At 59.1% G+C, this 55,408-nt stretch carries 54 protein-coding genes and 2 pseudogenes (2 of these 56 running past the window's edge); 29 read left to right on the plus strand and 27 right to left on the minus strand.

All coding sequences use genetic code 11. The annotated features are described in order from the left end of the window. Positions 1-757, minus strand: the 5' portion of a protein-coding gene (locus IH404_RS09880) for a pyridoxal phosphate-dependent aminotransferase (RefSeq protein ID WP_003189906.1). The gene continues 455 nt to the left of window position 1, outside the view; only the first 757 of its 1,212 coding nucleotides appear in the window; the start codon lies at positions 755-757; its stop codon lies beyond the left edge, outside the window. A 202-nt stretch (positions 758-959) separates the two neighbouring features. Here IH404_RS09880 and msrB point away from each other — a divergent pair, with 202 nt between their 5' ends. Both msrB and IH404_RS09890 read left to right on the plus strand, forming a co-directional pair. Beyond that, complete coding sequence (gene msrB / locus IH404_RS09885) at positions 960-1,358, plus strand: peptide-methionine (R)-S-oxide reductase MsrB (RefSeq protein WP_005786454.1); 399 nt, start codon at positions 960-962, stop codon at positions 1,356-1,358. Between the two features lie 74 nt (positions 1,359-1,432). Next, a complete protein-coding gene (locus tag IH404_RS09890) occupies positions 1,433-1,918 on the plus strand; it encodes a glutathione peroxidase (RefSeq protein WP_005786456.1) in 486 nt (161 codons plus the stop codon). Positions 1,919-1,940: 22 nt separating this feature from the next. Here the strand turns inward: IH404_RS09890 and IH404_RS09895 are convergent, their stop codons facing one another. Then, a complete protein-coding gene (locus IH404_RS09895; protein WP_194440663.1) occupies positions 1,941-4,250 on the minus strand; it encodes a response regulator in 2,310 nt (769 codons plus the stop codon). A 164-nt stretch (positions 4,251-4,414) separates the two neighbouring features. Between IH404_RS09895 and IH404_RS09900 the strand changes: the two genes are divergently transcribed. Beyond that, positions 4,415-5,305: an ATP-binding protein gene (locus IH404_RS09900; RefSeq protein ID WP_194440355.1), complete on the plus strand. Its 891-nt coding sequence runs from the start codon at positions 4,415-4,417 to the stop codon at positions 5,303-5,305. Then, positions 5,302-5,784: a GAF domain-containing protein gene (locus tag IH404_RS09905; RefSeq protein ID WP_032877122.1), complete on the plus strand. Its 483-nt coding sequence runs from the start codon at positions 5,302-5,304 to the stop codon at positions 5,782-5,784. The genes IH404_RS09900 and IH404_RS09905 overlap by 4 nt, the downstream gene beginning before the upstream one ends. 67 nt (positions 5,785-5,851) lie before the next feature. Here the strand turns inward: IH404_RS09905 and IH404_RS09910 are convergent, their stop codons facing one another. The 7 genes from IH404_RS09910 to IH404_RS09940 form a co-directional block, all read right to left on the minus strand. Next, positions 5,852-9,487 (minus strand): transporter substrate-binding domain-containing protein, encoded by a 3,636-nt coding sequence (locus IH404_RS09910; protein WP_005786464.1) that lies wholly within the window; start codon positions 9,485-9,487, stop codon positions 5,852-5,854. An 8-nt stretch (positions 9,488-9,495) separates the two neighbouring features. Continuing rightward, positions 9,496-10,122 carry a response regulator transcription factor gene (locus IH404_RS09915; protein WP_005786466.1) on the minus strand — a complete coding sequence of 209 codons (627 nt, stop codon included), beginning with the start codon at positions 10,120-10,122 and terminating at the stop codon, positions 9,496-9,498. A 269-nt stretch (positions 10,123-10,391) separates the two neighbouring features. Further along, positions 10,392-10,772, minus strand: a complete 381-nt coding sequence (locus tag IH404_RS09920) for a response regulator (protein ID WP_005786468.1) — start codon at positions 10,770-10,772, stop codon at positions 10,392-10,394. A 169-nt stretch (positions 10,773-10,941) separates the two neighbouring features. Next, positions 10,942-12,273, minus strand: coding sequence for a deoxyguanosinetriphosphate triphosphohydrolase (locus tag IH404_RS09925; protein WP_005786469.1), 1,332 nt, complete (start codon positions 12,271-12,273; stop codon positions 10,942-10,944). A 163-nt stretch (positions 12,274-12,436) separates the two neighbouring features. Then, entirely contained in the window at positions 12,437-12,775 is a 339-nt protein-coding gene (locus tag IH404_RS09930; protein ID WP_005786471.1) for a hypothetical protein, read from the minus strand. Next, the gene (locus IH404_RS09935) at positions 12,772-13,176 is read right to left on the minus strand and encodes a phage holin family protein (protein WP_005786473.1); all 405 of its coding nucleotides are present in this window, start codon (positions 13,174-13,176) and stop codon (positions 12,772-12,774) included. The genes IH404_RS09930 and IH404_RS09935 overlap by 4 nt, the downstream gene beginning before the upstream one ends. A 2-nt stretch (positions 13,177-13,178) precedes the next feature. After that, positions 13,179-13,493 carry a YqjD family protein gene (locus tag IH404_RS09940; protein ID WP_005786475.1) on the minus strand — a complete coding sequence of 105 codons (315 nt, stop codon included), beginning with the start codon at positions 13,491-13,493 and terminating at the stop codon, positions 13,179-13,181. A gap of 346 nt (positions 13,494-13,839) precedes the next feature. On the opposite strand from IH404_RS09940, the gene IH404_RS09945 reads away from it, so the two are divergent. Then, on the plus strand, positions 13,840-15,048 hold the full coding sequence (locus IH404_RS09945) for an ammonium transporter (RefSeq protein WP_122732662.1): 1,209 nt from the start codon (positions 13,840-13,842) through the stop codon (positions 15,046-15,048). Here the strand turns inward: IH404_RS09945 and IH404_RS09950 are convergent. Beyond that, entirely contained in the window at positions 15,035-16,771 is a 1,737-nt protein-coding gene (locus tag IH404_RS09950) for a monovalent cation:proton antiporter-2 (CPA2) family protein (RefSeq protein ID WP_157264135.1), read from the minus strand. The two genes, IH404_RS09945 and IH404_RS09950, sit on opposite strands and share 14 nt — an antisense overlap. Before the next feature lie 153 nt (positions 16,772-16,924). On the opposite strand from IH404_RS09950, the gene IH404_RS09955 reads away from it, so the two are divergent. The 3 genes from IH404_RS09955 to IH404_RS09965 all read left to right on the plus strand — a co-directional run bounded on the left by IH404_RS09955 (position 16,925) and on the right by IH404_RS09965 (position 18,531). Beyond that, complete coding sequence (locus IH404_RS09955; protein WP_005786480.1) at positions 16,925-17,161, plus strand: glutaredoxin family protein; 237 nt, start codon at positions 16,925-16,927, stop codon at positions 17,159-17,161. A gap of 74 nt (positions 17,162-17,235) precedes the next feature. Beyond that, the gene (locus tag IH404_RS09960) at positions 17,236-17,571 is read left to right on the plus strand and encodes a hypothetical protein (RefSeq protein ID WP_003189932.1); all 336 of its coding nucleotides are present in this window, start codon (positions 17,236-17,238) and stop codon (positions 17,569-17,571) included. Positions 17,572-17,640: 69 nt separating this feature from the next. Further along, positions 17,641-18,531 carry a pseudouridine synthase gene (locus IH404_RS09965; RefSeq protein ID WP_005786484.1) on the plus strand — a complete coding sequence of 297 codons (891 nt, stop codon included), beginning with the start codon at positions 17,641-17,643 and terminating at the stop codon, positions 18,529-18,531. 55 nt (positions 18,532-18,586) lie between these two features. Here the strand turns inward: IH404_RS09965 and IH404_RS09970 are convergent, their stop codons facing one another. Together IH404_RS09970 and mobA are read right to left on the minus strand one after the other, a co-directional pair. Continuing rightward, positions 18,587-18,808: a YgdI/YgdR family lipoprotein gene (locus IH404_RS09970; protein ID WP_005786486.1), complete on the minus strand. Its 222-nt coding sequence runs from the start codon at positions 18,806-18,808 to the stop codon at positions 18,587-18,589. A gap of 79 nt (positions 18,809-18,887) precedes the next feature. After that, entirely contained in the window at positions 18,888-19,490 is a 603-nt protein-coding gene (gene mobA, locus IH404_RS09975) for a molybdenum cofactor guanylyltransferase MobA (RefSeq protein WP_005786488.1), read from the minus strand. Positions 19,491-19,566: 76 nt separating this feature from the next. Here mobA and moaB point away from each other — a divergent pair, with 76 nt between their 5' ends. Together moaB and glp are read left to right on the plus strand one after the other, a co-directional pair. Further along, positions 19,567-20,106 (plus strand): molybdenum cofactor biosynthesis protein B, encoded by a 540-nt coding sequence (gene moaB / locus IH404_RS09980; RefSeq protein ID WP_005786490.1) that lies wholly within the window; start codon positions 19,567-19,569, stop codon positions 20,104-20,106. Beyond that, the gene (gene glp, locus IH404_RS09985; RefSeq protein WP_194440356.1) at positions 20,090-21,316 is read left to right on the plus strand and encodes a gephyrin-like molybdotransferase Glp; all 1,227 of its coding nucleotides are present in this window, start codon (positions 20,090-20,092) and stop codon (positions 21,314-21,316) included. Before moaB ends, glp begins: the two co-directional genes overlap by 17 nt. Positions 21,317-21,381: 65 nt before the next feature. Here glp and IH404_RS09990 read toward each other — a convergent pair whose 3' ends face one another. Both IH404_RS09990 and IH404_RS09995 read right to left on the minus strand, forming a co-directional pair. Next, positions 21,382-21,711, minus strand: a complete 330-nt coding sequence (locus IH404_RS09990) for an EscU/YscU/HrcU family type III secretion system export apparatus switch protein (protein ID WP_032877115.1) — start codon at positions 21,709-21,711, stop codon at positions 21,382-21,384. Continuing rightward, positions 21,708-23,285, minus strand: coding sequence for a flagellar hook-length control protein FliK (locus IH404_RS09995; RefSeq protein ID WP_005786496.1), 1,578 nt, complete (start codon positions 23,283-23,285; stop codon positions 21,708-21,710). The genes IH404_RS09990 and IH404_RS09995 overlap by 4 nt, the downstream gene beginning before the upstream one ends. Before the next feature lie 200 nt (positions 23,286-23,485). On the opposite strand from IH404_RS09995, the gene ccmA reads away from it, so the two are divergent. The 16 genes and pseudogenes from ccmA to IH404_RS10070 all read left to right on the plus strand — a co-directional run bounded on the left by ccmA (position 23,486) and on the right by IH404_RS10070 (position 39,760). Further along, complete coding sequence (ccmA, locus tag IH404_RS10000) at positions 23,486-24,121, plus strand: cytochrome c biogenesis heme-transporting ATPase CcmA (RefSeq protein ID WP_005786498.1); 636 nt, start codon at positions 23,486-23,488, stop codon at positions 24,119-24,121. Next, the gene (gene ccmB, locus IH404_RS10005) at positions 24,118-24,786 is read left to right on the plus strand and encodes a heme exporter protein CcmB (protein WP_005786500.1); all 669 of its coding nucleotides are present in this window, start codon (positions 24,118-24,120) and stop codon (positions 24,784-24,786) included. Before ccmA ends, ccmB begins: the two co-directional genes overlap by 4 nt. Before the next feature lie 88 nt (positions 24,787-24,874). Next, on the plus strand, positions 24,875-25,630 hold the full coding sequence (locus tag IH404_RS10010; protein WP_005786502.1) for a heme ABC transporter permease: 756 nt from the start codon (positions 24,875-24,877) through the stop codon (positions 25,628-25,630). Continuing rightward, the gene (gene ccmD, locus IH404_RS10015; RefSeq protein ID WP_005786504.1) at positions 25,627-25,803 is read left to right on the plus strand and encodes a heme exporter protein CcmD; all 177 of its coding nucleotides are present in this window, start codon (positions 25,627-25,629) and stop codon (positions 25,801-25,803) included. The genes IH404_RS10010 and ccmD overlap by 4 nt, the downstream gene beginning before the upstream one ends. Continuing rightward, entirely contained in the window at positions 25,800-26,258 is a 459-nt protein-coding gene (ccmE, locus tag IH404_RS10020) for a cytochrome c maturation protein CcmE (protein WP_005786506.1), read from the plus strand. Before ccmD ends, ccmE begins: the two co-directional genes overlap by 4 nt. Before the next feature lie 3 nt (positions 26,259-26,261). Further along, positions 26,262-28,250 carry a heme lyase CcmF/NrfE family subunit gene (locus tag IH404_RS10025; RefSeq protein WP_032877111.1) on the plus strand — a complete coding sequence of 663 codons (1,989 nt, stop codon included), beginning with the start codon at positions 26,262-26,264 and terminating at the stop codon, positions 28,248-28,250. After that, a complete protein-coding gene (locus IH404_RS10030) occupies positions 28,247-28,783 on the plus strand; it encodes a DsbE family thiol:disulfide interchange protein (protein WP_005786510.1) in 537 nt (178 codons plus the stop codon). The genes IH404_RS10025 and IH404_RS10030 overlap by 4 nt, the downstream gene beginning before the upstream one ends. Continuing rightward, positions 28,780-29,253, plus strand: a complete 474-nt coding sequence (locus IH404_RS10035; protein ID WP_005786512.1) for a cytochrome c-type biogenesis protein — start codon at positions 28,780-28,782, stop codon at positions 29,251-29,253. Before IH404_RS10030 ends, IH404_RS10035 begins: the two co-directional genes overlap by 4 nt. Next, on the plus strand, positions 29,246-30,430 hold the full coding sequence (gene ccmI, locus IH404_RS10040; protein ID WP_005786514.1) for a c-type cytochrome biogenesis protein CcmI: 1,185 nt from the start codon (positions 29,246-29,248) through the stop codon (positions 30,428-30,430). The genes IH404_RS10035 and ccmI overlap by 8 nt, the downstream gene beginning before the upstream one ends. Before the next feature lie 16 nt (positions 30,431-30,446). Next, complete coding sequence (locus tag IH404_RS10045) at positions 30,447-30,842, plus strand: hypothetical protein (RefSeq protein ID WP_005786516.1); 396 nt, start codon at positions 30,447-30,449, stop codon at positions 30,840-30,842. Between the two features lie 159 nt (positions 30,843-31,001). After that, positions 31,002-31,163, plus strand: a pseudogene (locus tag IH404_RS27820) (hypothetical protein); the annotation flags it as partial. Beyond that, entirely contained in the window at positions 31,163-31,726 is a 564-nt protein-coding gene (gene phnN, locus IH404_RS10050) for a phosphonate metabolism protein/1,5-bisphosphokinase (PRPP-forming) PhnN (protein WP_005786520.1), read from the plus strand. The pseudogene IH404_RS27820 and the gene phnN, both read left to right, overlap by 1 nt. Before the next feature lie 459 nt (positions 31,727-32,185). Further along, complete coding sequence (locus IH404_RS10055) at positions 32,186-33,676, plus strand: M10 family metallopeptidase C-terminal domain-containing protein (RefSeq protein ID WP_242462652.1); 1,491 nt, start codon at positions 32,186-32,188, stop codon at positions 33,674-33,676. Between the two features lie 305 nt (positions 33,677-33,981). Then, a complete protein-coding gene (locus tag IH404_RS10060) occupies positions 33,982-35,106 on the plus strand; it encodes a M10 family metallopeptidase C-terminal domain-containing protein (RefSeq protein WP_194440357.1) in 1,125 nt (374 codons plus the stop codon). Between the two features lie 882 nt (positions 35,107-35,988). Continuing rightward, positions 35,989-37,668: a M10 family metallopeptidase C-terminal domain-containing protein gene (locus IH404_RS10065; protein WP_194440358.1), complete on the plus strand. Its 1,680-nt coding sequence runs from the start codon at positions 35,989-35,991 to the stop codon at positions 37,666-37,668. Positions 37,669-37,813: 145 nt separating this feature from the next. After that, complete coding sequence (locus tag IH404_RS10070) at positions 37,814-39,760, plus strand: M10 family metallopeptidase C-terminal domain-containing protein (RefSeq protein ID WP_242462653.1); 1,947 nt, start codon at positions 37,814-37,816, stop codon at positions 39,758-39,760. Between the two features lie 117 nt (positions 39,761-39,877). On the opposite strand, the gene IH404_RS10075 is transcribed toward IH404_RS10070, so the two are convergent. From IH404_RS10075 to IH404_RS10100, 6 genes are all read right to left on the minus strand, one after another. Then, positions 39,878-41,074 (minus strand): MFS transporter, encoded by a 1,197-nt coding sequence (locus IH404_RS10075; RefSeq protein ID WP_194440359.1) that lies wholly within the window; start codon positions 41,072-41,074, stop codon positions 39,878-39,880. Between the two features lie 241 nt (positions 41,075-41,315). Beyond that, the gene (locus tag IH404_RS10080) at positions 41,316-42,317 is read right to left on the minus strand and encodes a sulfate ABC transporter substrate-binding protein (RefSeq protein WP_005786529.1); all 1,002 of its coding nucleotides are present in this window, start codon (positions 42,315-42,317) and stop codon (positions 41,316-41,318) included. A 94-nt stretch (positions 42,318-42,411) separates the two neighbouring features. Then, on the minus strand, positions 42,412-43,236 hold the full coding sequence (locus IH404_RS10085) for an ion transporter (protein WP_005786531.1): 825 nt from the start codon (positions 43,234-43,236) through the stop codon (positions 42,412-42,414). 31 nt (positions 43,237-43,267) lie between these two features. Beyond that, positions 43,268-44,143: an urea transporter gene (locus IH404_RS10090; RefSeq protein WP_194440360.1), complete on the minus strand. Its 876-nt coding sequence runs from the start codon at positions 44,141-44,143 to the stop codon at positions 43,268-43,270. Positions 44,144-44,248: 105 nt separating this feature from the next. Further along, the gene (pyk, locus tag IH404_RS10095; RefSeq protein WP_032877103.1) at positions 44,249-45,664 is read right to left on the minus strand and encodes a pyruvate kinase; all 1,416 of its coding nucleotides are present in this window, start codon (positions 45,662-45,664) and stop codon (positions 44,249-44,251) included. Then, positions 45,654-46,934 carry a glycerate kinase gene (locus tag IH404_RS10100; protein WP_194440361.1) on the minus strand — a complete coding sequence of 427 codons (1,281 nt, stop codon included), beginning with the start codon at positions 46,932-46,934 and terminating at the stop codon, positions 45,654-45,656. Before IH404_RS10100 ends, pyk begins: the two co-directional genes overlap by 11 nt. Before the next feature lie 42 nt (positions 46,935-46,976). Here IH404_RS10100 and IH404_RS27825 point away from each other — a divergent pair. Further along, positions 46,977-47,081 (plus strand): annotated as a pseudogene (locus IH404_RS27825) (outer membrane lipoprotein carrier protein LolA); the annotation flags it as partial. A gap of 3 nt (positions 47,082-47,084) precedes the next feature. Here the strand turns inward: IH404_RS27825 and IH404_RS10105 are convergent. From IH404_RS10105 to gcl, 3 genes are all read right to left on the minus strand, one after another. After that, a complete protein-coding gene (locus IH404_RS10105; RefSeq protein ID WP_122733744.1) occupies positions 47,085-47,975 on the minus strand; it encodes a 2-hydroxy-3-oxopropionate reductase in 891 nt (296 codons plus the stop codon). Between the two features lie 128 nt (positions 47,976-48,103). Beyond that, positions 48,104-48,886 carry a hydroxypyruvate isomerase gene (gene hyi, locus IH404_RS10110; RefSeq protein WP_122733745.1) on the minus strand — a complete coding sequence of 261 codons (783 nt, stop codon included), beginning with the start codon at positions 48,884-48,886 and terminating at the stop codon, positions 48,104-48,106. Between the two features lie 10 nt (positions 48,887-48,896). Beyond that, positions 48,897-50,672 (minus strand): glyoxylate carboligase, encoded by a 1,776-nt coding sequence (gene gcl, locus IH404_RS10115; RefSeq protein WP_032877099.1) that lies wholly within the window; start codon positions 50,670-50,672, stop codon positions 48,897-48,899. A 255-nt stretch (positions 50,673-50,927) separates the two neighbouring features. Between gcl and IH404_RS10120 the strand changes: the two genes are divergently transcribed. Continuing rightward, positions 50,928-51,368, plus strand: coding sequence for a heme-binding protein (locus IH404_RS10120; RefSeq protein ID WP_005786547.1), 441 nt, complete (start codon positions 50,928-50,930; stop codon positions 51,366-51,368). A gap of 130 nt (positions 51,369-51,498) precedes the next feature. On the opposite strand, the gene IH404_RS10125 is transcribed toward IH404_RS10120, so the two are convergent. Beyond that, positions 51,499-51,957 (minus strand): transposase, encoded by a 459-nt coding sequence (locus tag IH404_RS10125; protein WP_032877097.1) that lies wholly within the window; start codon positions 51,955-51,957, stop codon positions 51,499-51,501. A gap of 203 nt (positions 51,958-52,160) precedes the next feature. Further along, positions 52,161-52,766, minus strand: coding sequence for a TetR/AcrR family transcriptional regulator (locus IH404_RS10130; RefSeq protein ID WP_122733746.1), 606 nt, complete (start codon positions 52,764-52,766; stop codon positions 52,161-52,163). Positions 52,767-52,900: 134 nt separating this feature from the next. Here IH404_RS10130 and IH404_RS10135 point away from each other — a divergent pair, with 134 nt between their 5' ends. Further along, positions 52,901-53,815 carry a DUF808 domain-containing protein gene (locus IH404_RS10135; RefSeq protein ID WP_005786553.1) on the plus strand — a complete coding sequence of 305 codons (915 nt, stop codon included), beginning with the start codon at positions 52,901-52,903 and terminating at the stop codon, positions 53,813-53,815. A 55-nt stretch (positions 53,816-53,870) separates the two neighbouring features. Here IH404_RS10135 and IH404_RS10140 read toward each other — a convergent pair whose 3' ends face one another. Further along, entirely contained in the window at positions 53,871-54,659 is a 789-nt protein-coding gene (locus IH404_RS10140) for a VacJ family lipoprotein (protein ID WP_122733747.1), read from the minus strand. Beyond that, positions 54,652-55,408 carry the 3' portion of a serine/threonine protein kinase gene (locus tag IH404_RS10145; protein ID WP_122733748.1) on the minus strand. The gene runs 542 nt beyond the window's last position, so the window shows 757 of its 1,299 coding nt (coding positions 543-1,299); its start codon lies beyond the right edge, outside the window; it ends in the stop codon at positions 54,652-54,654. The genes IH404_RS10140 and IH404_RS10145 overlap by 8 nt, the downstream gene beginning before the upstream one ends.

Here is a 55,408-nt window from a genome sequence, read left to right on the forward strand (position 1 = left end):
TGGCGATCCATCCGGAGCGGAAGCCCGCCACGCGATACGACTTGGACAGGCCGTTGAAGGTCAGGCACAGCAGGTCCGGAGCCAGGGAGGCGGTGCATATGTGAACGGCGTCATCGTAGAGGATCTTGTCGTAGATCTCGTCGGAGAACACTACCAGGTTGTGCTGGCGTGCCAGTTCAAGCATGCCCAGCAGCACTTCCTTGGAGTACACGGCGCCGGTAGGGTTGTTCGGATTGATGATCACCAGGGCCTTGGTGTTGGGGGTGATCTTGGCCTTGATGTCGGCCAGGTCCGGAAACCAGTCGGCACCTTCATCACACAGGTAATGCACCGGATGGCCGCCAGCCAGGGTCACGGCAGCGGTCCAGAGCGGATAGTCCGGTGCCGGCACCAGCACTTCATCGCCATTGTTGAGCAGCGCCTGCATCGACATCACGATCAGCTCGGACACGCCGTTGCCCAGGTAGATGTCCTCGATGCCGACACCTTCGACCTGCTTCTGCTGGTAGTACTGCATTACCGCCTTGCGTGCACTGAACAGGCCCTTGGAGTCGCTGTAGCCTTGGGCGGTCGGCAGGTTGCGGATCACGTCCTGGAGGATTTCGTCCGGCGCTTCGAAACCAAACGGCGCCGGGTTGCCAATGTTCAACTTGAGGATGCGATGGCCTTCCTCTTCCAGGCGCTTGGCGTGCTTGAGCACTGGGCCGCGAATGTCGTAGCAGACGTTGGCGAGCTTGTTCGATTTGCTGACCTGCATGGCGATGTGATCCTGAAAATGAACGATTCAGACGGCGTAGGCACTACCGTAGGGTGAATCCTGCGCGGTTCGCCCCCATAAATACGTTTGAATGCCGATGGCGCGGGTGCCAGACTGGCGTTTTGAAGAGGCGCAATCATACGTGCCGCCTGATCCATGGAAAAGACACAGATCAGGGTTTTTCAGTTGCCGAGGTGTACCGATGGAAAAGTTGCAGAAAACCGTTGATGAGTGGAAGGCCATGCTCGACCCTGAGCAGTACAACGTGTGCCGCCTCAAGGGCACCGAGCGGCCTTTCAGCGGCAAGTACAACGGCACCAGGACCGACGGCGTGTATCACTGCATCTGCTGTAATGAGCCTCTGTTCGATTCGACCACCAAGTTTGATTCCGGCTGCGGCTGGCCGAGCTTCTACGCGCCGATTGCCGACAGCGCGATGATCGAAATTCGTGACGTCAGCCACGGCATGATTCGTACCGAAGTCACCTGCGCCAAGTGCGACGCACACCTGGGGCATGTGTTCCCGGACGGCCCGCCGCCGACGGGCCTGCGCTACTGCATCAACTCGGTGTGCCTGGACCTGGTGCCGCGCTCGGCTTGAAGCGATAAACAGGCCCGAATGCCGGTCGGTCAAGCGTACGCGTATCACTTCTTCCCCTGAATTGAGGCATTGCCATGAGCGACTCCCTGCTGAGCATCCCTTGCACCACCATCAAGGGTGAGCAAAAGACCCTGGCCGATTTCGCCGGCAAGGCCATTTTGGTGGTCAACACCGCCAGCAAATGTGGCTTCACCCCCCAGTACAAGGGCCTGGAGCAACTTTGGCAGCGCTACAAGGACCAGGGGCTGGTGGTGCTGGGGTTTCCCTGCAACCAGTTCGGCAAGCAGGAACCGGGTAACGAAGGCGCGATAGCCGAGTTCTGCGAGCTGAACTTCGGCGTCAGTTTTCCGCTGTTCAAGAAGGTCGACGTCAATGGCAGCGATGCCCACCCGTTGTTCGTACAGTTAAAAAAGCAGGCCCCGGGGCTGCTGGGCTCCAAGAATATCAAGTGGAACTTCACCAAGTTCCTCATCGGCCCCGACGGCAAGCAGGTCAAGCGTTTTGCGCCAACGACCAAGCCCCAGGACCTGAGCCAGGAGATCGAAGCCTTGCTCAAATGACCACGATAGTGTGGGCGCAGCCTCAGAGGCTTGTCGTCGTCGGTACCCACAACTCCAGCAACGCATGGAGTTCTTCGCGGCGAAACGGCTTGGCCAGGTAATCGTTCATGCCCGCCGCCCGGCAACGCTCGCGTTCTTCGGACAGGGCATTTGCGGTCAAGGCGACAATGGGCAGGTCTGGCCAGCGCCCGCTGCGGCGAATTTGCCGGCTGGCCTCGTAGCCATCCATCACCGGCATGTTGCAGTCCATCAGCACCATATCGAAGCGCTGGTCCTCAAGCAGCTTGAGCGCTTCCCCACCATGGGCAGCCACAATCACCTCACACCCCAGCTTGCTGAGCATCCCCTTGGCCACCAGTTGATTGACCGCGTTGTCCTCCACCAACAGGATGCGCGCGCGGTGAGCCAGCGGCGCGGCTTCCATCTGGATCGGGTCGAGGATCGGTTGCGTGTTGCTGCGCAGGCTGCGTTGCAGGATCTGGTACAGCGCGTTACGGCTCAATGGACGTGCTTGTTGCTGCAGCGGTGCCAGCGCCGCGACTTCTTCACTGGGCATGAAGTTGCCATAGGCGGTGACCAGCAGAATCGGCGCGCTGATTGCCGGGCGCAAGCGGAACAAGCATTCAGGGCAGTCGGTAATCAACAGGTCAGGGGCCAGTGCGCTCAAATCATCGTCTTGGGAATAGCACCTTGGTGTCAGCCCCCAAGAGGGCAGCAGGGTGGTGAGCAGCTCTGTCAACCCGCCACCGGCATGGGTGATGGCGATTACATCACCTGTGAGTGGTGTATAGCGCGTGGCAGGCAGATGAGTGGGTAGCGGGAGGTCGGCGCAGAACTGGCTGCCAAAGCCCACCTCCGAGCTGATACTCAAGCGGCCTTGCATGGCTTCACACAGATTGTGCGTCAAGGCCAGCCCCAAACCCGTACCGCCAAATTGACGGGTGATGCCCGCTCCGGCCTGGGTGAAGGGTTGGAAGATTTTCACCTGGGCTTCCTGGGCGATACCGATGCCGGTATCACAGACTTCAATATTGACCCTGCCTTCCAGGGCACGCAGGCGCACATCGACCCGGCCGAAGCGGGTGAACTTCAAGGCATTGGAAAGCAGATTACTGACGATTTGCCGCACCCGGGTCGGGTCGCCGATGACCTGGGCGGGAAACTGTGGATCAATCAGGCACGTCAGCTCGACACTCGGCGCCGCATTCTGCGACAGCAGGTTGGCAGTGTCTTCCACCAGTGAGCCCAAGTCGAAGGGGATATGTTCCAGTTCCAGTTGGCCGGCATCGAACTTGGACAGATCGAGAATATCGTTGAGCAATTCGACCAGCACTTTGCCCGAGTCATGGGCGATCGACAGTTGCTGGCGCTGCTCGGCATTCAGTGAGCTGTCGAGCGACAGTGCAATCATCCCCAGCAGGCCATTGAGCGGCGTACGGATTTCATGGCTCATATTGGCGAGGAACGCGGCCCGTGCCTGTGCCATACCCAGCGCGGTCATCCTGGCTGCTTCCAGTTCATCATTGGATTGGCTCAAGCGTTGGTTGCTGGCCTTGAGTTCAAGGGTGCGCGCCGAAACGATATTTTCCAATTGGCCCAGGTATTCGGTGAGGCGGTCCTCGGCGTGACGCCGCTGATGGATCTCGGTTTCCATGTTTTCAAATTGCTGGTTGGCGACGTCGACCAATACGCCGATTTCGTCGTGCTCATGCCCCGGCGGGCAATCCAGGCGTGCCTGTTTGCGGGTACTCAACTCTCGGATAATACGTACCAGTGGTTGAGTGAGCATTACGTAGAATAAGCCCAGCAAGATCCCGGTCAGCAGCAGGCTGCGGGTAAATCCGTTGAGCAAGGTGATCTCGGCGCGATGCAGGAAACGGCTGCCAAAGGCATAGGTATCGACGTCGAGGCGCAATACACCGAGGGATTCGTTGGGCATATGGTTGAGAAACAGTCGGTCCTCGAACTGACGATTGGCGCCAAACAGAAAATCGCTGACCGGGCGATAGTTGCTTTCCTTGCGCGGGCGGTTGACGTCGGCCAGCACCGCGCCATTGTTGTCGATCAGCTGCGCACGGGTAATTGCAGGGGAGTGCAGCAGGCCCAGGGTCAGCTCCTGGGCGAGTTCGGCATCGATGTTGTAGGCGATACGCGACGCGGGGTTATGGCTGATTTCAATCAGTGAGCGTATTTCACGGTTGATGGATGCGTCTTCACTGGCATAATCAATGCCGATTTGGATCAGGCTGAGCAAGGTTCCCAACACGAAACCGACCAGCACAGTCAATCTGGCTTGTTTATAAGACAAGCGGTGGGCGAACTTGATATCCATCGAGTGTTGAACCACTTCACGTTTCCTTTCGCCCGGCAAGCATAGCTGAACATCCCCAAGCTTCAGCTTGCCGGGCACGAATCGTTTTTTGACGCAGCCTCATGCGGTCTGCCGCAGGGTTGTCAATACGCCATCTTTTACAAGAACTTGCCAGAGGAATAATCATGGATTCTCGATTGAATGCCTTCCTTGAGCGGGCCGACGCCGTACTTGCTCGCCTGGAACCCTTATTGCCGGCCCCGCGCCAAGCCATCGACTGGCGCCAATGCCTGGCCGCTCGTTGGCAGCGCGAAGGTCGCAGTGGCTTCCTGTTGCCGCTGGAAGTGAGCCTGGATATGCGCTTGTCGGACCTGATTGGCGTCGACAAGCAATGTGAACAACTGGCGCGTAATACCCAGCAGTTCCTCGATGGCCTGCCCGCCAACCACGCGCTGCTGTGGGGTTCTCGCGGCACCGGCAAGTCTTCCATGGTGCGTGCCTTGCTGGCTCAGCACGCCACGGCGGGTCTGCGCTTGATCGAAATCGAACGCGACCACCTGGCCGACCTGCCGCGCGTGGTCGAACAGTTGATAAAACTGCCGCAGCGCTTCATTTTGTTTTGCGATGACCTTTCGTTCGAAGCCGGCGAAGGCGATTATCGCGTGCTCAAAAGCGTGCTGGACGGTTCCCTGGAGCAGGCGCCGGAAAACGTGCTGTTGTATGCCACGTCCAACCGCCGTCATCTGGTGCCGGAGAACCAGAGCGACAACGACAACTGGAAACGTGTGGATGGCGAGTTGCACCCGAGCGAGGCGGTAGAGGACAAGATTGCCTTGTCGGACCGTTTTGGCTTGTGGCTGTCGTTCTATCCGTTTTCCCAGGAGCATTTCCTGGATGTGGTGGAACACTGGATCGGCGAGTTGGCCGGCAAGGCCGGCTTGCAGTGGCAGCACGATGAGCAGCTTGATGTACTCGCGGTGCGCTGGGCCACAGGGCGCGGCAACCGCAATGGCCGTTGTGCCTATCAGTTTGCCCGTTACTGGGTAGGTCTTAAATTGCTGGAACGTCAACCATGATCGATTTACAACAGGCCGGCAGCGGTCTCGATGGCTACGCCATGCTGTGTGCACAACTGGAGTCATTGCTGGCGGATGAGCGTGACTTTATTGCCAACAGTGCACAGTTTTCTGCGTTTCTGTTCAACCAGCTCGATGACCTGAACTGGGCAGGCTTTTACCTTAATCGCAATGAAGAACTGGTGCTTGGGCCGTTCCAGGGTCAGATAGCCTGCGTACGTATCCCTTTCGGCCGTGGCGTATGTGGCGCTGCTGCGGCTTCACGACAAACCCAGCGGGTGGAGGATGTGCATGCGTTCCCAGGCCATATCGCTTGTGACAGTGCCTCGAACAGTGAGTTGGTGGTGCCATTGGTCAAAGACGGTCAGCTGATTGGCGTGCTTGACCTCGACAGTCCCTCACTGGCCCGTTTTACACCTCAGGACCAGGCAGGGATTGAACGGCTGGCGGCGATTTTCCTGCGGCTGACCGACTGCTGAACCTGCAAGCCAAGGCAGAGGAGTGCAGGAGCGAGTGACTCGCTCCTGCCGTTGCGGGCCCGGGCGTTTATTGGCCTTGCAGCTCGGCCAGTTGAACCTGCAGCATCCTCTCCAGTTCCAGCATGAGATGCTCCAGCGCCTTGATGCCGGTTTCAATGGTTGCCCACTCTTCATTGCGAGCGCAGGTTTGCTCCAGCGCTTCGCATTGCCCAGCCAATGAATGGGCCTGAACGATACGGGCTGCGCCCTTGATTTTGTGGGCTTGCTCAATGATCTCAGGGGGTTGGGCCTGCCGGTTCAACAGCGTGACAAGCGCCTGACGGTCGTCACGGCTGCTGCTCAGCAGCTCCTCCAGCAGGCGTCGACTCAATTGCGGGTCGCCGCCGGTCAACGCTTGCAGGCACTCGAGGTTCAGGCGCTGGTTCGCAGGTTTGGGGGCGATTTGCGCCAGTTGTCGTTCCAGTACGGTCAGGCTGATGGGCTTGAACAGGCAGTCATCCATGCCGGCCTGCACGCAACGTTGTCTTTCCTCTGGCTGGGCGTTGGCGGTAAAGCCCAGCACCACGCAAGGTACCAATTGTTCGCGTTGCTCATACTCACGGATTGAACGGCTCAGCTCATAGCCATTCATGATGGGCATGTTGCAATCGGCGATCACCAGGTCGAAATGCTCCTTGCGCCAGGCCTGGAACCCTGCAGCACCGTGCTCGGCGGCAGTGAATTGATGACCCAGGTAGCCCAGTTGCTGGCACATCAGCAGGCGGTTCGCCGGGTGGTCGTCTACCACCAGTACATTCAGCACCCGAGTGGCGGCCGGCGCTTCAGGCTGTTGCTCACCCACCACCGTGATCGTTTGCAGGCGAGGTACGCTCAGGTTGACGTGCACCTGGGTACCTACCATGGGCACGCTGCTCAGGCTCAACTGGCCGCCCATCATGGCGCACAGGCTGCGGCAGATCACCAGCCCCAGCCCCGCGCCGCTTCTGGCCAGTTGACCGGAATTGTCCGCTTGGGCAAAGGGTTCGAACAGACGCAGTTGATCCTCCCTGCTGATGCCGATGCCGGTGTCTTCCACCACCAGCTTCAGCTCGATCTGCTCCGGTGCCTGGGTCGGCTGTACTTCCACCTTGATCTTCACCTGACCTTGCTCGGTGAACTTGATCGCGTTGCTCACCAGGTTCGACAGTACTTGCTTGAAGCGCAGAGGATCTATCAGCACTTCGATATCGTTCAGGTCGGGCTTGAATTCCAGCAGCAGGCTGAGGGTTTTCTGGCGTGCCAGACCGTCGAAGACACGCACCACCGACTCAATCACCTCGCGCAGGTTGACGCGCTCCGGCGCCAGGCTGAGACGGCCGGACTCGATACGTGCGATGTCCAGGATGTCACCGATCAACTCCAGCAGATCCTTGGCCGAGTTGTACGCCACTTCGATGGCCGGGCGGTCGAGATGCCCTTGATCGGCGCGCTTGAGCGTCAGTTCGAGCATTCCGATCACGGCGTTCATGGGCGTACGGATCTCGTGGCTCATGGTGGCAAGGAACGTGCTCTTGGCGCGATTGGCCTCATCGGCCCGCTCTTTGGCGGCGCGTAGCTCATCAAACAACTCGCGTCGGTCGCTGATGTCGATCCAGCCGCCGATGATGCCCTGGACTTCGCCTGTGGAGTCGCGGTACGGCAGGATCCAGTGATAGATCGTCAGTTTGCGCTCGTGGATATGCAATGTGCGATCCAGGATCAGCGGAATGCCCTCGGCCACTACGCGCAGATAGTCGGCATGGTATTGCGCCGCCTCCGACTCCAGGGCCATGCTCATCTGGGTGACGCTTTTGCCGATCACGTCTTCGCGTTTGACGTCGAATACCTGCAGGTAGCTGTCGTTGCAGGTTTGCAGCAGGCCGTTGCGGTCACGCACGTAGATCGGATGGGGGGTTTCATTGACCAGCGCACGCATGAATTCGAATTGGTCGTTCAGGGCCCGTTCGGCCATTTTGCGGTGTTTTATCTGGCGCCGCATGTAGGCGTTCCAGGTCAGGGAAATCAGTAGCAACAGCCCGGTGCCGATGATGATTCGAGATATCAATTGATGGTAGTTGCGCCAGTAGCTGTCGGACGCGGCGGTGTAACCCCGCCAACGACTGTTGATCACGCCCATTTCATCCGGGGCGATGCTGAGCAGCGCCTTGTCGAGGATTGAGCTCAGCTCCGTGGCGTGGCGCGATGTCGCCAGGGTATAAGTTGCCGGCGTAGTGCCAATGCTGGCGCTGATCTGCAGCTTGTCCTGAAAAGCCTTGGCAGACAGCAGGTAGTTGGCGATCACCAGTGTGCTCACCGCGCCATCCACTTGGCCTTGTGCGAGTAACTCCGATGCCCTGAAAGTATCACTGGTTTCGACCAGGTGAACCTGGGGAAAATCGTTGGTCAAGGTCTCGATCAAGGGGTTGCCCTGGGTTATCGCCAGGCGCTTTCCTGCCATTTGTGCGATGTTCGCGGGTGGCCCTGGCTCCTTGCGTGTCAACAATACGTAGGAGTTTTCCAGGTAGGGTCGGCTGAAATTGAGCTGCGAGTCCCTTGTGTTGCTCGGCACAATGGCCCCGATCATATCGACCTTCTGGCTGGTGACCTGATCGATCATCGCGTTGACATCACGCCCGCGTACGATCGAAAAGCGTAGGCCGGTGCGCAGGCGAATCAGCTCCAGGAGATCGGCGGTAATGCCGCGAAAGTTGCCGTCCGCATCGAAGAACGTGAGAGGCGCGAAGGTTTCATTGACGATCACCTTGACCACCGGATGCTCTTTAAGCCAGCGCTCTTCGCGTTGGGTCAGTTGCAATTTCTTGTCGGTGAGCAGGATATCGCTGCCGGCGCTCCAGCGTTTGGCGATGCTGTCTCGTTCGGTGATGGGGACCGCAGCCAGGACCGCGTCGACAATGCTCAGCAGCACGCGGTTATCTTCACGCATGGCGAAGCTGAAACCATAAGCCTCATGCTTGCCGAAATTGGCCATGCGGATGTTTTTGAGATAACCCTTGTTGATCATGTAGTGGGTGGAAATGGTGTCACCCAGAAACACATCCGCCTGGTCGAAGGCCACCGCATTCAAGGCGTTCTGATAAGACGGATAGGCGCGGATGATGGCCTTGGGGTACAGCTTTTCTACCTCATTGAGCGGCAGGTAATGGTAGACAAGGCTCAAGCGCAGCCCGTCCAGGCCCTCGTTGAGGCTACGGGTTTCTCCCTCGCGGGTGACCAGTACCGGTTGGTCCACGGCGTAGGGTTCAGAGAGGATAAGGTTCGGTGTCGCAGCCTCAAAACCGTTGGATGAGCCCAACAAGTCGATTTCCCCGGTTTCCAAGGCTCGAATGGCTGCATCCCGGGACGGGTAGCGCATTACGTTGACCGGCAAGGAGAGTGCTTTGGCCAACAACCCCGCGTAATCGGCGGTCAGCCCTTCATAATCATAGCCGCTGGACGTCAGGTCGAATGGCGGGTAATCGGGCGCGGAGGTGCCCAGCACCAGTTCGCGTTTGTTTTGTAGCCACTGGTGCTGAGCCTTATCAAAATGAGTGCCGAGTTGAACGGCTCCCGCACGACTCAATAAGGTGAAGCGTTCCGGGTTTGTTTGGTGCTCTGCGAGCACGGCAGTGCTGAAGTACAGACCGGCACTCAATATAATCAGATAGTCCTTTATACGCCTGGGCATCCGCTTTCTCACACTAGCGCGTTTCGTTTTGCCATCTCGATGAGTTCTACCAAGGATTTGGCTTTGAGTTTTTGCATTAACCTCTTTTTATAAGTACTGACAGTCTTGTTGCTCAAAAACATGCCTTTGGCTATTTCCTTGTTAGTGCGGCCTTGTGCAAAAAGTTGCAAGACCATCAGCTCCCGGTCATTGACTGTCTTGAACAGTTCCAGTTCTTGTACATCCAGGCCTTCCGTTCCGGGGCCGTTCAACGCCTGGCTGGGGAAGTAGTTGTAACCGGACAGGACCGCACGGATGGCGCTCAGCAACTCGCTCAAGTCCCCTTCCTTGCACACATAGCCCTCGGCACCCGAGCGCATGCATCGCGTGGCGAACAGCGTAGGGCATTGCGCCGTGAGCACGAGGGTTTTCATCGAGGTGTTCATGGCGTTGAATCGGCAGAGCACCTCAAGGCCGTCGAGTTTCGGGATGCTGATGTCGAGAATCACCAGGTCTGGAAGGCATTCGCGGACCATCTGTATCGCATCGCACCCATTGTCTGTTTCGCCGACGACCTTGTAACCCTCATGCTCCAGTAACATTCGAATGGCAAGCCGGATTACCGGGTGGTCATCGATAATAAAAACTGAGTTCATAATTACATTCCATGCTGGTGCAAATAAAGCGGGCACATTAGCTCAGAAGATGAGGGTGCAGCATGAAGCGCACAGGGAGTAAATGCAAAACAGGAAAGTTCCTACATTTAATAAGGCAAAAGCCTACAAGTTGTCAGGGTGGCGTTACAGGGTATATCAATAATTTGAAGGTGGTTACGCCAACAAACGGGGCCTTGGATTTTACGACGGGCCTTATAGTGTTTTTCGTTGAAAATGGTGTTTAAGTTCCTACATGAGAGAGTTAAAAGTTAACCTATTAGCCTTTCCAACTCATCTTTGTTCAAGGGCTTGGATAAATAGCCAAGCAGTGGAAGACGTCGTTGCAAGGCTTGCCTGCTCAGGTTGATCAATTCCTGCATGGGTAAGCCGCTTAACAGAATGGCGCCAGTGATGAAGCGCTGGCGGTTGGCGATTTCGATCAGTTCAAGCCCTGGCAGGTCAGGCAGGCATTGGTCACACAGCATCAGGTCGAAGGGGTGTTCGGACCGACTCATCGTGTGTATGGCCTGCTCGGCATTTTCCACGGGTGTCAGTTGCTCGAAGCCGAAGCTTTTGAGCAAGCACTGGGTGGCCAGAAGTTGAAAAGGGTGATCCTCCACCAAAAGAATACGAAGAGAGTGTCTGGGCATAAAAGTGCACACAGTGATGCAAGCGTCGATGGGGGCGGTAGGAATTGCGCGGCTGGCCCGTTAGGAGCGTGCGTGATTATTCTTCGGGCGCCTGTACGAATTCGATCAGGCCGCTCTGTTCCCATCGTAGGGCGATTCGTTTCAGGGAACGGGCGGCTTGATCGGATCGTTATTGAGGGCTGGAACGCCCGGTCATCTCCCGTGCCATTTCAGTGGCGTAGCTGTCGGTCATACCGGCGATGAAGTCGATCATCCGCAGGAACGAGGCGTGCAGCGGCCAGGCCGGATCCGGCGCGCTATTGCCCAGCAAGTCCAGAATGCGCCGATTCTTGAATGACGGCGTGCGCCCGCCATGTTGTTCAAGGGCCGCGCCGCAGAAGGCGTTCAGCAGGATTTCCAGGGTGGTGTAGGCGCCGATTTCGTGCAGTGTCTTGCGCTTATCCTGGAAGATCTTCTTGCGCGCCATGTCCTTGGCATCCAGCACACAGCGCTTCGCCGGCCCGTGCATATGCTCGACCAGATCACCCGGCAGCGTGCCAGCGAGCAGGGCGTCCTGCTGTTCGACAAAGGCCTGCGCCGCCGCATTGGTCAGGTGCTCAATCGCTTTGCCGCGCAAGATCGCCAGCTTGCGGCGCCGAGAGTCAAGCGGGCCCAATTGGCGGTACGTCTGCGGCAAGTCATCGCCCACCAGATCAAGCAACAGCGACTCGACTTCGGCGTACTGCAGCAGCTCCATTTCCAAGCCGTCTTCCAGGTCGATCAGCGCATAGCAGATGTCGTCGGCCGCTTCCATCAGGTATACGAGCGGGTGACGGGCCCAGCGTTGCTCTTCAAGCTGGGGCAGGCCGAGCTTATGGGCGATCTGCTCCAGAATCGGCAGCTCGCTCTGGTAACAGCCGAATTTGTGCTTCTTGTAGCCCAGCGAGTCGGCGTGGCGGGCGGTCCAGGGGTACTTGAGGTATGTCCCCAAGGTGGCGTAGGTCAGCCGCGTGCCGCCGTCGAACTGATGGTATTCAAGTTGGGTCAGTACACGAAAGCCCTGGGCATTGCCTTCGAAGTTGAGAAAGTCATTGCGTTCGGCGCTGCTCATGTCGTCCAACCAGCCGCGCCCGGCGGCCTGTTGGAACCAGTGGCGAATGGCATCCTCGCCAGAGTGCCCGAACGGCGGGTTACCGATGTCGTGGGCAAGGCAAGCCGATTGCACCACCATGCCCAGGTCGCTCGGGTCGCACCAGTCGGGCAGGGCGCCGCGCAACGTTTCACCCACGCGCATACCCAGGGAGCGGCCGACGCAACTGACTTCCAGCGAATGGGTCAGGCGCGTGTGGATATGGTCGTTGCTCGATACCGGATGCACCTGGGTCTTGCGGCCCAGGCGCCGGAACGCGCCGGAGAAAATAATGCGGTCGTGGTCTTTGTGAAAGGGGCTGCGGCCCAGTTCTTCAGGGCTGTGCAGAGGTTTTCCCAGGCGTTCGCGGTTCAGCAGGGTGGGCCAATCCAAGGCAACTACTCTCCGTTCGGTGAATGACATCCGCCAGCTTCCCGTTTCCGGCGTGGCGGAGCAAGCAAAAATCTACAGGTCGGCGGTGCGGGCGAAAAAAGGCCCGGCACCTGTTGAGGAGGGCCGGGCCACTGGTATCGGCAAGCTAACCGCTGGCAAAGGTTTAACCCTTGCGTGAGCCTTGCATGGCCAATTTGATCAATGGGATCAACCCTGCACCCAGCCGCACCAGACGTGTCACGCTGCTGATACTGCCGCCCTTGGCGCCCTTGCCGGTGAAAAAGCCCATCAGCGTTACCGCCGCCACGCCCCACAGTGGCGCGTGCTTGATGCCCAGGCTGTCCTGCCAGTTGTGGCGCATGTTGCGCATTTTCTGCAGAGGGGCCATCAGTTGCTGGGACTCATGGCGGATTTCCTGGCGGTGCATTTCCATGCGCAGGCGGATCAGCGTCTTGCGCATTTCCCGGCGGGAGGTATTTTTCGGGATCTCGGTCATGCTCATGGCAGCAGGCGCTCCCGGTCGTTGGCCAGCTCTTCGAGCGTGGCGTGGAAGGGCGTGGATTCATCGAACACCGCCGCTTTCAGGCGCACACCGCAGAAGGCCGCGGCCAGGCTATAGAACACGCAAAGGCAGATGATCCCTGTCAGGCGGTAGCCGGTATCCCACACCAGGATCATCACCAGCGTCGACAACCCTACCAGCAACAGCAGGGCGAACACCAACGCCAGACCGGCAAACAACAACAGGCTGACAGTGCGGGCCTTTTGCTCCTGCAATTCGATGCCAAACAACTCGACATGGCTGTGCAGCAAGCCCAGCACAGCGGCGCCCAGGCGTCGGGAGGTGGAACCGCTTGCCGAAGAATGTGCGCTCGTTGATGAGCTGGATTCGCCGATAGACATGATTAGCGCCTTGTAGCCAGCAGACCGATCAAAAAGCCCACGCCGGCAGCGATGCCGACCGACTGCCATGGGTTGGCTTGCACGTAGTCTTCGGTGGCGGTGATGGCCGCCTGACCGCGCTCGCGCAGGGAGTCTTCGGTCAGTTGCAAGGTCTCGCGGGCCTTGAGCAGGCTCTCGTGGATCTTGGTGCGCAGTTCGTCGGCCTGATCGCCGGCCAGCACTGCGGTGTCGTCCAGCAACCTTTCGGTATCACTGACCAGGGTTTGAAAATCCGCCATCAGTATCTCTTGAGCAGTCTTTGCTGTTTTACCGGCCATGGTTGTCTCCGTGTGTGGCTGATCTGTACGTGTGGTTTCGAGTCGCGGCGTTCGCTGAAGGTTCACTGCAATTGTGTGGTACAGCTTTTGCTTTGCGTTGGTGCGCAGGCTCAAAGGCCCGCGCCGAATATGGGCGGTCGGGGCGCAAGCCTTGAAAAACCTTACCCTAAATAACTAAAACCCGCGGAAAAACCCTGTCGGCAACGGCCAGTTGTGTTGATCGCTGCGCTAAAGCGGTTCATGCCTTCCCAGGAGGGGTGAAGCCGGTGGTACCCATTTAGTGCACCCACCCTGGGCTTGAACCGATTTGGTGCTTTTTTGCCTTGATGCAGGCCTGCCAACCTCCATGGAAAATTTGCAAAGTGCGGTGGATACACTCGTCCATAGCTCCAACACCCTGTTTATCCTGATTGGCGCGGTCATGGTCCTGGCCATGCACGCCGGCTTTGCCTTCCTTGAAGTCGGCACGGTGCGCCAGAAGAATCAGGTCAACGCCCTGTCGAAAATCCTCAGCGATTTCGCCATCTCCACCCTGGCCTATTTCTTTATAGGCTATTGGATCTCATACGGTGTGAGCTTCATGCAACCGGCAGCCGTCATCAGCGCCGATCATGGTTATGGCCTGGTGAAGTTTTTCTTCCTGCTGACCTTCGCCGCGGCGATCCCTGCGATCATTTCCGGCGGCATAGCCGAACGTGCGAAGTTTGCTCCGCAGTTGTGCGCCACTGCGCTGATCGTGGCGTTTATCTACCCGTTCTTCGAGGGCCTGGTGTGGAACGGCAATTTCGGTCTGCAAGCCTGGCTGCTTGCAAGCTTTGGCGCCAGTTTTCACGATTTTGCCGGTTCCGTGGTGGTGCACGCCATGGGCGGCTGGCTGGCGCTGGCGGCGGTGTTGCTGTTGGGGCCGCGCAACGGACGTTATCGCGAAGGGCGCCTGGTGGCGTTTGCACCGTCGAGCATCCCGTTCCTGGCGCTGGGGTCGTGGATCCTGATCGTGGGATGGTTCGGCTTTAACGTGATGAGTGCGCAGACGCTCAACGGGGTCAGCGGCCTGGTGGCCGTCAATTCGTTGATGGCCATGGTTGGCGGCACCGTGGCCGCGCTGGTGATCGGCCGTAACGACCCAGGATTCCTGCACAATGGACCCCTGGCCGGGCTGGTGGCGATCTGCGCAGGTTCCGACCTGATGCATCCGGTGGGCGCGCTGGTCACCGGCGTGGTCGCAGGTGGCTTGTTTGTGTGGTGCTTTATCGCTGCCCAGGCGCGCTGGAAGATCGACGACGTGCTGGGCGTGTGGCCGTTGCACGGCTTGTGTGGCGTGTGGGGCGGCATCGCCTGCGGCATCTTCGGGCAGGCCGCCCTGGGCGGGCTTGGCGGCGTCAGCTTGATCAGCCAGTTGATCGGCACCGGCCTGGGCGTGTCGGTGGCGTTTGGTGGCGGCTTGCTGGTGTACGGCGTGATCAAGCGCGTGCAAGGGCTGCGCTTGAGTCAGGAAGAGGAGTATTACGGCGCGGACCTGTCGATCCACAAGATCGGTGCGGTCAGTCAGGATTGATCGGCGCTTGTTCATCAGTGTGTGGCGGCGGATAAAACCCGTGCAGCAAGCGATAGTGGTTCTGCCGCACTTCATCCACCCGCGCCTGTACCTGTTGGTCCGGCAGGCCCAGCAGGATCAGGGCGTGGGAAGCGAGCATCAGGCTTGATTCAAGCAACTCGGGCACCACTTCGCTGGCCCCCGCGGCCTTGAGTTCAGCCAACTGGCTGTCATCACGGGTGCGCACCAGGATCGGCACCTGTGGGTTGATCCGTCGCGCTTCCTTGAGCACCACCAGGGCGACATCGCTGTTGTCGACGGCGATCACCACCAACCGCGCTCGCTCCAGGCCCACAGCACTGAGCAAGGCACCCCGGCGGCAGTCGCCATAATGCACGCTGCTTTCCTCGGTGGCGGCCTCCTGCACCCGTTCGGGGTCGTCATCCAGGGCGATAAACGCCTGGTGCTCGCGGCGCAAAAAACGCCCGATCGATTGTCCCACCCGACCATAACCGCAAATCACCGCGTGCCCGTGCAACTGAGCGTTGAGCGCGGTGATGTGCTCCAGTTGCACTTGCTGGTTGGGCTTGCGATGCAGGCGCAGGGCAATGGCCGGCGCTGCGCGCAACAGCAGCGGCGTCAACAGCATCGAGCAGAACGTGGCGGCCAGGAGCAGGCCGTTGAACTCATCCGGAATCAACCGGCTCTGTTGCATCTGCGCCATCAGCGCAAAACAGAACTCGCCACCCTGGGCCAGGGCCAGGCCGCTGCGCCAGGCGGTTTCAGTGTCGCTGCCGCGCAGCTTGACCAGTGTGGCGACTACGCAACCTTTGACCAACATCAGCGTGATGGTCAGACCTAGGATCAACAGGCTATGGCTGATGAACAACTGCAAGTCGATCAACATGCCGATGCTGACGAAAAACAGCCCCAGCAGAATGTCTCGGAACGGCCGGATATCCGCTTCGATCTGGTGACGGTAATGACTTTCACCCAGCAACATGCCGGCCAGGAACGCCCCAAGGGCAGGGGACAGGCCGAGTAGATGGGTGAGCCAGGCCGTGAGCAACACAATCACCAGCGCCAGCAGCACGAACAACTCTGCGGAATGGGACGCGGCGACTTCACGGAACAACCGCGGCAGCAACCAGCGGCTGGCGAATAACAGCCCCACGAACAACACCACAGTCTTGCCCAGGGTCAGCGGCAACGCCCAGTACCAGGCTTGGTCACTGCTGCCGGCAAACACCGGCACCAGTGTCAGCAGCAATACCGCCACCACATCCTGGAACAGCAGCACGCCTATCGCATTCTGGCCGTGGCTGCTGAAGATCTCCCCAAGACTGGTCAGTTCCTTGCTGACGATGGCCGTGGACGACAACGCCAACCCAGCACCCAGCAACAGCGCGACGCCGGGCGCCAGGCCCAAGCCCATCAGCGCAGCGCCGAGCAAGGCGCCGCATCCCAACACCTGCAAACTGCCCAGGCCAAACACCACGCGGCGCAGGGCGAACATTTTCGACAGGGAAAACTCCAGGCCCAGGGAGAACAGCAGAAACACCACGCCCATCTCGGCCAGGTCCGGCAGGTCCTCGTTGTCGTTCACCCAGTCCAGCGCGGTAGGCCCTACCGCCAGGCCCACGCACAGGTAGCCCAGCACGGGCGGCAGTTGCAGCCGGCGAAACAGCGCAATCACCACCAGAGATGAGGCCAGGATGATCAGCAGGTTGGCAAACACAGGCATCTCCATTGCAGGTGGACGGGCAAAAAGCCGCGAGAATCGCTGAATCAGTTATAGGCCATGGTGACTTGGGTCAGGTGTTTTGTCGGCAATGGGATTTCATGGCGCGAGCGGGTTTAGAATGGTCACTTGTTTTTCTGACCGGGTTCTCTCGTCATGCCTCCTGAATGCCAGCTGTTCGGCACCCTGGGTTGCCATCTGTGTGAAATTGCCGAAGCCGAAATCATGCCGCTCGTCGAACACGGGCTGCTGGTGGAGTTGGTGGATATCACTGAGCCAGATGACCTGACAGAAGACTACGGCCTGCGGATTCCGGTGCTTCGCCGCAAGGACACCGGGGCGGAACTGGACTGGCCGTTCGACACCGACCAGGTCGTTGCCTTTCTGCGCTGACGTTTATCCGATGGCGGGTTCGCCGATATTACGTTACTGTATATTCGTACAGCGATTGAATAGAGGGAACGCCCGTGGTGAATGTTGAACAATTGAAAAGCAGCGTCAATCGCATGTCCGCCGATGTGGTGCGCGACGCGGTCAACGAGCTGCGCCTCGATGGGCTGGTCACGGAAGGCAAGACGCCCTTCAACAAAGTGCATTTCAACACCTGCTTTGCGGAAATCGAGGCGCTGTTCCAGCGTGCCGGTTATCACAAACAGTTGGATGTGGTGGGTTATCAAGGCTTGCTCTACGCGCTCTATGATCCGGGCCGTTGGGAAGCAGTGGACGTACTGCGCTGGCTCAAGGAGTTCACCGAGGCGGCGAGCGCTTCGCCGGTGCTGCGGGCCCAACTGGCCAAGGCATGAGAACGGCCCTAGGCTCAATCGCGCTCCATGCGGGATAATACCCGCCTGTTTCCAGGTTCGAGCATTTGCATGTCCACTTCCGGTTTTTCCGCCGCCCAGCACCAAGCCAGCACGTTGTATCTGCCACCGGGGCCTTGGGCAACGGTGATCGACTGCCTGTGCGATCACTTCCCGGCCATTGGCCGTGAACAGTGGCGGGACCGCATTGCCCGGGGGCGAGTGCTGGATATCAACGGTAGCCCGATCAGCCAGGGCCTGGCCTACAAGGAAGGCCTGTGCATCTATTACTTTCGCGAAGTACCCAACGAAAAAGTGATTCCGGCACAGGAAACTATCCTGTACGCCGATGAACATCTGGTGGTGGCGGACAAGCCGCATTTCCTGCCGGTAACTCCCGCCGGCGAGTACGTTGAGCAAACCCTGTTGCGTCGCCTGATCCGTCGCCTGGACAACCCCGCCCTGGTGCCGTTGCACCGCATCGATAGGCACACGGCGGGGCTGGTGCTGTTCTCGGCCAACCCGCAAAGCCGCTCGGCGTACCAGCAACTGTTTCCCACGCGGCGTATCGACAAATTCTACGAAGCCATCGCCCCGGCCCTGCCGAATCTGAGCTTTCCCCTGGTGCATAAAAGCCGCCTGGTGGATGGCGAACCCTTCTTTCGGATGCAGGAAGGGCCGGGCGCCAGCAACACCGAGACGGCCGTTGAGGTGCGCGAGAAAAAGGGTGGTTTATGGCGTTACGGTCTGTTCCCGGTGACTGGCAAGAAACACCAGCTGCGCGTACACATGACTGCCCTCGGGGCGAGTATCTGCAATGACCCGTTCTATCCCGAGGTGGTCAAGGACGCCGAGGACGACTACGCCCACCCCCTGAAGCTGCTGGCCCAGGGCGTGCGTTTCATCGACCCGCTAAATGGTGAAGAACGCAGTTTTCACAGCCGTATCACCCTCGACTGGTAAACGCCGCAAACGACAAGGCCCGCGCGAGGCGGGCCTTGTTGGCAAGCGTTAAGGCTTACAGATCTTTAACGGTGCGAACCTGATCTTTATTGATGCGGGTGCGCTTGCCGTCAAGCTGTTGGAATTCGTAGAAACCCGAATCTTCGTCAAATTTCGGGGTGTCGACGGCCTGGATTTCGCGACCGTCATTCAGGGTGATCACTGTTGGCGAGGCGCAACCGGCGAGGGTGGCGAGGCCCAGTGCAAGCATGAGAGCGGCGATGGTCCGTTGAGTCATGAGTTTGTCTCCGAGAAAATACTTTTAAATTGCTGACCTTGTGACGTATGGGACGTCGGCAAAGTTCCTTGTGAAAGGCTCATTCTGACACGCCAGCCCGTGGGTGCAACAGCTCGGGCGTATTAAGATTGGCCAGGCGCGGGTCATCGGCCGGGCATTCCAGGCCGACGCCACCCAGTTGCAGCAGGACCTTGCGCGGGCTGCGTTCACCCGCTTGCCAGGCCCGTTCCACCTGATCTTTCAGGCCTGTTGGGATAATGCACAGCAAGGGTTCCCAGAACTCGCCATGACGCACCATGACGGGAACCTGCAGATTGCGTTGGGCAATCTGACGCAGGTCGGCCAGCAGTCGCTCATCAATCTGCGGCACATCGCACGGCAAGATCAGCAGATGTTCATGGCGTGCAGCGAAGAGTCCTGCTCGGATACCCGCCAACGGGCCGGGAAAGTCCGAGCTGTCATCACTGACCAGTTGGTCGGCATAGGGCGCGTAGTGTTCAAGGTTGCGATTGCACGAGATGATCAGGTCATCCGTGAGCGGCCTGACCAGCCGTTGCAGGTGGGCAATCAAGGGCTCGCCCCGCCATTGAAGCAGCCCCTTGTCCTGGCCGCCCATGCGTTGGCCACGACCACCGGCCAACAACAGAATCGAACAAGGCAGGGGTGAAGATTCAAGAGACATGGCGGTTCCACTGCGGCAGGTAAAGAGGGGCCTGTGATATAACATCGGGCTGTTTTTTCGACAACTGGACCGAGCCATGAAAGCCAAGGCCGATGCGCCCTTTGTACCCCTGAATATTGCTGTATTGACCGTCAGCGATACCCGCACCCTGGACACCGACACCTCCGGCCAGGTCTTCGTCGATCGCCTGACCGCCGCCGGCCACCATCTGGCCGAGCGCGTGCTGCTCAAGGACGACCTCTACAAGATTCGCGCCCAGGTTGCCCACTGGATCGCCGAAGACGTGGTGCAAGTGGTGCTGATCACCGGGGGCACCGGCTTCACCGGCCGTGACAGCACCCCTGAAGCCGTGAGCTGCCTGCTCGACAAGCAGGTCGATGGCTTCGGCGAACTGTTCCGCCAGATCTCCGTGGCCGATATCGGCACCTCCACCGTGCAATCACGCGCCCTGGCCGGCCTGGCCAATGGCACCCTGGTGTGCTGCCTGCCGGGCTCCACCAATGCCGTGCGCACTGGTTGGGATGGCATCCTCGCCGAGCAACTGGATAATCGTCACCGCCCATGCAATTTCGTCCCGCACCTGAAGCAGGCCCTACCCTGTGAATCCCGTGGATAAGCCGGGCAAGACCGGCGCACTGATGCCGGTGGAAGCAGCCTTGCAGCGGCTGCTCGCCATGGCGGAATCGGCGCCGATCCGTGACCAGCAGGCGCTGCCCCTGGCGCAGTGCGATGGCCGCGTACTGGCCCAGGACCTGATCTCGACGCTCGACCTGCCGCCGTGGCCCAACAGTGCCATGGACGGCTACGCCGTGCGCCTGGCGGACTGGACCGGGGAACCGCTGGTGGTGAGCCAACGCATTTTCGCCGGCACTGCGCCCGAGCCGCTGGCGGCCGGCACCTGCGCACGGATCTTTACCGGCGCGCCGGTACCCGAAGGCGCAGACTGCGTGCAAATGCAGGAAAACGCGGTGGTTCATGCCGATCAGCGCGTAAGTTTCACCGAATCGTTACGGGTGGGCGACAACATCCGACCACAGGGCCAGGAGACCACGGTGGGTGAGTGCGTACTCAGTGCCGGAACGCGCCTGGGGCCCATCGAGTTGGGCCTGGCTGCGTCTCTGGGGCGGGATCGGCTCGATGTGGTGCGTCGCCCGCGCGTGGCCGTGCTGTCGACCGGGGATGAATTGATCGAGCCAGGCTTGCCGCTGGGCCCGGGGCAGATCTACAACAGCAACCGTCGCGTGCTGTGCAGCTGGCTGGCGCGCATGGGCTGCGAAGTGATCGATGCCGGGATTCTGCCGGATGATCTGCAACAGACCCGTACGTGTTTGGCCGGCCTGGGTAGCGTCGACCTGATTCTGTCTACCGGCGGTGTGTCGGTGGGCGAAGCGGACTTCCTCGGCATTGCCTTGCGTGAAGAGGGCGAGTTGGCGTTGTGGAAGCTGGCGATCAAGCCAGGCAAACCGCTGACCTTCGGGCATTTTCGTGGCGTGCCGGTGATCGGCCTGCCAGGTAACCCGGCCTCGACCCTGGTGACCTTTGCGCTATTGGCGCGCCCGTACCTGCTGCGCCGCCAAGGCGTGGCGCAGGTGCAGCCGCTGCGTTTCGAGGTGCCGGCAGGATTCGACTGGCCCAAGCCTGGCAACCGCCGCGAATACCTGCGCGGGCGTATCGAGCAGGGCAAGGCGATTATCTATCGCAACCAGAGCTCCGGGGTGCTGCGTAGCGCAGCGTGGGCGGAAGGGTTTGTGGAGGTGATGGAGGGGACCACATTGGCCATTGGCGACCGGGTCAATTTCATTCCTCTGAGTGAAGTCCTGAACTGAACACAGATCAAAAAATGTGGGAGCAAGCCCCCTCCCACAGTGGATCTTGGTATGCCTGTGGCTACTCAGTAATCGTCGCCACGCTCAGTGACATCCCGCTCCATCGGCCCCGCATCCGGGTCGTAGCCCACCGGGAACTTGCCCTTCAACGTCCATGCAAACGCAATGATCTCGGCAATCGTGCGATAGAGCTCTTCTGGAATGCTGTCCCCCAGTTCCATACGCGCCAGCAGCTTCACCAACTCGGCGTTTTCATAGATGGGTACTTCGTTTTCCCGTGCCAGCTTGAGAATCGCTTCGGCCAGGGCGTCATCGCCCTTGGCGGTCAGGGTGGGGGCTTGTTGGCCGTCGTACTTGAGGGCGATGGCCTGGCGGGGTGGGGCGGCGTTCTTCATGCGGTTTCATCCACCCAGCGTTGTTCCAATCCGGTTTTTGCACCGCGTGGCGGGGTGCCCAGGTGGCAATCCAGGTCGCCGACGTTGAGTCCGGATGACACCAGGCGCTCGCGCAGGCTGCCCAGGTGACTTTCGATCAGGCTGGCGGTGAAAGGGCGACTGGCCCACAACTGACTGGACAGTTTGCCCTGGGACAACTGCGCCTGAACTTGCAGCGGCCCCAGCGGCTCCATGTCGAAGGCCAGTTCGACGCGCCAGAGCATCTGCTTCGGATCTTTTTTATCCTTGCGCTCGGGCTGATCCTTGTCAGGCGCAGGCTCCTCGCGCTGAAACTTGACCTGCAACGGCACGATGTCTTGCAGGGTGCGCATGGGGATTTCCAACTGCCACGTGGTTTGCAGGCGGCCATCGGCGGTGGTGCCGGTCTGTTCCAGGCTCGACAGTTGGTGGCTCTGCAAGCGCGAGATCGCCCCGGCGGCCAGGCGCAGCAGGTTTTCCAGGTCGCCTTCACCTTCCAGTTTCGCGATCAGCCGCTCCGGCAACGGGAAACCGGCGGGTATCTGCCGAGCGCCGACCTGGCCGAGAGTGTTCAACGGGCTGCGCACAAAGTGCGGCAGCACCTGGGCCAGGGTATTGGCGGCGAGGATCGCATTCAGGTTGGTGTTGGCGGGCAGGGCGGGCAGCAGGTCCGCGACCAGGCGCAACAGCGCGCCTTTCATATCCAGCGGTGGGATTTGTGGGTTCTGCCCAGCGAGCAATCTGGCTTCCAGGAAGGCGCCGCTGTTTTGCACCACTTGTGCCAGTACCTTGGGATTGCTGACTTGCGCCAGATCGGGCAAGGCTGCCAGTAAACGCTCGGCAGCGGCCCGCAGCTCGGCCGAGGTGTTGTCGCCACGGGGCAGGTTTTGCAGGGCAGTGAACACCGCATCCAGCGAGCCTTGGCGACTTTGCTGGGTGGCCAGTTGCTGCGTCACGGCCAGTTGGTCTTTCAGCCCGCTCAGCGGCACAAAATTCAGGGTTTGCGCGTTCTGCACCACGGCACTGAGCAAGCTGCCGACCCGCAAGGGTTGAGGGCTTTCCAGCGTCAGCGTGGTACCGGCCAGCGCGTTATTGAGCACACTCACCAGCGAGCGATAGATCGCCGCTTGCGCTGAGCCTTGAGGCAGCATCTGAGTGGTCAGCACCTTGGCTTGCAGCAGCGTGCCCACCGGCATTTGTGTGGTGTCGAGGCGGGTGAGGGCAGCGACGTTGGCGCTCATGGCTTGCTGCAAGGTAATGGCCAGGTTGCCCGCTGGCGTTTGGCTCACTGCCACATTGCTGCCCAGAGGCAAGGGCTGGGCGCTGCTGGCTTGAACCAGGGTCTGGCGACCACCTTCAAGGGTCAGCTTGAGCAACAGCTGAAAGGCTTCACTGCCTTGTTTCAGCGCGATGACTTCAGCGTTTACGGTTTTTCCGGCGCCAATCAACCCGGCCTGTGGCTCCAGGAGCTTGAGCAACTCGCCAGCCGCAGGCAGCGGGGCAGCCTTGGGTGCCGAGGCTGGAGGCAGTGGAGGAAGATTGATCTCACCGGTCATCGTGCGCATCGTCTCTGGGGAAATTGCCCTCTTTAGAGTAGGGCATCGCATGTATAATGCCGCCCGTCTGCAAAGAGAGCGGTAAAAACCTCACAACTATTTGATCCAGCTCTCTAAAATCGGTCGCCAAAGTCGTTATTGTGCATCTCTCTATAACGGCCGCTGCACCGCCGACTTGAACCGTAAAGGCCCGCGATCTCTTGACCAGCCCTCTTCTTGAAGCCGTAGCGCTTGCCTGTGAACGCGACCTTCGCCTGTTGTTCGAGCAACTCGACCTGCGTCTGGCGGCTGGCGACATGGTGCAAATCAGCGGCCCCAATGGCAGCGGCAAGACCAGTCTGCTGCGTCTGCTGGCCGGTTTGATGCAGCCCACGGCGGGTGTTGTTCGGCTCAACGGTAAGCCCCTGCACGAACAACGTGCCGAGCTGGCGCGCAACCTGGTCTGGATCGGCCACGCCGCGGGTATCAAGGACGTGCTCAGCGCTGAAGAAAACCTCAGCTGGCTCAGCGCCCTGCATCACCCTGCTACTCGCGATGGCATCTGGCAGGCCCTGGCCGCCGTTGGCCTCAAGGGCTTTGAAGATGTGCCCTGTCACACGCTGTCAGCCGGCCAGCAGCGCCGCGTGGCCCTGGCGCGTTTGTACCTGCCCGGCCCGCCGCTGTGGATTCTCGACGAACCCTTCACCGCTCTCGACAAACAGGGCGTAGCCCAGCTCGAAGAGCACCTGGCCCGGCACTGCGAGCAGGGCGGCCTGGTGGTGCTCACCACCCACCATACCCTGGCGCGCAAGCCGGGTGGTTACCGGGAGCTGGATCTCGGACGGTGGTCGGCATGAGTGTGTTTGCCCTGTTGGTGGCCCGTGAAGCGCGGCTATTGTGCCGTCGCCCGGCCGAGCTGGCCAACCCGCTGGTGTTCTTTGCGATTGTGATCGCGCTGTTCCCGCTGGCGGTCGGCCCGGAGACTAAACTGTTGCAAACCTTGTCCCCGGGACTGGTGTGGGTCGCGGCACTTTTATCGGTCCTGCTCTCGCTGGACGGGCTGTTTCGCAGTGATTTCGAAGACGGATCCCTGGAGCAGTGGGTCCTTTCGTCGCACCCCCTGCCACTTCTGGTACTGGCCAAGGTACTGGCACACTGGGCTTTTTCCGGCCTGGCGCTAGTCTTGCTCTCGCCGCTGCTGGCGATGATGCTGGGCTTGCCTGTCGAATGCCTGCCCGTGTTGCTGGTGTCCTTGTTGCTCGGTACGCCGGTGCTCAGCCTGTTGGGGGCGGTGGGCTCCGCCTTGACTGTGGGCTTGAAAAGGGGTGGCCTGCTGCTGGCCCTGTTGATTCTGCCTTTGTATATCCCGGTGTTGATCCTGGGCAGCGGCGCTTTGCAAGCCGCGCTCATGGGGATGCCGGCGACCGGTTACCTCTTGTGGCTTGGTAGCCTGACCGCCCTGGCGGTAACCCTGACACCCTTTGCTATAGCCGCCGGCCTGAAAATCAGCGTCGGTGAATAATGAGGTCTGACTCGGCGTTAATGACGTTGAGTCAGTAAAGACCCTAAGCTTTTCGCCACGACGAAAAGCACCCGTGATGGAAAATGCAATGAACTGGACCTGGTTTCACAAGCTCGGCTCGCCCAAATGGTTTTATGGCATAAGCGGCAAGCTGCTGCCGTGGTTGAGCGTCGCCGCCGTATTGCTGATCGGCACCGGCCTGGTCTGGGGCCTGGCCTTCGCGCCGCCGGACTACCAGCAAGGCAATAGCTTTCGCATCATCTATATCCACGTCCCTGCCGCGATGCTGGCCCAGTCCTGCTACGTGATGCTGGCGGTGTGCGGCATCGTCGGCCTGGTGTGGAAGATGAAACTGGCCGATGTGGCCCTGCAGTGCGCTGCACCTGTTGGTGCGTGGATGACCGCCGTGGCGCTGGTCACCGGCGCGATCTGGGGCAAGCCGACCTGGGGTTCCTGGTGGGTGTGGGACGCACGCCTGACCTCGATGCTGATCCTGCTGTTCCTGTACTTCGGCCTGATTGCCCTGGGCAACGCCATCAGCAATCGCGATAGCGCCGCCAAAGCCTGCGCGGTGCTGGCGATTGTCGGCGTGATCAACATCCCGATCATCAAATACTCGGTAGAGTGGTGGAACACCCTGCACCAGGGCGCCACCTTCACCCTCACCGAAAAACCGGCGATGCCCGTGGAAATGTGGGCGCCACTGCTGCTGATGGTGCTGGGGTTCTACTGCTTCTTCGGCGCCGTGCTGTTGCTGCGCATGCGCCTTGAAGTGCTCAAGCGCGAAGCCCGCACCAGTTGGGTCAAAGCCCAAGTGCAAGCCAGCCTGGGAGCGCGGGGATGAGCTTTGCTTCTTTCAGTGATTTTCTCGCCATGGGCCACCACGGCCTGTATGTCTGGAGCGCCTACGGCATCTGCCTGGCGGTGCTGGCCCTCAACGTCGCCGCGCCGATCCTGGCCCGCAAGCGTTACCTGCAACAAGAGGCGCGACGTCTGCGCCGGGAGACCGAAAAGTGAATCCGCTGCGTAGAAAGCGTCTGTTGATCATCCTTGCCATCCTGGTCGGCGTCGGCATTGCCGTGGGCCTGGCCTTGAGCGCCCTGCAGCAGAACATCAACCTGTTCTACACCCCCACGCAGATCGCCAACGGCGAAGCCCCGCTGGACACGCGCATCCGTGCCGGCGGCATGGTGGAGCAGGGCTCGTTGAAGCGTTCCGGCGATTCTCTGGACGTGACCTTCGTGGTCACCGATTTCAACAAGGCCGTGACCATCACCTACCGCGGCATCCTCCCGGACCTGTTCCGCGAAGGCCAGGGCATCGTCGCTCTGGGCAAACTCAACGCCGATGGTGTGGTAGTGGCGGACGAAGTACTGGCCAAGCACGATGAAAAGTACATGCCGCCCGAGGTCACCAAGGCCCTGAAAGACAGTGGCCAGTCCGCACCCGCGACCCCAGCCAAGGAGGGCTAAGTGATGACGTCCGCATTGTTTATTCCTGAACTGGGCCAACTGGCGATGATCCTCGCCCTGTGCTTTGCCGTGGTCCAGGCCGTGGTGCCGTTGCTCGGTGCCTGGCGCGGCGATCGTTTGTGGATGAGCCTGGCGCAGCCGGCCGCCTGGGGTCAGTTTGCCTTCCTGCTGTTCGCCTTCGGTTGCCTGACCTATGCCTTCATGACCGACGACTTTTCCGTCGCCTATGTGGCGAACAACTCCAACAGCGCCTTGCCCTGGTACTACAAGTTCAGCGCCGTGTGGGGCGCCCACGAAGGTTCGTTGCTGCTGTGGGCGCTGATCCTCGGCGGCTGGACTTTTGCCGTGTCGGTGTTCTCGCGCCAACTGCCGCAAGTGATGCTGGCGCGAGTCCTGGCGGTGATGGGCATGATCAGCATCGGCTTCCTGCTGTTTCTGATCATGACCTCCAACCCGTTCAGCCGCATCCTGCCGCAGATCCCGGCAGACGGGCATGACCTCAACCCGCTGTTGCAGGACATCGGCCTGATCGTGCACCCGCCGATGCTCTACATGGGTTACGTGGGCTTCTCCGTAGCTTTTGCGTTTGCCATCGCTGCCTTGCTTGGCGGGCGGTTGGATGCGGCGTGGGCGCGTTGGTCACGGCCATGGACCATCGTCGCCTGGGCTTTCCTCGGCATCGGTATCACTTTGGGTTCGTGGTGGGCCTACTACGAACTCGGCTGGGGCGGCTGGTGGTTCTGGGACCCGGTGGAAAACGCGTCCTTCATGCCCTGGTTGGTGGGCACGGCGCTGATTCACTCCCTGGCAGTGACCGAAAAGCGTGGCGTATTCAAAAGCTGGACGGTATTGCTCGCCATCGCCGCGTTTTCCCTCAGCCTGCTCGGCACTTTCCTTGTGCGTTCGGGGGTGCTGACGTCAGTGCATGCGTTTGCCTCCGACCCCGAGCGCGGCGTGTTCATCCTGATCTTCCTGCTGTTTGTGGTGGGTGGTTCCCTGACCCTGTTCGCCCTGCGCGCACCGGTGGTCAAGAGCCAGGTCGGTTTCAACCTGTGGTCGCGCGAAACCCTGCTGCTGGGCAATAACCTGGTACTGGTGGTCGCCGCTTCAATGATCCTGCTCGGCACCCTCTACCCGCTGGTGCTGGATGCCTTGAGCGGCGCCAAGCTGTCCGTGGGCCCGCCGTACTTCAATGCGTTGTTCATCCCGTTGATGGGCCTGTTGATGGTAGTGATGGCGGTCGGTGTGCTGGTGCGCTGGAAAGACACCCCGGTGAAGTGGCTGGCAGGCATGTTGATGCCGGTGCTGTTGGGCAGCGTGGCCCTGGCAGTGATCGCCGGGTTCGCCTACGGCGACTTCAATTGGGCGGTACTCGCCACGTTCCTGCTGGCGGCCTGGGTGTTGCTGGCCGGCGTGCGGGACATCTTCGACAAGACGCGCCACAAAGGCCTGATCAAAGGCTTGCCCACCCTTACCCGTAGTTACTGGGGCATGCAGATCGCTCACATTGGCATCGCCGTGTGTGCTTTGGGCGTAGTGCTCTCCAGCCAGAACAGCGCCGAGCGCGACCTGCGCCTGGCGCCGGGTGAGTCCATGGACCTGGCCGGTTACCAGTTCATCTTCGAAGGCGCCAGGCACTTCGAAGGGCCGAACTTCACCTCGGATAAAGGCACCGTGCGCGTAGTGCGCAATGGCAAGGAAATCGCCGTATTGCACCCTGAAAAGCGCCTGTACACAGTGCAAAGTTCAATGATGACCGAAGCCGGTATCGACGCCGGTTTCACCCGTGACCTGTATGTGGCGCTGGGTGAACCCTTGGGCGACGGCGCCTGGGCTGTGCGGGTGCATGTCAAACCCTTCGTGCGCTGGATCTGGTTCGGCGGGTTGCTCACAGGCTTTGGCGGTTTGCTCGCCGCGCTGGATCGGCGTTATCGGGTCAAGGTCAGCAGCCGTGTGCGTGAAGCATTGGGCCTTTCAGGAGCGGCAGTATGAAACGTTGGTTGATGGTGGTGCCGCTGGCGTTGTTTCTGCTGATGGCAGTGTTCCTGTATCGCGGGCTGTACCTGGACCCGGCCGAGTTACCCTCGGCGATGATCGGCAAGCCGTTTCCCGCGTTCAACCTGCCGACGGTGCAGGGTGACAAGACCCTGACCCAGGCAGACCTGCAGGGCAAGCCGGCGCTGGTCAACGTGTGGGCCACCTGGTGCATCTCATGCCGCGTCGAACACCCGGTGCTGAACAAGCTGGCCGAAAAGGGCGTGGTGATCTACGGAATCAACTACAAGGACGACAATGCGGCGGCCTTGAAATGGCTGGCCGAGTTTCATAACCCGTACCAGCTCGATATCCGTGATGAAGACGGCAACCTGGGTTTGAACCTGGGCGTCTATGGCGCGCCGGAAACCTTCTTCATCGATGCCAAGGGCGTGATCCGCGACAAGTTCGTCGGCGTGATCGACGAGGTAGTCTGGCGTGAGCAACTGGCCGCCAAGTACCAGGCCCTGGTCGATGAGGCCAAGCCATGAAGCGTTGGTTGACCGCTGCTGTTTTAGCCCTGGGCCTGGCCGGTGTGGCCCATGCCGCCATCGACACCTATGAATTTGCCAATGACGCCGAGCGTGAGCGTTTCCGCGACCTGACCAAGGAACTGCGCTGCCCCAAGTGCCAGAACCAGGACATCGCCGACTCCAACGCGCCCATCGCCGCTGACCTGCGTAAAGAAATCTTCCGCATGTTGGGGGAGGGCAAGGATAACCAGCAGATCATCGACTTCATGGTCGACCGCTACGGTGATTTCGTGCGCTACAAACCGGCCCTTACCGGCAAGACCGCGCTGCTGTGGTTCGGCCCCGCCGGGCTGCTGCTGGCCGGCGTCGTGGTGATGGCGGTGATCGTGCGCCGTCGCCGCGCCGCGCCTACCGATGGTTCCGACGCGCTGTCCCCTGAAGAGCGTAAACGCCTCGACCAATTGCTGGACACCAAGACTGATGATTGATTTCTGGCTCGCAGCCGGCTTGCTGCTTCTGATTGCCCTGAGTTTCCTGTTGATTCCTGTACTGCGTGACCGTCGCGCCCAGCGTGAAGAGGATCGTACCGCGCTGAACGTGGCGCTGTATCAGGAACGTGTCGCCGAGCTGCAAGTGCAGCAAGACGAAGGTGTATTGAACGCCGTGCAACTGGATACGGGCCGCGCCGAGGCGGCTCGCGAGTTGCTGGCCGATACCGAGGGCGTGGAAAAGCCCCGTGAATCGCGCCTGGGCAAACCGCTGCCGTTTTTGGCGGCGTTTCTGGTGCCTGTGCTTGGCGTTGCGCTGTACCTGCATTATGGGGCAAGCGACAAGGTCGAACTGACCCGTGAATTCTCACAGCCTCCGGTGTCCATGGCCGACATGACTCAGCGCCTGGAGCGTGCCGCGGCAGCCCAGCCGGATTCGGCCGAGGGCCTGTATTTCCTGGGGCGCGCCTACATGGCTCAGGACCGTTCCGCCGATGCCGCCAAAGTCTTTGAACGCACCGTAGCCTTGGCCGGGCGCCAGCCGGAATTGCTTGGCCAGTGGGCCCAGGCACAATACTTTGCCGACAACAAACAGTGGTCGCCCAAGGTGCAGGCGCTGACCGACGAGGCGTTAAAGCTCGATCCCAAGGAAGTCACCAGCCTTGGCCTGTTGGGGATCGCCGCTTTTGAAGGCCAGCGTTATCAGGAAGCAATCGATTACTGGAACCGTCTGCTGGCGCAACTGCCACCGCAGGACAACTCCCGTGTAGCGCTGCAAGGCGGTATTGACCGGGCTGGCGAGAAGCTTAAAGAGAGCGGCGGTACGGTCGCGCGCAAGGCGGTAATGACCGTGCGTGTAGACCTGTCCGCCGAAGCGAAAGCCAAAGCCTTGCCGACCGACAGTGTGTTCATCTTCGCCCGTGCAGTCAGCGGTCCACCGGCACCCTTGGCGGCCAAGCGCGTCACCGTTGCCGAACTTCCCATCACCGTCGAACTGGGCGATGCCGACGCGATGATGCCGCAGTTGAAACTGTCCAACTTCCCCGAAGTCCAATTGGTTGCGCGCATATCCCGGGCCGGCCAACCGACCACTGGCGAATGGATCGGCCGCAGCCAACCGCTGGCCAGCAGCACCACTGCGCTGCAGCAATTGACCATCGACACTCCGGACAAGTAATTCTGAGGAAACGCCCATGACCGCATTTGCACGCATCACCCTGCTCAGCCTGGTACTCGGCCTGAGCGCCTGTGCGGTCCACCGCCCACCTGCGGCACCCACCGGCCCGACCATCCCGCCATCGGGCCCGTCGACTCAGCCGAGTACCAAGCCTTCCGGCCCGGTGACCCCGCCGCCAAAGCCACTGCCAAGCAAGTCACCCACCTTTGCTCCACCACCGGGGGCTGCCAGCCACTGGGACGGCAAGATGCAGGTGTACGTGCTCGACGACCAGCCCGACACCTTCTACCGCCAGCGTACCTACTACCGTTGGAGCAACGGCTGGAGCCGTTCCATCAGCCCCAACGGGCCCTGGGAAGAAACCAATGTGCAGGGCGTGCCGCCGGGGTTGAGCAAGCAGTACGCGCAATGACAAAAGGCGACCTGAGGGTCGCCTTTTTCGTGCCTGTGAAATGCATTTTTCCAAGCACTAGAGGGCAAATGTGGGAGGGGGCTTGCTCCCGATAGCATCAGGTCAGTCAAGGATCAGCTGAATATCACACCGCCATCGGGAGTAAGCCCCCTCCCACAGGTGCGCGGCAGCGCGCACTCGGGTAATGTGGCCGCCGCCGGCCTGGCTGGCGAAAAATTGCTGGATATACTTTCCAGTGGTCGCTACTTGGCGCAGGTCGGTTACTGCGACGCGTTGCCGGGGGCGCAACAAGCCTGGAGACAAGCCAAGAGGGTGTTTTGATGACGGGCAGGTTGATCTATCTCATCGGGCCATCGGGTTCGGGCAAGGACAGCCTGCTGGATGCCGCACGCCTGCGCTTGCAGGCGCGTGGTTGTCGCATGGTGCGCCGGGTGATCACACGCTCGGCGGAGGCAGTGGGCGAAGCGGCGCAAGGGGTGAGCCCGCAGGAGTTTGCGCGGATGGACGCCGAGGGCGCGTTTGCCTTGAGCTGGCAGGCCAATGGCTTGTCGTATGGCATCCCCAGGGAAATCGACGAGTGGCTGGCCGCAGGGGACGATGTGCTGGTCAATGGCTCTCGCGCCCACCTGGCGCAGACCCGTGAGCGTTACCCCACATTGTTGGTGTTGCTGCTGACGGTCGATCAAGCCGTATTGCGCCAACGTTTGATCGCACGCGGGCGTGAGTCATTGGCGGACATCGAAGAGCGATTGGCGCGCAACGCGCGATTTACCGCTGAGCTGATTGCCGGAAACGGCGCGGGTTTGTTTGTGCTGGATAATTCCGGGCCTCTGGAGCATACCGTTGAGCGCCTGCTGTGTTGCCTGGATCACGGATACTCGTGATCGTCACGGGTGATGCGCAGCATGTCGCGGTAGGTCAGGACAACCTCTTCGTGTAAGGCTCGGCCATGCTCGAGCATCAGATCAGAACCTTGGCGTTGAGTTTTTTTTCTTCGGGGTGTTTGAGTGGGTTTCGTAATGTTTGAAGCTCAATTCTTGACCCATTTAATTAAATATTTTCTACGTTTTTCTTTTTCTGTTATCAGGCTTTTGGGCGTGTTGATATGTACGGATGTGTCGCGCCAACTAAAACTTGTACGGTTTTTTTACTGGCGCGTTTATTGCGTGTTACTGCAATTAAATAGCGGTAGTGAAGATGTTTTAAATATGGGATTTTTATCGGGCTGGCAATGGATCGACCAGTGTCGGTAATTCATACATGGACGGTTAACTCTTCACTGTTGAGAGTGACAATACGCCATGCATCTCCCTGTCAGACAGGCTGCCCGCGAGCAGTCCCCAGTGACATCGCACTTCAATTTATCAACCGCCGAGCACGACATTCTACGTTGGGCGAATAATAAAAAAGCCTTTACCACGGATCAGGCGGCGAAACAAATCACGCGCAGTGGCTCCAAGTTTCATGACCTCAATAAAGATGGCAAAGTTGTAGTGGGTTTCAATTTTTCCAGTGGCTTCAACGCTGCTCAGAAGGAACGCGCCAGACAAGCCCTGCAATACTGGGCGGACATAGCCAATATCGAATTTGTAGAAAACGGCTCTAACACCGACGGAACCATTAGTATCAGGGGTATGTCAGGTTCGTCAGGCTGGGCGAGCTTGCCTAACCGGTATAACTCCAGAATGCAGGCCAATATCGGGACCAGTGGTGAGCATAACCCGACAATGGGCAGCCATTTCCTTGGGCTGTTGATCCACGAGTTGGGACATACCCTGGGGCTCAGTCATCCGGGTGCATACGATGGCGGGGGCTTCAATTATTCCCGCTCTGCCGAATATGCGCAGGACACCAAGGCACGCAGTGTCATGAGTTACTGGGCGGAGACTCATCAGCCTGGGCACAACTTTGCCGGGCACAGCCCGATGGCGCCAATGATGGATGATATTGCCGCTGCCCAGCGGCTTTATGGCGCGAATACAAAAACACGCAATACCGATACCACCTACGGTTTCAATTCCAACTCTGGCCGGGAGTTCTATAGCCTCAAGCGCGGGAATGAAAAACCAGTTTTCACCGTTTGGGACGGCGGTGGTAACGACACGCTCGACTTCTCCGGGTTTACCCAGAACCAAACCATCAACCTCAAGGCCGAGACATTCTCAGATGTAGGTGGCTTGCGGGGGAATGTGTCGATTGCCAAGGGCGTGAGCGTGGAAAACGCCATTGGCGGCTCCGGCAACGATACCTTGGTGGGCAACGAAGAAAACAATCGCCTCACGGGCGGCCGGGGCGTAGATAAGCTGCACGGTGGGGCCGGGGCGGATACGTTCGTCTATCAGCGCGTCAGCGATTCGACGCCGCAGCATCCGGATATCATCCAGGACTTTCACAGCGGGATCGATAAGATCGACCTGACCGGAGCCCTTCGGGCGGTGGGGCTCAAGTCGTTGAGCTTTGCCGATCAATTCAGCGGCAGTGCAGGTGAGGCGGTGCTTGGCCGCGACTCTACAACTGGCCGTTACACCCTGGCGGTGGATACGACAGGCAATGGTACGGCGGATCTGTTGGTGGTCAGCCAAGGCCAGATAAAACCGACGGATGTGGTTTGGAACAATCAGTCACCCACGGTGATTCCGGCTTCTGAAACCAACATTACTGCTGTGCCCGACCCGTACCCGGCTCCCGTTCCACCGTCCGATCCGGATACGCATTCAGACACGGATCCGCGCCCTGCGCCTGAGCCGTCACCCTGGTCTGGAATGGGGGTTATCAAGAAAGTGACTTCGGTCTTCAAGCGTATGGTGAACGGAGTGTTATCGATTTTCAGATAATGTAATTTTGTTAGTGAACAACCTGTGGTTCAGCGGCCTTGTCTAAGACTGTTGTTTGAAAATCATAGGTCTGGAATGTCTGGTTGTATGTTGATGTTTCGGTTAGGTGGTGTTTTCCTAAGTTTTCTTGTCTGTGGGGTGTAAGTTTTAGTTTGAAATAAATAGGCTGTTGTGAGCGGGGGAATGTTTGTGCGAATTTGGCCGCGCTTTGATCGTGTGAGTGTTTGTTTTGTACGTATCTCCTAATCATGCGATAGATGGTAATTATTTAAATTGATATATGATTTGGATGGAGTATTGACATTATGAATGTATATGGTTCCGGTATGGGTTCCCAGGTGTATAACCCGTCAGCATTCTCCAGCTTCCCGCCGCAAGGCGCTGCTGGCGAAGCGATGATGCCCAGGTACTCCAGCGAGCGCACCGTACAATATAGCGGCTATTCATCATCTGCTGAGCGCTTTTCGGCGTTCAAGGAGGGCACTAACCGCACGTATGGCAACAATGGAGGGCTGACCCCGCCTTTCTCCAGAAACGAACACACTCAGGCGCTCACCCATTATTACTGGATGAGCGGCGCCTTCAGGGACACCGTGAGTAAGTTCACAGATTATTACGGAAAGTTTAAGCAGGTTTTCACAGGGCGCGACGAATGGGGTGAGCGCAACCCAATTCCGCAATTCGAGCCACGGCCGAATTCGAGACCCTTGGTCCAGACACGCCCGATACCTGAGGCAAGGGCCTATTTAAACCCCGCGCTGAATGAAGTGTCTACGCAGTATTTTCCGGGGGATACAGTGTATGGCTTTAATTCAAATACCCGAAATCCCGATATGTCGTTCACCTCGACGTATGACACGCCATGGTTCAGGGTTGAGGATATACTGGGTAACGATACATTGGACTTCTCCGGGTTCAGGCAGCATCAAGTCATAAATTTGGGTGCCGGTGCCTATTCCAGCTTGGGTGGGCTGGTTAATAATGTTCACATCAGCATCGGGTCGGCCATTGAAAATGCTATCGGCGGTTCAGGCGATGATCGGATCCTTGGCAATGCATCTAATAATGTACTGACCGGTGGTGAGGGCGCGGATACATTAAGCGGCGGCGGTGGGAGCAATATCTTCAAATATAATACAGCGTCAGACTCTACCTACGCGAAGGCTGACCTACTGACTGATTTCAAGGCCGGTTGGGACAAGATCGATTTAAGGGGCCTGGCTGCGACGACCGGCGTTGAGTTGAAGCTGGTGCCCAGGTTCACGGGTCGACCTGGCGAAACCGTTATTAGATTCAACCCGCAGAGCGGACGTTATTTCCTCGGGGTTGACCTGTCGGGTGACCAAAAAATTGACTTCCTGATAAAAAGTACTCGGCCTTTCGGCTCGCGAGACGTAATGGGATGGCATGAAATGCCTACACGGGTGTGAGCGACGTGAACCAATATTCGCGTTGATGTTGTTCTATGCGCTAAACAATCATTTTTCACTTTTATCTACAGACTTGATACGCGGGTGACATCGCGATCAAGTCTGTTTTTTTTTGCATTGCAGCATCAAGGCATGTGCTCATGCGCTCGTCAGGCCATCAGGGCTTGATGCTTTCTCTCTACTCGCTGAAACCAACGGACAAAAACTGACAGTCTCGCTGCACGTGTTGACGCGGGAGGACGAATGTTTGTTGCTGCGAAATGATCTGCGTTATTACGGGTAAACAGCACGGCGTGTCAGATTCCAAGCAGCGTCGCCGCCCTATATGTAGGGTTTTCTTCACTTACTTACCTTCTACAAACCACTAAGCATTCGGTCGTAAGACCGTTCAGTTATGGAAGTGTATAAAGTCATGGTTGTCAGGCAGACACAATACACGAGGGTTGGAAGTGCGGGTTTTTTCGTTAACGTTAGGTGCTGAGATTTTTTGGTTATACGGTGAGCAAAGTAGTAGGGGGTGTGAGTAATCGATTGGATGTTGTTGTTGAGGGCAAGTGGTGTTATCTAATTGTGAGTAATGGGTTGATAATATTTCATGGTTTATTTTGTTTTTAGTTCTTTATTTTTAACAAGATCAGCAGGTTGCGATCAAGTCTAAAAGATATCATATGTTTGTATGGTTTCAGGTTTTTGCAGTTGTGCGCTCAAAGTGTGTTCAGGGTTTAGAGTGTGTCGGAGTGAATTAATTTGCGCGTGGTATGAATGAGTGTGATGTGAGAACTTAGCCATGTGCCGATGACTGGCACCGTTTCTGTGTTGGCATTTAGTCTTTCGAGTTTGGCGGTTGCTACTTTGAATTTGGTTGCGTGAGGAATTTTGCTTATGAGCTCGTTAATAGCGCCAGCTGCTCAAGTTGGTGTTTTTGAAAGACTTGATCCCAGGCGTGATGTTAATCCTGATAGACCTGTTGATGGGCCTGGCGAGGGGTATACGCTGCACAGTAATAAGAGGGAATTCACGACGGAGCAGGCTGGGAAACAAATCACCCGGCAGGGTTTGCGTTTTAGTGATCGCAACAACGATAAAAAAATCGATTTGTCGTTTCGTATTTCCAAGGGGTTCACCGCGCAGCAGGCGGAGCAGGCCAGGCAAGCGATGCAGTCTTGGGCGGATGTCGCCAACGTGACATTCGCTGAAAATGCACAAAACGCTGACGGTCATATAGATATCAATGATATGCCTGGAACGGCGGGTGGTGTGGCCATTTTGCCCAACAAGTACAGGTATAAAACATTTGCAAATATTGGAACGGCGAACGCAGGGGAGAATCCAGAAGTCGGAAGTTTTTTCCGCACAGCACTTGTTCATGAAATAGGGCACTCCATCGGCTTAGAGCATCCTGGTGCATATAATGGTTTTGCGGACTATGGGCGTGACGCGGTGTACGCGGGGGATACCAGGGCGCGCTCGGTAATGAGCTATTTCTCGGAGAAAAATCAGCCCGGACATAATTTCAACTCAAAGCTGCCTTCTGCACCGTTGATGGATGATATTGCAGCTGTACAGAGGCTATACGGGGTCAATACCAAAACCCGTAATACTGATACGACCTATGGGTTCAACTCCAATACCAACCGTGAAGCGTTGAGTCTGAAGGGAGCGAACGACAGTCCTGTCTTCTGTGTTTGGGATGGAGGTGGAAATGACACATTGGATTTCTCCGGGTTTTCACAGGACCAGAACATCAATCTCAATGCAGAGTCATTTTCAGATGTTGGGGCGTTGAAGGGGAATGTCTCTATCGCCAAGGGCGTTGTACTTGAAAACGCAGTGGGGGGTAAAGGCAACGACACCCTGAAAGGTAATGAGGTCGCTAATCGCCTCAAAGGGGGCGGTGGGGCGGACAGATTACTCGGGGGCGGGGGAGGGGACACCTTTGTTTATGGCCGAGCAAGTGAATCAACCCCCGACAATCCCGACGTCATTCTGGATTTTGAGAGCGGTACAGACAAGATTGATCTCTCAGGTATCCTGAAAGCGTCAGGTATTAGTGCGCCAAAGGTTGTCGATCATTTAAGCGGCCATCCAGGCCAAATCATGCTCAAGTACGACGAGGGCAGTGGCGAGGGTAGCCTAGCCCTGGACGTGACGGGAAATGGTAAAGCTGATTTGCTGATAAAAAGCATTGGCCGGATTAAAGCCGGCGACGTAATGGGGCACGGCGGTACCCCGGAGCCGCAGCCTAAGCCAACGGATCCCAAGCCGGAGCCGCAGCCTAAGCCAACGGATCCCAAGCCGGAGCCGCGCCCTAAGCCAACGGATCCCAAGCCGGAGCCATGCCCTAATCCACCGGATCCCAAGCCGGAGCCATGCCCTAAGCCACCGGATCCCAAGCCGGAGCCATGCCCCGAGCCACCGGATCCCAAGCCGGAGCCATGCCCCGAGCCAAATGGAGAGCTTCGATCGGTACTACTGCCAGCCCTTGAGCAGCATGGCTTTACAGAGCGGGCTTGGCGGGTCGAACAGTTCAAGAGTGCGAATGCGATAAGAGTTTTCAAATAAAATACTGTAACTAGTCTAGTTGTCGTGATGTTGTTTTTAAATTCGCATATGCGTCGGCTGCATTATGTTGCCTGCAGTTTGATAAGCGCTGCTGCACGTAAACTTTCCAGTATGTAAAAAGTGCAATTTTTGCTGGGCTTGTACGTTGGGCGAAACGATTTTGCAAAAGTTCGTAAATGGTAGTGTTTGCGAAATGTTGGGTTGTTGTTTTTCTATTACTAATCGAGAAGGTAACATTATGTTGAATATAAGTGCACCTGTTTTGAGCCTCCAGGTTTCTAGCCATGCCGCTCAGCCGTCGTCACCTGCGGCACTTCCTGGCAACAATGAAGCCAGTAGAGCGCATCACCACGAGCACTCGACCACTCGTCTGAACCCCTCAAATAACTCCCAGCTGCTGAGTTTATCTGAGCAGGTGACAGGCGGACTCACCCTCCTGCCTCGATTGCTCGGATCGAGCGTCAATATCGGTGTGCCCCCCAGGCTGCTGCAACTTGGAGAAGTCGCCACTTCCACTTTGTCTTTTTCGTTCATCTCCGGGTTTGGCACTGAAGTACTTAGATGTGAACCCAAGCCTGAGGGAGATGATCACCCCAAGCCAATTGTCGATAAAACACCAAAGGACGAGCCCAAGGCTGGCGTCGATAAAACACCAAAGGACGAGCCCAAGGCTGGCGTCGATAAAACACCAAAGGACGAGCCCAAGGCTGGCGTCGATAAAACACCAAAGGACGAGCCCAAGGCTGGCGCCGATAAAACACCAAAGGACGAGCCCAAGGCTGGCGCCGATAAAACACCAAAGGACGAGCCCAAGGCTGGCGCCGATAAAACACCAAAGGACGAGCCCAAGGCTGGCGCCGATAAAACACCAAAGGACGAGCCCAAGGCTGGCGCCGATAAAACACCAAAGGACGAGCCCAAGGCTGGCGCCGATAAAACGCCAAAGGACGAGCCCAAGGCTGGCGCCGATAAAACACCAAAGGACGAGCCCAAGGCTGGCGCCGATAAAACGCCAAAGGATGAGCCCAAGCCAGGCGTCGATAAAACGCCAAAGGACGAGCCCAAGGCTGGCGCCGATAAAACACCAAAGGACGAGCCCAAGCCAGGCGTCGATAAAACGCCAAAGGACGAGCCCAAGCCAGGCGTCGATAAAACGCCAAAGGATGAGCCCAAGCCAGGCGTCGATAAAACGCCAAAGGACGAGCCCAAGCCAGGCGTCGATAAAACGCCAAAGGACGAGCCCAAGCCAGGCGTCGATAAAACGCCAAAAAACGAGCCCAAGCCAGGCGCCGATAAAACGCCAAAGGGCGAGCCCAAGGCTGGCGCCGATAAAACACCAAAGGGCGAGCCCAAGGCTGGCGCCGATAAAACGCCAAAGGACGAGCCCAAGCCAGGCGTCGATAAAACGCCAAATGACGAGCCCAAGCCAAGCCGCAACTCCAACTCGGATGACACTATCTATGGCTTCAACTCCAACACCGGAAAGCCAGAGATGACCCTGACATCCGCTTCGGACAAACCAGACTTTACCGTTTGGGATGATCGAGGCAACGATACGTTCGATTTCTCCGGTTTCAAGCAGGATCAGTCGATTGACTTGCGAGGTGGTTCGCGCTCCAGCGTAGGTGGGATGAAGGAGAACGTCAGGATCACCGAGAAAACTGTGATCGAAAATGCGATCGGTGGTCACGGTAATGATCGGATCATTGGCAACAGTGCGGACAACGTGTTGGTTGGTGGGGGCGGGAGCGATACTCTGGTCGGCGGAGGTGGCTGGAACACGTTCAAGTTCAATGCCTTCACGGACTCGAGCCGCACCAATGCCGATCTACTGGTGGACTTCAACACGGGCCAGGACAAGATAGATTTGTCGCAAATGGCCATTGACGGCAAGGTCGCGTTTAACTTCGTTGATAGCTACAGCGGTAAAGCGGGTGACACTATTATCAAGTTCAATCCGCAATCGGGCCGTTATCTGCTGGCAATAGACCTGGATGGAGATGGCAAGACCGACTTCCTGATTAAAAGCACGCGAATGATCAGCCCGGAAGATGTCATTGGGCTGAACGTCAAGGATGACGGTTATCTCTGATAGATTAATGGCGATTTTCTAGAATCGTCATTGCATGAAGTCAAGCTGGGCAGGACTGATCAGTAGTTGATCCAGTCCTGCCCTTTTGTGCGTGATAAAAAGTGTTGATGAGAGTGGTCAGGCGGTAGTCACGGAGACTTTACGGGAAGTACCCAGGAACCCTAGCAACGCCACCAGTGGGAAAGCGCTGCCCACCAGCATCACACTCAGCCAGCCGCCGTGTTCATACACGCTGCTGGCAATTGCCGAACCGAACGCACCGCCGATGAAGATGCTGGTCATGTAGAGCGCGTTCAGGCGGCTGCGGCTGTGGGCATCGAGGGCGTATACAGCGCGCTGGCCGAGGACCATGTTCATCTGCACGCAGAAGTCCAGAACCACGCCGGTCACTGCCAGGCCGATCACGCTGTACAACGGATGCACGAACGCCGGAAGGAAACTCAACGCGCCAAACAGCATTGCCAGCAGCGAGGCGCGGTGGGTGTGGCCGGCATCGGCCAGGCGACCGGCGATGGGCGCGGCGATGGCGCCCAGGGCACCCACCAGGGCGAACAGCGCGATTTCACTTTGGCTCAGGCCATGGTTGCGCGCCAGCTCCAGTGGAGCAGCGGTCCAGAACAGGCTGAAGGTGGCAAACATGCACGCCTGATAAAACGCACGCTGGCGCAATACCGGCTGCTTACGCAGCAAGGTGCCCAGGGAGCGCAGCAATTGCGCGTAGCTGGCGCTGTGATCGGGTTGACGCTTGGGAATGGTCAGCATCAGCACCCCGCTGATAAACGCCATCAAGGCGGCGGCGGCCATAAACATCGCACGCCAGCCGAAGTGGTCGGCCACTACGCTGGACACCGGCCGCGCCAGCAGAATGCCCAGCAGCAAGCCGCCCATGATGCTACCGACCACACGGCCACGGGATTCGGCAGGGGCCAGGTGCGCGGCCAGCGGGATGAGGATCTGCACCGATACCGAACTGAAGCCGATCAGCAGCGACACCAGCAGGAACAGGTTGGGCTGTTCGGTGAACGCTGCGCCCAACAGGCTCGCGATAGCCACCACGGTGGTGAAGATCATCAGCCTGCGGTTTTCCAGCAAGTCACCCAGCGGCACCAGGAAGAACAGGCCCAGGGCATAACCGATTTGTGTCAGCGACACGATCAGGCTGGCCATCGCCGGTGTCAGGCCGATGTCCGGGGCGATCAGTTCGATGATTGGCTGCGCGTAGTAGATGTTGGCGACGATGGCGCCGCAGCAAAACGCGAACAGCATGACCATGCTCCGGGTCATGGTGCCTGTGGCGTGAGAGGTAGCGTTCATGGCGTGCTCGTAAGGCGAAGGACGATGGGGTGAGAGAGTAAAGGCAAGGGCCGGCAGTGAGTAGGCCGCTTGGCGTGATAACTGTCATGCCGCGAAATAATGACTCAATACAAAACCCAATGTGGGAGGGGGCTTGCTCCCGATAGCAGTGTGTCAGTCAGCACAGGCATTGGCTGACACACCGCTGTCGGGAGCAAACCCCCTCCCACAATTTTGATCGAGTCTATTCAGTCAAGATCATTCACTGGCCAGAGTAGATCTGGTCAAACACCCCACCATCGTTGAAGTGGGTCTTCTGCACCGTGCGCCAGTCACCAAAGGTTTTCTCCACCGACAGGAAGTCCACCTTCGGGAAGCGGTCGGTGTATTTGGCCAACACCTTAGGATCCCGTGGGCGCAGGTAGTTGTTGGCCGCAATTTCCTGACCCTCTGGCGACCACAGGTACTTCAGGTAGTCTTCAGCGGCAGCACGGGTGCCTTTCTTTTCGACCACTTTGTCGACCACCGAAACGGGCGGCTCGGCTTCGGCGGAAACGCTTGGATAGATCACTTCGAACTGATCGCGGCCAAACTCACGGGCGATCATTTCTGCTTCGTTCTCAAAGGTCACCAGCACGTCGCCGATCTGGTTGGTCATGAACGTAGTGGTCGCGGCACGTCCACCGGTGTCCAGCACGGGCGCTTGTTTGAACAGTTTGCCGACGAAGGCCTTGGCCTTCTCTTCGTCGCCGCCGTTCTTGAGCACATAACCCCAGGCCGACAGGTAGGTGTAGCGGCCGTTACCCGAGGTTTTCGGGTTGGGCACTATCACTTGCACGCCGTCCTTGAGCAGGTCCGGCCAATCTTTCAGGGCTTTGGGGTTGCCTTTGCGCACGATGAATACGGTCGCAGAGGTAAAGGGGGCACTGTTGTTCGGCAGGCGCGTGACCCAGTTGTCCGGCACCAGCTTGCCATTGTCGGCCAGGGCATTGATGTCGGTGGCCATGTTCATGGTGATCACATCAGCCGGCAGGCCGTCGATTACCGAGCGCGCCTGTTTGCTGGAGCCGCCGAAGGACATCTGCAGCGTCAACTTGTCGTTCGGGTGCTCGGCTTCCCAATGCTTCTGAAAAGCGGCGTTGTAGTCCTTGTAGAAGTCGCGCATCACGTCGTAGGAGACGTTGAGCAGGGTGGTCGCTGCCTGGGCAGAGCCCGCCAAGGCCAGGCCGGCGGCCAGAAGAGAGGCGCTGAGGATTTTTTTCACTGCTCATTCCTTGTTGTTCGAGAAGAGGGGAGGCAATTTGCCAGCGACTATAGCCGGGCCTGCATAGACCTTTAAAGATTAAAACGAACTTTGCTTATTCCAGTTTATGGAAAAGATTGCTGCCACAGCGCGAGCAAAACGCGGCGTTGGGTTCGTGGCTGTCTTTCTTGCACGCCGGGCACTCGGTACGCAGCTGTTCACCGCGCATGGCACTGGCCAGCTCGGCGGTAAAAATGCCTGTAGGTACGGCAATGATCGAATAACCGGTGATCATGACCAACGATGAAATCACCTGGCCCAGCGGTGTCTTGGGCACGATATCGCCGAAGCCCACGGTGGTCAGGGTCACGATGGCCCAGTAGATGCCCTTGGGAATGCTGGTGAACCCATGTTCCGGGCCCTCGATCACGTACATCAAGGTACCGAACACCGTCACCAGCGTGCACACGCTGACCAGGAACACCACGATCTTCTGCTTGCTGCCGCGCAGCGCCGCCATCAAATAATTGGCTTGCTTGAGGTAGGGGCTGAGCTTGAGCACGCGGAAGATTCGCAGCATCCGGATGATGCGGATGATCAGCAGGTACTGCGCATCGCTGTAGTACAGGGCGAGGATGCCGGGGACGATGGCCAGCAGGTCCACCAGGCCATAAAAGCTGAAGGCATAGCGCAGCGGCTTGGGCGAACAATACAGGCGCAGGCCGTACTCGATGGCGAAGATCAGCGTGAAGCCCCACTCGATATAGGCCAGCACGTCCGCGTAGTTCTGGTGGATCTGGTCGATGCTGTCGAGCATCACGATCACCAGGCTGGCGAGGATGATCAGCAGCAGGATGCCGTCAAAGCGCCGCCCGGCGACGGTATCGCTTTGAAACACCATGATGTAGAGCCGCTGGCGCCAGTCGTTGTTGCTGTCCATAAATCCTGCCTGAAGCGAATATCGAGCAAGCCTAGGGGGATTCGAACGGGCTGTCCATGCGGGGTTTGTGAAGCAACCGGTGGCCGGCGCGCACCAGCCAGCAGGCGAGGATAAACGGTGCGGTCAGTGCGGGCAGGTGCAGGGCGGCAAAGCCCGGCGTGAGCAGGATGGCCAGGCCGATGCCCAGCAGCGGCAACCAGGGTTGGCGACGTAACGGGCTCAGGGCCAGGGCCGCCAATGCCGGGTTATAGCTGTGCAGACCGAGCAGGGCACCGGAAGGCTCGTTCAACCACAGACCGGCCAGCACACCGAGGCTGGCGCCGCACAAAGCCCAGGCGGCCGCGCGGCGGTCAGCCAGCAGCAAGCCCAGGGCGATCAGAAGGCCCGCCAGGGGTTGCTCCAGCAGCATGATTTGCCCAAGGCCGGTAAAGGGCGCCGTGAGTACCGCGAACATGTCGGTCTGGACCGGCGCAAGCGTAGTTTGAGGTACATGGCCGAGCAGCAGCCAGCCGAGGCCAACAAAGGGCGCGGTGTAGGCGGGCAAATCGTGAGGCCGGCTGGCGTGTTTCAACCATTGCCGGGTGAGGATCGCACTCAAGCCGCCGCCCGCCAGGATCAACAGCGGCACCAGCGCCGACCAGGCAAAGTGCTGGCTGACCAACAAGCCCAGCAGTACGCCGTTGTAGCTATACAGCCCGGCCTGACGCTCAGCTTTGGGATACCCGCGGCGCTGGGCGGTGAGCAACCCCGCGACACCGCCCAGCAACGCACCGCCCAGCAAGGCCGGGGCGCCGATCAGGATCGCCAGCAGGCACAGCAGGCCGCACAGCGGGTGGCGCTGCAGGAAAATCTGGCTGCAGCCGTTGAGCAGGGCTTCGGCCCAGTCGGGGCAGGTCTGGTTGTGCATGGCAGCTCCCTGTAGGAGCGAGCTTGCTCGCGAAAAACCCAAGGGCGCCGCGTGCATTCAGGATACCCGCGTCATCGTTGACGTTCTTCGCGAGCAAGCTCGCTCCTACAGTAGGGTTTCGATACGCAGCGAGTTGGTCGACCCCGGCTGCCCGAATGGCACCCCTGCGGTAATCACCAAGGTATCCCCACGCTGCGCCATACCCTGAGCCTGGGCAATTTCCAGCGCGGTGGAACACACCTCGTCGACCTGGCGCAAACGATCATTGACCACCGAATGCACGCCCCACGCCACGCTCAAGCGTCGCGCCGTGGACAGGTTCGGCGTGAGGTTGAGGATCGGCGCCACCGGGCGCTCCCGTGCGGCGCGCAAGCTGGAACTGCCCGACTCGCTGTAGTTCACCAGCACCGCCACCGGCAGGATGCTGCTGATGCGGCGGATTGCGCAGCTGATGGCGTCCGACACCGTGGCATCCGCCTTGGGCCGGCTGACGTCCAGTTGCGCCTGGTAATCCGGGCCATTTTCCACCTGACGGATGATCTTGCTCATCATCTGCACCGCTTCCAGCGGGTACTCGCCCGACGCGGTTTCGGCCGACAGCATCACCGCGTCCGCGCCTTCAGCCACCGCGTTGGCGACATCGGTGACTTCGGCACGCGTCGGCGCCGGCGAGAAGCGCATGGATTCAAGCATCTGCGTGGCGACCACCACCGGCTTGCCCAGTTGGCGGCAGGTGCTGATGATGTCTTTCTGGATCTGCGGCACGCTTTCGGCCGGCACTTCCACGCCCAGGTCGCCTCTGGCCACCATGATCGCATCGCTCAACTCGGCGATTTCCTGCAGGCGCTGCACGGCTGAGGGCTTCTCGATCTTGGCCATCAGGAAGGCCTTGTCGCCAATCAGCTCGCGGGCTTCGCGGATGTCTTCCGGGCGCTGCACAAAGGACAGCGCCACCCAGTCCACGCCCAGTTCCAGGCCAAAGCTCAGGTCGCGGCGGTCCTTGGCGGTGAGCGGGCTGAGTTCCAATAGCGCTTGTGGGACGTTTACGCCTTTACGGTCGGACAGCTCGCCGCCGTTGAGCACGGTGGTGTCGATGGCATCGGCGTGTTTGGTGATCACCCGCAGGCGCAGCTTGCCGTCGTCGAGCAGCAGGTCCATGCCCGGTTCAAGGGCCGCAATGATCTCCGGGTGGGGCAGGTTGATGCGACGTTGGTCGCCGGGTGTCGGGTCGAGGTCCAGGCGCAGAGCCTGGCCGCGAATCAACTGTACCTTGCCTTCGGCAAAACGTCCGACCCGCAGTTTCGGCCCTTGCAGGTCCATGAGGATGCCCAGCGGGTAATTCAGCTGGCGCTCCACTTGGCGAATCCACTGGTAACGCTGCGCATGGTCGGCGTGCTCGCCGTGGCTGAAGTTGAGGCGGAAGATATTCACCCCGGCCTGCACCAGCTCGCGAATGTCATCGATACCGTCGGTGGCCGGGCCCAGGGTGGCGAGGATTTTGACCTTCTTGTCAGGCGTCATGGTTGGCATTCTCAAGGATCAGGATAGCGCGGAAATCGTTGACGTTGGTGCGGGTCGGCTCGGTGACGATCAAGTCGCCCAGGGCAGCGAAATAGCCGTAGCCATTATTGTTATCCAACTCGTCACTGGCGCTCAGGCCGAGGGCTTCGGCACGGCGGTAGCTGCAGGGGGTCATGATCGCGCCGGCATTGTCTTCCGAGCCGTCGATACCGTCGGTGTCGCCGGCCAGGGCGTAAACGCCGGGCATGCCCTTGAGGCTATCGGTGAGGCTGAGCAGGAATTCAGCATTGCGCCCGCCACGGCCATTGCCGCGCACGGTGACGGTAGTTTCGCCGCCCGAGATGATCACGCACGGCGCTGCCAGGGGCTGGCCGTGCTGCACAATCTGCCGGGCGATGCCGGCATGCACCTTGGCCACCTCCCGCGCTTCACCTTCCAGGTCACCGAGGATCAGTGGACTGAACCCTGCCCGGCGAACCTTCACGGCCACGGCTTCCAGGGATTGCTGGGGACGGGCGATCAATTGGAAGTGGCTGCGGGCAAGTATCGGGTCGCCAGGCTTGACCGTTTCCGAGGCGGGGTTTTGCAACCAACTGCGCACCGAGGCGGGAGCGTCGATGCCATAGCGCTTGAGGATTGCCAGGGCTTGTTGCGAAGTGCTCGGGTCACCGACGGTTGGGCCCGAGGCGATCACCGTGGCCTGGTCGCCCGGCACATCGGAAATTGCGTAGGTGTACACGGTAGCCGGCCATGCGGCCTTGGCCAATCGCCCACCCTTGATCGCCGAGAGGTGCTTGCGCACGCAATTCATCTCGCCAATGGTGGCACCGGATTTGAGCAGGGCTTTATTGATGCTTTGCTTGTCGGCCAGGCTGATGCCTTCGGCGGGCAAGGCCAGCAGCGCGGAACCGCCGCCGGAGAGCAGGAAAATCACACGGTCTTCTTCGCCCAGGTTGCTGATCAGTGCCAGTACGCGTTGGGCCACGGCCAGGCCGGCAGCATCCGGCACCGGGTGGGCCGCCTCGACCACCTCGATTTTTTTGCACGGCGCACCGTGCCCGTAGCGGGTGACTACCAGGCCAGAAACATCGCCCTGCCAGCAGTCTTCGACGACCAGCGCCATGGCGGCCGCGGCCTTGCCGGCGCCGATCACGATCACTCGGCCACTGCGGTCAGCAGGCAGGTAGGGTTCAAGGACTTGCCGGGGGTGGGCGGCGTCGATGGCTGCGGCAAACAGCTCGCGAAGCAGGTGTTGCGGATCGACCGACATAAGCGGGCTCCCGGGGGATTTTTGTTATTTGTAGGAGCGAGCTTGCTCGCGAAAATCGTCAACGATAACGCGGGTGACCAGGCAGCCAGCGGTGCTCTCAGGTTTTTCGCGAGCAAGCTCGCTCCTACCGGGGGGTATTGCGTAATTTCGTTACTTGTCGCGAATCGAGAAATTGGCCATATGCTCCAGGCCCTTGATCAGTGCCGAGTGGTCCCAGTTACCGCCGCCAATCGCCGTGCAGGTGCTGAACACTTGCTGGGTGCCGGCGGTGTTCGGCAGGTTGATCCCCAGTTCCTTGGCGCCGGCCAATGCCAGGTTCAGGTCTTTCTGGTGCAGGTTGATGCGAAAGCCCGGATCGAAGGTGCCCTTGATCATGCGTTCGCCATGTACTTCCAGAATCTTCGACGATGCAAAGCCACCCATCAGCGCTTCGCGCACCTTGGCCGGGTCGGCGCCGTTTTTCGAGGCAAACAACAAGGCTTCGGCGACCGCCTGGATGTTCAGCGCGACGATGATCTGGTTGGCCACCTTGGCGGTCTGGCCATCGCCGTTACCGCCCACCAGGGTGATGTTCTTGCCCATGGCCTGGAACAACGGCAATGCGCGTTCGAACGTCTGCGGTTCGCCACCGACCATGATGCTCAAGGTACCGGCCCTGGCGCCGACTTCACCGCCAGACACCGGTGCATCCAGGTACTGCGCGCCGGTTTCGTTGATCTTCGCCGCGAACGCCTTGGTGGCGGTGGGGGAGATCGAGCTCATGTCGATCACTACTTTATTGGGTGACAGTCCGGCGGCCACGCCATCGGCGCGCAACAGCACGTCTTCGACCTGTGGGGTGTCGGGCACCATGACGATGATGAATTCCGCTTCCTGGGCGACCTGTTGCGGGTTGGCCAAGGCGATGGCGCCCGCAGCAAGCAGCTCGGCGGGCGCTTTGCCGTGGTGCTCGGAGAGAAACAGTTGGTGACCGGCTTTCTGCAGGTTCGCGGCCATGGGTTGGCCCATGATGCCGGTGCCGATAAATCCGATTTTTGCCATGATCAAAATCCTCTTTTAATGTGGGAGCTGGCTTGCCTGCGATGGCATCAACCGGACCTGACTGATACACCGAGGTGTTTGCATCGCAGGCAAGCCAGCTCCCACATTGTTTTATGTTGTGTCAGTTGTCAGATGGCGTTATGGGTCTTGAGCCAACCCAAACCCGCCTCGGTCGTGGTCAACGGCTTGTACTCACAGCCGACCCAACCTGCGTAACCAATGCGGTCCAGATGCTCGAACAGGAAGCGGTAGTTGATCTCACCGGTACCTGGCTCGTTGCGCCCCGGGTTGTCTGCCAGCTGGATATGGTTGATCTCGCCCAGGTGCGTTTGCATGGTCCGCGCCAGGTCGCCTTCCATGATTTGCATGTGATAGATGTCGTATTGCAGGAACAGGTTGTCACTGCCTACCTGGTCGCGAATCGACAGGGCCTGTGCCGTGTTATTGAGGTAGAAGCCTGGAATGTCACGAGTGTTGATCATCTCCATCACCAGTTTGATGCCCGCCGCCTGCAGCTTGTCGGCGGCGTACTTGAGGTTGGCGACAAAGGTCTTTTCCACGGTCTCGTCATCAACGCCCTGTGGCCGAATGCCCGCCAGGCAGTTGATCTGGGTATTGCCCAACACCTGGGCGTAGGCGATGGCCAGCTTGACCCCGGCGCGAAACTCCTCGACCCGGTCCGGGTGGCAGGCCAGGCCGCGCTCGCCCTTGGCCCAATCACCGGCCGGCAGGTTGAACAGCACCTGGGTCAGGCCGTTGGCATCGAGTTGCGCCTTGATATCGGCAGAGCTGAATTCATACGGGAACAGGTATTCCACACCCTCGAAGCCGGCATCGGCGGCTGCCTTGAAGCGAGCAAGGAAGTCCTGTTCGGTAAACAGCATGGACAGGTTGGCGGCAAAGCGCGGCATAGGGTTCTCCTTAATCGAGCAGGGAAATGGCAGTCGGCGCATCGTTGCCGACCAGGGCCAGGTCTTCGAATTCGTTGACGGCGTTGATCTCGGTGCCCATGGAAATATTGGTCACTCGCTCCAGAATAATCTCAACGATCACCGGCACTTTGAATTCTTCGATCATTTCCTGAGCCTTGCGCAGGGCCGGTTGGATCTGGCCCGGCTCGAACACACGCAGCGCCTTGCAGCCCAGGCCCTCGGCGACGGCCACATGGTCGACGCCATAACCGTTGAGTTCCGGCGCGTTGAGGTTGTCGAAAGACAGCTGCACGCAGTAGTCCATTTCAAAGCCGCGTTGGGCCTGGCGGATCAGCCCCAGGTAAGAGTTGTTCACCACCACGTGGATGTACGGCAGCTTGAACTGCGCGCCCACCGCCAGTTCTTCGATCATGAACTGGAAGTCGTAGTCGCCTGACAGCGCCACCACCTTGCGGCTCGGGTCGGCCTTGACCACGCCGAGTGCCGCCGGAATGGTCCAGCCCAGCGGGCCCGCCTGGCCGCAGTTGATCCAGTGGCGTGGCTTGTACACATGCAAAAATTGCGCGCCGGCAATCTGCGACAGGCCGATGGTGCTGACGTAGCAGGTGTCTTTGCCGAACACCTGGTTCATCTCTTCGTACACGCGCTGCGGCTTGACCGGCACGTTGTCGAAGTGAGTCTTGCGGTGCAGGGTGGCCTTGCGTTGTTGGCAGTCATGCAACCAGGCACTGCGGTCCTTGAGCTTGCCGGCGGCTTTCCATTCGCGGGCCACTTCAATGAACATCGTCAGCGCGGAACCGGCGTCGGAGACGATACCCAGGTCCGGGGTGAACACGCGGCCAATCTGCGTCGGCTCGATGTCAACGTGAATGAATCTGCGCCCTTCGGTGTACACCTCCACCGAGCCGGTGTGACGGTTGGCCCAGCGGTTGCCGATACCCAGCACCACGTCCGACTTGAGCATCGTCGCGTTGCCATAACGGTGGGAGGTCTGCAGGCCGACCATGCCGACCATCAGCGGGTGGTCATCGGGAATGGTGCCCCAGCCCATCAGGGTTGGGATTACCGGGATGCCGGTTAACTCAGCGAACTCCACCAGCAGCTCGCTGGCGTCGGCGTTGATCACGCCACCACCGCTCACCAGCAATGGGCGTTCAGCCTGGTCCAGCATCGCCAAGGCTTTCTCTACCTGGATGCGGGTGGCCAACGGCTTGGCCAGGGGCAGTGGCTGGTAGGCGTCGATATCGAATTCGATCTCGGCCATTTGTACGTCGAACGGCAAGTCGATCAGTACCGGGCCTGGGCGCCCGGAACGCATTTCATAGAAAGCCTTCTGGAACGCGTAGGGCACTTGGCCGGGTTCGAGCACGGTGGTGGCCCACTTGGTCACGGGCTTGACGATGCTGGTGATATCGACGGCCTGGAAGTCTTCCTTGTGCATCCGTGCACGCGGCGCTTGCCCGGTGATGCACAGGATCGGAATCGAGTCGGCCGAGGCGCTGTACAGGCCGGTGACCATGTCGGTGCCTGCCGGGCCCGAAGTGCCGATGCACACGCCGATATTGCCGGCCTTGGTGCGGGTATAGCCCTCGGCCATGTGCGAGGCGCCTTCAACGTGGCGAGCAAGGACGTGATCGATGCCACCCACCTTCTGCAAGGCTGAATACAGCGGGTTGATCGCGGCGCCCGGGATACCGAAGGCGGTATCCACACCTTCACGGCGCATCACCAGGACAGCGGCTTCGATTGCTCTCATTTTGCTCATGGTTTTGGTGCCTCTTGCGTTTTGTAATTGTATACAAGTGGGGTCTGTCCAAAGTGTATTCACGGCGGACTGCGCAGGTCAATGCATTTTATGAAACGGCCTTTGCGTTCGTCGGAACGGCTTTTTTCGACGTATGGAGCTTTTGTTTGAAAATATTGTATACAAAAACAAATGTCATTGTGTTCTATTTATTCGATTGAGCATCTGATCAAACAGAACTCCACCGCTTTCCAATAACAAAAGAAGGACGGCACCATGAGCGCTTTAACCTTGAAACTCGCCACCCAATTGGCCGGCCAGGCCATCGCCGCAGGCCGCACGATTTCTGCAGCGCCGCTGACCATCGCGGTACTCGATAGCGGGGGGCACTTGATTACCTTGCAGCGCGAAGACGGCGCCAGCCTGCTGCGCCCGCAAATCGCCATCGGCAAGGCCTGGGGGGCGATTGCCTTGGGCAAGGGCTCACGTTTACTGGCACTGGATGCGCAGCAGCGGCCGGCGTTTATCGCAGCGTTGAACAGCCTGGGGCAGGGCAGTGTGGTGCCGGCGCCGGGCGGGGTGTTGATACGGGATCAGTCGGGGGTGGTGTTGGGGGCGATTGGAATCACCGGGGATACGTCGGACATTGACGAGCAGTGTGCGATTACGGCGATTGAGGGGGTGGGGTTGATGGCGGATGCGGGGGTGTCTGCTTGAATCGTTCTGGCTGTGAGTAAGCTATCGCAGGCAAGCCAGCTCCCACATTGACGGTGTTCACAGATCTAACTGTGTGAGCCCACTCAGTGTGGAGCTGGCTTGCCTGCGATGCAGTCGACTCGGTCTACAGTCAAACCCAAATGGCATCCCATAGCGGATAGTCGCCAAATTTCTTTACCAGCCCGGCCCTGAGTGGATTGGCTACGATGTAACGAGCAATCCCCTCAAGGCTTTCCTCTCGACGCACGGCATGATCATGAAAGCCCGGCTGCCAGAGGCGACCTTGGCGGCCAGCCACCGCATTCACCACTCGGGTGCTCTTGGATTTAACTTGGCGCATCAAGTCGGCAAGCGAACCTTTCTCCAGAGAAACAAGCCAATGGAAATGATCAGGCATCACTACCCAGGCCAATGATGTTGCGAGCCCTTTATATTGAGCGATCCTGAATTGTTGTACGACCAGACGGCCGAGTTTGAAGTCGCTGAAGATGGGCTCGCGTTCAAGGGTGTTGGTGGTGAGCAGGTAAATGCGGTTGGATTCGTTATAGCGACCGATGCGCAGGCGATTTGAAGCAGGGAGATCGGGCATTCCTTGGCCTCTCTTCAGATGGTGTTCTGAGAGGCTAGACTGAGGGGCGAAGGCTGATCGGCAGGCTTTTAGCAGGATGTGTCTGGATGGGCGCTATCGCGGGCAAGCCCGCTCCCACAGGGGATTGTGACCACTTTACATTTTGTGTCCGACGCAAATCCGTGTGGGAGCTGGCTTGCCTGCGATAGCCTCGCCGCGGTCTATCAATCCGGCTCACACCCCTTGAGCACCAGCCGGATAATCGTCTGCGCCGCCGCCTCATAATCGGCTTCATCCAACTTGGCCTTGCCGGTAACGGCTGAGATCTGCCAGTCGAAATCGGCATAGGTCTGGGTGGCTGCCCAGATGCTGAACATCAGGTGGTTGGGGTCAATCGCTGCGATCAGGCCACGATCCACCCAGTTCTGGATGCAATCGATATTGTGCTTGGCCTGGGCGTTGAGCTGTTCAACCTGCTCGGTGCTCAAGTGCGGGGCGCCGTGCATGATTTCGCTGGCAAACACCTTGGAGGCAAATGGCAGGTCACGGGAGATGCGGATTTTCGAGCGGATGTAATTGCTCAGCACTTCCTTGGGCTCGCCTTCGGGGTTGAATGGCGTGGAAGCGGCCAGGATTGGCTCGATAATGCTTTCGAGCACCTCGCGGTAGAGGTTGTCCTTGGACTTGAAGTAGTAGTAGACGTTGGGCTTGGGCAGCCCGGCCTTGGCGGCGATGTCGCTGGTTTTGGTCGCGGCGAAGCCCTTGTCGGCAAACTCCTCGCTCGCCGCCCGCAGGATTTTTTCTTTGTTGCGCTCGCGAATGCTGCTCATAAACCAGACGTTTCCTTGCCATGACAGGCGGTTGCGCATGGTAGCACCGGCCATCCGCGGGCCTCAACAATCTGCCCGCAACCCCTTGCGCCGCGCTATGCTCGCAGCACCTTTTCTTGACGGATGCCCGATTCATGGCAGGAAGCAGCTTGTTGGTTTTGCTCGACGATATCGCCGCGGTACTCGATGACGTTGCACTGATGACAAAAATGGCCGCGAAGAAGACCTCGGGGGTGCTCGGGGATGACTTGGCGCTCAACGCCCAGCAGGTCTCCGGCGTGCGTGCCGAGCGCGAAATTCCCGTGGTATGGGCCGTGGCCAAGGGCTCGTTTCTCAACAAATTGATACTGGTGCCGACCGCGTTGCTGATCAGTGCCTTCGCGCCCTGGGCAGTGACCCCCTTGCTGATGCTTGGCGGCGCTTATCTATGTTTCGAAGGTTTTGAGAAGCTCGCGCACAAATTCCTGCACAGCAAGGCTGAAGACCAGGCCCAACACGCGCAGTTGGCAGAGGCCGTGGCCGACCCGGCAACCGATCTGGTGGCCTTTGAAAAGGACAAGATCAAGGGCGCAATCCGTACCGACTTCATCCTTTCAGCGGAAATCATCGCCATCACCCTTGGCATCGTTGCCGATGCGCAGCTGACTCAACAGGTGATCGTGCTGTCCGGTATCGCCATTGTCATGACCATCGGCGTTTACGGTTTGGTCGCCGGTATCGTCAAGCTCGACGACCTGGGGCTGTGGCTGACGCAGAAGCCGGGTCAGGTGGCGCGCAGTATTGGCGGCGCGATTCTGAGTGCGGCCCCCTACATGATGAAGAGCCTGTCAGTGATTGGCACGGCGGCGATGTTCATGGTCGGTGGCGGCATCCTCACCCATGGCGTGCCGGTGGTGCATCATTGGATCGAGACAGTCAGCCAAAGCACAGGGGCGCTGGCGTGGCTGATGCCGACGTTGCTGAATGCGGTGGCGGGGATTATTGCCGGGGCTGTGGTGCTGGCGGCGGTCAGCATCGTGGGCAAGGGCTGGAAAGCGCTCAGGGCATGACGTAGCAGGCACAAAAAAGGCCATTCAATCGAATGGCCTTTTTTATTGGCGCGAATTACTCGGCAATCTGCAACTTACGCGACTCCGTATAGATATACCGCACCTTCTCATACTCAAATGGCGAGTTCATCTGACCATAGCGAAAGCTGGTCTGGTAGCGCTTGTCCACTGCGCGCAGGGCCCAGACTTCCGGGTGGTTGGAGCTGACTTCGGACACGTTGAGGAAGTTGATCTGCGATTCTGCCGTGTAGTCCACCAGCAAGCCGGTGGTATCACGCAGGTTCGACGGGCCGAAAATCGGCAGCACCACATAGGCACCGCCCGGTACGCCGTAGAAGCCCAGGGTCTGGCCGAAGTCTTCACTCTGGCGTGGCAGGCCCATGGCCGTTGCGGGGTCCCACAGGCCGGCGACGCCGATGGTGGTGTTGACCAGCAGGCGCCCGGTGGTTTCCAGGGAACGATGGCCCTTGAGTTGCAACAGGCTGTTCAACAGGTTGGGCACATCGCCCAGGTTGTTGAAGAAGTTGCTCACACCGGTGCGCAGGAAGCTTGGTGTGACGTAACGGTAGCCATTGACCACCGGCAGGAACACCCACTGGTCGAAGCGGTAGTTGAAGTGGTAAACGCGGCGGTTCCACGATTCCAGCGGGTCGTAGACGTTGAGCGCGGTGAGCGTGGAACGCTCGAATTCACGCTGGTCCAGGCCCGGGTTGAACTTGAGCTTGGTCAGCGGCTCCTTGAAGCCGTCGGCATCGACGTTGACGGGCTCTTGAGCCTTGCTGTTGTCGGCATTGGCCACGCCAGCGCACATCAGGGCGGCGAGCAGCAGAAGATATTTAGCCACGGAAGAACTCCAGCATGGCGTCGGCGTTGACGCGGTAATTGAGGTTGCCGCAGTGGCCGCCCAGCGGGTAGACGGTCAAGCGATCGCCGAAGGTTTTACGCAGGAAACCCAGATCGCCAGGGCCGAGGATCACGTCATCGGCGTTATGCATTACGGCGATTTTAGGGCTGTCGCGCAGGTAGTCCTTGAGGGCGTACAGGCTGACCTGATCGATCAGTTGCAGCAGGCTGCCGCCGTCGGAACGGGCGCGCCACATCGGGATCACTTGCTCGGTGAGGTAGCAGTCGAAGTCGCATTGCAGGGCACGCTTGAGGAACGGCGTGAGGCTGGTGCCTTCGGTGATCGGATATTTGGGCGGGATGATCAGGCCGCGGCGGTTGATCAGGTCCGAGGTGAAAGCAATGTCGGCCGCCGAGAAGCGGAACGAGGTGCCAATCAGCATGGCCATCTGTTCGTTGCTCAGGTGCTGCTTGGACTGCTGGAAGTCGTAGAGCAGCGCATCGTTGAGGTCGATGTAGCCTTTTTGCTGGAAGTAACGGGTCAGTTTGCTCAGCACCAGCTCGTAGAAGGTGGTGGTGTTGTTGATGCCCTTGACCTCGGTCTGTACCAGCTTGTCGAGGTTGGTGATCGAGGTGTAGAGGTTGACCGGCGGGTTGAGCAGCAGCACTTTCTTGAAATTGAAGGTGCGGCGGGTCTCATCCAGCTTGCTGACAAACGCCGCATCCAGGGCGCCCAGGCTGTAGCCGGTG

The sequence above is a fragment of the Pseudomonas sp. OST1909 genome (genome assembly GCF_015277575.1).
GTDB classification, from domain to species: domain Bacteria; phylum Pseudomonadota; class Gammaproteobacteria; order Pseudomonadales; family Pseudomonadaceae; genus Aquipseudomonas; species Aquipseudomonas synxantha_A.

What these genes read in the sequence shown, in the direction of transcription:
- moaB (WP_005786490.1), top strand. Translation starts at nt 19,567, where the DNA reads ATGAAAGCCAAGGCCGATGCGCCCTTTGTACCCCTGAATATTGCTGTA.
- IH404_RS10075 (WP_194440359.1), bottom strand. Translation starts at nt 41,074, where the DNA reads ATGAACGCTACCTCTCACGCCACAGGCACCATGACCCGGAGCATGGTC.
- IH404_RS10010 (WP_005786502.1), top strand. Translation starts at nt 24,875, where the DNA reads ATGAACTGGACCTGGTTTCACAAGCTCGGCTCGCCCAAATGGTTTTAT.
- hyi (WP_122733745.1), bottom strand. Translation starts at nt 48,886, where the DNA reads ATGCCGCGCTTTGCCGCCAACCTGTCCATGCTGTTTACCGAACAGGAC.
- IH404_RS09940 (WP_005786475.1), bottom strand. Translation starts at nt 13,493, where the DNA reads ATGGCCGGTAAAACAGCAAAGACTGCTCAAGAGATACTGATGGCGGAT.
- IH404_RS10045 (WP_005786516.1), top strand. Translation starts at nt 30,447, where the DNA reads ATGACCGCATTTGCACGCATCACCCTGCTCAGCCTGGTACTCGGCCTG.
- ccmI (WP_005786514.1), top strand. Translation starts at nt 29,246, where the DNA reads ATGATTGATTTCTGGCTCGCAGCCGGCTTGCTGCTTCTGATTGCCCTG.
- mobA (WP_005786488.1), bottom strand. Translation starts at nt 19,490, where the DNA reads ATGTCTCTTGAATCTTCACCCCTGCCTTGTTCGATTCTGTTGTTGGCC.
- IH404_RS09970 (WP_005786486.1), bottom strand. Translation starts at nt 18,808, where the DNA reads ATGACTCAACGGACCATCGCCGCTCTCATGCTTGCACTGGGCCTCGCC.
- IH404_RS09990 (WP_032877115.1), bottom strand. Translation starts at nt 21,711, where the DNA reads ATGAAGAACGCCGCCCCACCCCGCCAGGCCATCGCCCTCAAGTACGAC.
- phnN (WP_005786520.1), top strand. Translation starts at nt 31,163, where the DNA reads ATGACGGGCAGGTTGATCTATCTCATCGGGCCATCGGGTTCGGGCAAG.
- IH404_RS09950 (WP_157264135.1), bottom strand. Translation starts at nt 16,771, where the DNA reads ATGCCTGTGTTTGCCAACCTGCTGATCATCCTGGCCTCATCTCTGGTG.
- ccmB (WP_005786500.1), top strand. Translation starts at nt 24,118, where the DNA reads ATGAGTGTGTTTGCCCTGTTGGTGGCCCGTGAAGCGCGGCTATTGTGC.
- IH404_RS09930 (WP_005786471.1), bottom strand. Translation starts at nt 12,775, where the DNA reads ATGAGCATGACCGAGATCCCGAAAAATACCTCCCGCCGGGAAATGCGC.
- msrB (WP_005786454.1), top strand. Translation starts at nt 960, where the DNA reads ATGGAAAAGTTGCAGAAAACCGTTGATGAGTGGAAGGCCATGCTCGAC.
- IH404_RS09920 (WP_005786468.1), bottom strand. Translation starts at nt 10,772, where the DNA reads ATGCCCAGACACTCTCTTCGTATTCTTTTGGTGGAGGATCACCCTTTT.
- pyk (WP_032877103.1), bottom strand. Translation starts at nt 45,664, where the DNA reads ATGACGCCTGACAAGAAGGTCAAAATCCTCGCCACCCTGGGCCCGGCC.
- IH404_RS10100 (WP_194440361.1), bottom strand. Translation starts at nt 46,934, where the DNA reads ATGTCGGTCGATCCGCAACACCTGCTTCGCGAGCTGTTTGCCGCAGCC.
- IH404_RS10025 (WP_032877111.1), top strand. Translation starts at nt 26,262, where the DNA reads ATGACGTCCGCATTGTTTATTCCTGAACTGGGCCAACTGGCGATGATC.
- IH404_RS10030 (WP_005786510.1), top strand. Translation starts at nt 28,247, where the DNA reads ATGAAACGTTGGTTGATGGTGGTGCCGCTGGCGTTGTTTCTGCTGATG.
- IH404_RS09935 (WP_005786473.1), bottom strand. Translation starts at nt 13,176, where the DNA reads ATGTCTATCGGCGAATCCAGCTCATCAACGAGCGCACATTCTTCGGCA.
- IH404_RS10125 (WP_032877097.1), bottom strand. Translation starts at nt 51,957, where the DNA reads ATGCCCGATCTCCCTGCTTCAAATCGCCTGCGCATCGGTCGCTATAAC.
- gcl (WP_032877099.1), bottom strand. Translation starts at nt 50,672, where the DNA reads ATGAGCAAAATGAGAGCAATCGAAGCCGCTGTCCTGGTGATGCGCCGT.
- IH404_RS09910 (WP_005786464.1), bottom strand. Translation starts at nt 9,487, where the DNA reads ATGCCCAGGCGTATAAAGGACTATCTGATTATATTGAGTGCCGGTCTG.
- IH404_RS09900 (WP_194440355.1), top strand. Translation starts at nt 4,415, where the DNA reads ATGGATTCTCGATTGAATGCCTTCCTTGAGCGGGCCGACGCCGTACTT.
- IH404_RS10135 (WP_005786553.1), top strand. Translation starts at nt 52,901, where the DNA reads ATGGCAGGAAGCAGCTTGTTGGTTTTGCTCGACGATATCGCCGCGGTA.
- IH404_RS09915 (WP_005786466.1), bottom strand. Translation starts at nt 10,122, where the DNA reads ATGAACTCAGTTTTTATTATCGATGACCACCCGGTAATCCGGCTTGCC.
- IH404_RS10085 (WP_005786531.1), bottom strand. Translation starts at nt 43,236, where the DNA reads ATGGACAGCAACAACGACTGGCGCCAGCGGCTCTACATCATGGTGTTT.
- IH404_RS09895 (WP_194440663.1), bottom strand. Translation starts at nt 4,250, where the DNA reads ATGGATATCAAGTTCGCCCACCGCTTGTCTTATAAACAAGCCAGATTG.
- IH404_RS10120 (WP_005786547.1), top strand. Translation starts at nt 50,928, where the DNA reads ATGAGCGCTTTAACCTTGAAACTCGCCACCCAATTGGCCGGCCAGGCC.
- IH404_RS10065 (WP_194440358.1), top strand. Translation starts at nt 35,989, where the DNA reads ATGAGCTCGTTAATAGCGCCAGCTGCTCAAGTTGGTGTTTTTGAAAGA.
- IH404_RS09955 (WP_005786480.1), top strand. Translation starts at nt 16,925, where the DNA reads ATGCCTCCTGAATGCCAGCTGTTCGGCACCCTGGGTTGCCATCTGTGT.
- IH404_RS10090 (WP_194440360.1), bottom strand. Translation starts at nt 44,143, where the DNA reads ATGCACAACCAGACCTGCCCCGACTGGGCCGAAGCCCTGCTCAACGGC.
- ccmD (WP_005786504.1), top strand. Translation starts at nt 25,627, where the DNA reads ATGAGCTTTGCTTCTTTCAGTGATTTTCTCGCCATGGGCCACCACGGC.
- IH404_RS09945 (WP_122732662.1), top strand. Translation starts at nt 13,840, where the DNA reads ATGGAAAATTTGCAAAGTGCGGTGGATACACTCGTCCATAGCTCCAAC.
- IH404_RS09890 (WP_005786456.1), top strand. Translation starts at nt 1,433, where the DNA reads ATGAGCGACTCCCTGCTGAGCATCCCTTGCACCACCATCAAGGGTGAG.
- IH404_RS10060 (WP_194440357.1), top strand. Translation starts at nt 33,982, where the DNA reads ATGAATGTATATGGTTCCGGTATGGGTTCCCAGGTGTATAACCCGTCA.
- IH404_RS09965 (WP_005786484.1), top strand. Translation starts at nt 17,641, where the DNA reads ATGTCCACTTCCGGTTTTTCCGCCGCCCAGCACCAAGCCAGCACGTTG.
- IH404_RS10035 (WP_005786512.1), top strand. Translation starts at nt 28,780, where the DNA reads ATGAAGCGTTGGTTGACCGCTGCTGTTTTAGCCCTGGGCCTGGCCGGT.
- IH404_RS10105 (WP_122733744.1), bottom strand. Translation starts at nt 47,975, where the DNA reads ATGGCAAAAATCGGATTTATCGGCACCGGCATCATGGGCCAACCCATG.
- IH404_RS10130 (WP_122733746.1), bottom strand. Translation starts at nt 52,766, where the DNA reads ATGAGCAGCATTCGCGAGCGCAACAAAGAAAAAATCCTGCGGGCGGCG.
- IH404_RS09905 (WP_032877122.1), top strand. Translation starts at nt 5,302, where the DNA reads ATGATCGATTTACAACAGGCCGGCAGCGGTCTCGATGGCTACGCCATG.
- IH404_RS09995 (WP_005786496.1), bottom strand. Translation starts at nt 23,285, where the DNA reads ATGACCGGTGAGATCAATCTTCCTCCACTGCCTCCAGCCTCGGCACCC.